Raw genomic sequence first — 57,671 nt, forward strand, 5'->3', positions numbered from 1 at the left:
ATGTATTTTTAGGTTACTTTGATGAACATGTATTTAGAAAAAAAGAACAATCAGTGAGGTTAGAAACTAATTTAGTGTAAACTCTAATCTATAACTTTTGTAAACCATGTATATTAACGAACATTTATGAAAACCTTATTACTGACAATTTTATTTACAACGTGTTTTAACCTGACCTACTGCCAAGAGGAGCTTTCGAGACATTCATTACAAATTTTCAAAAATGATTCCGAAAAGAAAGTTAGAAGTTCGGAATTTGGAATAATTGTGGACGGAAATAAAATAAGTGCGAAAAAAATTGAGGACACTTATGGCTTTCCAAAATTGGACAAAGACAAAACCTTCCAGTTCGTAATTAAAACAAACGGAATTGAATTTAGGAGCGGAACTTTTAAATCTTGGTATTTAAACAATGGTTCTTCAATCATAGTTGGAAAATTGACACGAATCAAAAAACTTCTTTCCGTTGCGGAGTATAACGGAATGGACAAAAATGATGAAGATTTTGATATTTTTTCAAAGCGGTTTTTTATCGTAAATGATGTTTATACAATCGACATTGAAAATTTTGAAAAAATAAAACGTTTGGATTATCTAATTGTAAATCCAAATCAGGACGGCGACGGGAGTTATTCCCTAACGCAGGAAGTAGTTAAGCTGAGAAAATAAAAACGGCATACAACAAAGCCTAAACGTAATGCGGACTTTAGGGCGAAACCGAAAGGTCTGTGTATATTTATAAAGTCGCTAAATCTTATGGATTTAGCTTTGGAACAAAAAAAGAAAAAGCAAAACAATAAGCTTTAGCTACGTCGGCAGACGGAAACGAAAAGTTTCCTTGCCTCCGCACTACGCTTAGCCCAACCGTTACCACACATTTTGAAATGAAAATAGTTCCGATTATAATTACATCAGCAATTACAATTCTATTGTTATTTCTGACAATATTTCTTGCTGGCGGAGGGCACGGAACTTTTTTACCTGCTAAATTATTCTATCCATTTTCTATGATATTGGCTGGGTTAAAAGATGAAATCGGAACATTAGAAATTATCATTGCGGTTATTCAAATTCCAGTTTATGGATTAATTATAAATATGAAAAAATCTAACTGGACATATTCTGTTATTGGACTTCATATTTTGGCGGTTATTATCTGTTTGATGATATCGTCGCAAGCATTCTCATAAGCCACAAAAAACATTAAACTAATTGGTTTTTTGAACAGGTTACGTAGATGGATTTCACTCAAACACAATAGTCACGCAGATGGATTTGCCAAAATTGCGCAATAGAAAAGTGTCAACAGTACGCAAAAAAACGTGTGGTAACAAAGCCTATAATTAATACGGACTTGAGGTTTATCTGCCAAAGTCTGTGTATTTTTAGTAAGTCGCAAAATCTTTGGGATTTTGCTTTAGAATAAAAAAAGAAAAAACAAAACCAAAAGCTTTTGCTTAGCGCGTAGCTGGAAATCCGTCGGATTTCTGCGCCGCACTAATCATAGCCCAGCCGTTGTCACAAATATTGAGCAAGTATATTTAAAGTAAAAAATACTGACTCATAAGCTCTTAAAATCAGTACGCAATCTGATTCTGAGCATTGGCGTGTAGACGGAGCCTAAGCACAACGCAACTGTTATGAGAAAACTTTCCAATCTGTTCGCAGTAGTAACGCAAGCAGTTCGTTAACTACCCCCTACCGGGGTGGCAATTCGAAAGCAACACTTTAGGCACGCAAGCAACAACGCAGAAAAAAATACTTGTGACAACAGAACCTAAAAGTAATGCGGGCTAAGGTGATAAATCTAATGGTTTGCGTATTTTTATGATGTCGCAAAATCTTTGGGATTTTGCTTTGGACAAGAAAAAATAAATCAAAACAAAAAGCTTTTGCTAAGCGTTGTGGCGCAATGGGAATTGTCTCCCTAAAACCGCACTACTCTTAGCTCGAGCGTTAGCTGCAAGTTTGAAAAACATTCCAAAAGTGAGAATATTAAAAACCACTATTTTACTTCTTTTAACTTCTGTTTGTTTCGCACAAAAGATTACGAAATCTGAGTTTAAAAAAATCATAAAGGAATCGAAAACAGAAGTAAGGAAAAGTGGTTTTTCTTATTATTCCCAATTGATTTCAAACAATAAAGACAGTATTTTTTTTACGTCCAAAAAAATAAAAATTTATTCTAGTGAGGCTGCAACTAGAGAAAAAGAAATATGCAGGACAATAGAACTGAAATTTTTGAGAAACAAAAGAGTAAATTTTAATGATTGCCAAACTTGTAACGAACCTTCATTCTGTTATGTTTCGACGGACAAAAACATATATCGCTACAGGCTAAGGGAAATGGACGATGGACTTTTTCTTCTTTTTAAAAACAGATTTAACGAAATGAATTTTGAGATTACTTCTTTAATAAAAAAGGAGATGGATTCAAGAGAGTATTTCGAAATTACAATGGAGCGAGTAACGCAAAAACCAGCAGCTAACAAAGAACTGAGCTGAAAAACAAATTAAATTAGCTCAATCTACCCACATAATTTCTATCATAATCTAAACCTGAATTAGCTATTCCATAAGCTTGTTTAATCAATTTATTACAGACTGCTATCAAAGCCAATTTTTTACTCTTCCCTTTTAAAACTATTCTGTCATATAACGCCTTGCATTGAGGGTTATGGACACAAGCTGTAAAACTGCAAAGAAAAAGATGGTTCCTCACTAAGGGATCTCCCATTTTACTTATTCGTGACTTTCCCCTTACACTACTGCCCGAACTTCGCTCGTTCGGTGCCAGACCGAAATAGGAAGACAACTGCCTTGAACTTTCAAAATCCCGAAAACCGTTCGCACAGACAATTAAAAGCATAGCGGTTTTTCTACCAATACCCGGTATAGTGTTCAGCCTGGTATAAAGCTCTTGTTCATTTGCACGTATCAACTTTTCAATCTCCGATTCAAGTAACTTTATTTCTTTGTCCAAACTCTTCAACTGACGTACGATCGAACGCATCAGCTTACCCTTTCCACGTTTACTTGTGGACATTGCGTGAAGTGTGTTCTTTAAGGCCGTACGTTGCTTAAAATAAAGGCGGACAACTCCTTGAAGGGTTTTACTCTCTACAATGTAACCAGGTTCCGGTGACCATAGATCCAAAGCTTGTTCTTCGCCATAGCGACATATCATCTTGGCATCGCTCTTATCCGTTTTTACCTGATTTAGTTTCATCTGTATAAAACGCTTGATGATCAAGGGATTTATCACAGAAACACGTAAACCGTTATCGAACAAATAAATGGCAAGTTGTTGATGATAACATCCTGTAGCTTCCATTACACACCAATGATCGATTGTTATGCTTTTCTTAAATAACCTGAAACCTTTCTCGTCATTGCTGTATTGGAAATGACCGCTCTTGGAATCATAAACATCGAAAACATCTTTAGAGATATCTATCCCTACAAAAATTGTACTTTTATTCATATTATTAAATTTTTAAAGAACAAACACTAATGCTATACATCATCCTAGAAACAGGTTCTAATGACCTAATGAACTGATCGTATTTGAATAGTAAAAGAGCAGGGATTTTCTTTGTTGACGGAATCTGAAGTTCCTAAACCTATAATAACCTTACTCTGCTCTTTTGTTCTTTTGTTAAACCATAAAAGATAACAGAATACTAACTTAGGAAGCCTAAACGGAATGCGGACTTTTGGGCTAAAACAAAAGGTCTGTGTATATTTATAATGTCGCTAAATCTTATGGATTTAGCTTTGGACAAGAAAAAATAAATCAAAACAATAAGCTTTAGCTTCGTGCGCAGACGGAAACGAAAAGTTTCCTTACTACCGCACTACGCTTAGCCGAGCCGTTGTAACCAATTTAAAATAACCAAAAAACAAACAAATGTGAGTTGGGATGTAATTCTAATAAAAGAACAATTTGACACTAACGACAAGGATTATGAACCAATTTCTTTAGGAATAAGGGATAATATAATTAACGAATTATGCATATTATTACCTGAATTAGATTATTCAGTAAAAGACTGGGGGATTTTAAATGGAGATGGGTTTTCCATAGAATTCAATACAGGAAAGGAAGAAAAAGTTGACTCTATTATGCTTCATATTCGTGGTGGTGGAAACCCTCATTATATTATAGGGATGATTATGAAAAAAATGGAATGGGAGGCGCTAGATTGTTCTACTGGAGAATTTGTGGATTTGAAAAATATTAACGCTGAGAGCTGGACTAAATTCCAAACTTGGAGAGATAAAATATTTAAACGCAATAAATTAAATTAATTAGAATTAAACAAGACTGAAGAATAAAACTGGTTACAACAAAACCTATAAACAATACTGGTTTCGGGCTGTAACGAATGGTTTGCGTATTTTTATAAGGTCGCGAAATCTTTGGGATTTCGCTTTGACACAAAAAAGAAAAAACAAAACCAAAAGATTTCGCTACGTGCGTGGCGGAAAGCAAACGCTAGTTTGCTCCCGTACTGTTCATAGCTCAGTCGTTGTAATCAATAGTTCAAGACTAAATACTTTCTCAAAACCTTAATCCTATTTTGCGACTGTCACTTATAATAAAGAAATTATAAGGTTTTTAAATCCATAAGGAAAATTCAAAAAGGGTCGGTATTTGGTTGATTATCGAAACGAAAGGTGCTTGGTAGTGCAGTTTTATAAAGACTTAGGGTAATATCTATCTCGCCTCCAATATTCCAAGTTTTTATACTTTCCTGATTAAATGATTGGGCATTTAATAAAATATATCTTAAACTAGTAACGTTAGAAACGTCCCAATTACCTATATCTTGATTGAACGCATAAGCAAATTCAAACATACGAGATAAATAACTAACGTTAGTGGTGTTCCAAGAGCCAATATCTTGATTAAATTTTTTGGCATTTGAGAACATACCACTCATCCTTGTAACGTTAGTCACATTCCAATTACCAATATCTTGATTAAACTCTTCGGCAAACTGAAACATGTTGAACATATTCGTTACACTGGAGACATCCCAATCACCTATATCTTGGTTAAAAGCTTTAGCTTGATTAAACATGTTACCCATATCCACTACACTTGAAACATCCCAAGAACCAATATCTTGATTAAATATTTCTGCACCAAAAAACATTTGCAACATATCGGTTACACCTGAAACATTCCAACTACCAATATCTTGATTAAAACTAGTGGCATTATCGAACATCAAGCTCATATCCGTTACACTTGAAACATCCCAAGAACCAATATTCTGATTAAATAAGATTGCGCGATTAAACATTGAATGCATATCCGTTACGTTTGAAACATCCCAAGCATCTATATCTTGATTAAAAGTTTCAGCTTGAAAAAACATCAAACTCATATCCGTTACTTTTGAAACTTCCCAAACACTGATATCTTGATTAAAAGAAAATGCGCCCGAAAACATTCTCCGCATATTTTGTGTATTGGAGACATTCCAACCACCAATATCTTGGTTGAAAGCAAAGGCTGCGGCGAACATCCCGCTCATATCAGTTACGTTTGAAACTTCCCAACCACTGATATCTTGATTAAAAGTAGTCGCATTTGAAAACATTTCGCTCATATTTGTAACATTCGAAACATCCCAATTAACAATACTACCATTAAATGAGGTGGCTTCCTCGAACAAGCCGTTCATATCTGTTACCAAAGATGTGTCAATCAAGTTTAACTCCGTGCCACATTCAATAAGGTCAATCAACTCAGTTTTATTAGCTGGGCTTAGATTAACTACATATCCTGCATACAATGTAATATCACTTGTAATCGGAGTTGAAAAATTAAATTTGTTAATCAATGTTTCATCTAAATACCAATTGTCAAAAACCAAACACTGTTTTGTTGGGCTAGTTGGTTCTGAAACAGCGTTGCCTTCGACAACACTAATGGTACTAACGGGACCACCTCCGTTACTTATGAAAAATACATTATAGGTTATTGGTTGTTCATTGGTATTTGTTGTTTCATCTTTACTACAAGAAGCAAAAAGAAACAAACAAATTAAGGGATAAACTGCTTTTAACATTTTGTTTGTTTTTGATGCCTATTAAGATTATAATACAAATAGGCTTTCTGAAGTTCTAACGTATTTAGTTTAATAATATTTCAAATTGAATAGATGGACTTTCACATCAATAAATACGGCTCCAAATACCTAGTCAAAACAACCAAATGGAATGCACGTGAATATTCTATTAGATTTTCTTGTGTGTTTTCTAGTTAAGACTTTAACACAGTACAAGTTTGGCCTTTTCAACAAGTTCATACCAATCGAATAGACTCCACTCAAACGCAACTCTTGCGCAGATGGACATGATTCAGACTGGCAAAATACTGTAATGAAATCGTACGTGCTTACTCATAGGTATCACTACTGATTACAACAATACCTAAACGTAATGCGGACTTTAGGGTAAAACCGAAAGGTCTGTGTATATTTATAATGCCGCAAAATCTTATGGATTTAGCTTTGGACAAAAAAATAAAACTTAACAATAAGCTTTAGCTTCGTGCGCAGACGGAAACGAAAAGTTTCCTTACTACCGCACTACGCTTAGCCGAGACGTTGTACGCAAGCATGAAAATCGGAACAAACAAGAAATATTTAAATATCAAGAAAATGAAAAAATCAATTTTCCTCCTATTAGTTTTAACCTCTGTATCCGTATTTTCCCAAAATTCAGATTACAAGATATCCTCATATTTAACAGATGGAACAAAAGCGCCAAATACTCATTATATCGGAGAAGCTTGGTTGAATGCAATTATTCACGGTGATGAGGAATTGGGTTATAACATTACAAAAGCAACTTTTAAAGCAAACTCAACCTTGGACTGGCATAAACATGGAACGGCGCAAGTCTTAATAATTGTAGATGGAGAAGCCTATTATCAGGAGAGAGGAAATGAGCCTGTTATTTTGAAAGAAGGAGATGTAATTAAATGTGAAAAAGACATCGAACATTGGCATTCATCTACCAAGTTTAGTGATGTAACGTATTTGGCTTTATATGGTGGTGGACAACCAACTTCTTGGACTGAAGTAGTAACGCAGGAATATTATGACGAGATAGCGGAAAAATTAAAAAGTAAGTAAATGATACACTCGGACGGAAATGCCAGCGTACAACAACACCTATAAACAATACGGGTTTCGGGCTTAAACGAAAGGTTTGTGTATATTTATAAAGTCCGCCAAAACATTAGGATTTTGGGATTTTAAAAGAAAAAAATAAAACCAAAACAAAAGGTTTTGGCTAATTGTAAAACGGAAAGTAAACGTCTGTTTGCCCCCGTACTGTTCTTAGCCTCACCGTTAGCAAAAATGGCTCATTTTTTTTTCTGGCTAACAAATTCAAACGTAATTCTACACATTTTTCAACAGTGATTTAAAATAAATGAATGCTTAGTATAGTAAAAGAATATATAAAAAGAAAAAGAATTCGTAGAATTGAAAATACCTTTGTAGAATTTGAAATTCTCTACAAAAGAGAAAACTTTGCTGAAATTCAAGTTTTAAGACAGAGTATGTTGAAAGAGTATATTTCAATTGAAGAGCCTCAACACTTTGCAATTCTGTTATTCTTCGAAAAAGCAAATAAAGAGAATAAAAATTACCTTAAAAATTTCTTAGATTCAGATTTAAGTAAAAATGCAAAATTAGAAAAAATTCAAAATAAAGATGTCTATGTAATTTTTGAAAATAACAATTTTAGTCAATTACACTACAAAGTTAAAAACATTCAAAACCTAATCTTTAACCATGAGAAAGATAACGAAACGGAAGGATTTTTAGTTATTTCTAATTAATGTTATTTTTTAACAAATTGGCACAGATGGACTTTACTCGGTCGGACTTCAGAGCGTTCCAACTTGTGCAAGCAAAACGTGATTACTCAAACGTGTCGCCACATTTTGCTAACAAAACCTAAACATAATGCGGAGTTTAGTGTTTAACCGAAAGGTCTGTGTATATTTATGAAGTCGCTAAATCTTATGGATTTAGCTTTGGACAAGAAAAAATAAAACTAAACAATAAGCTTTAGCTTCGTGCGCAGACGGAAACGAAAAGTTTCCTTGCCTCCGTACTACGCTTAGCCCAACCGTTAGGCACAAGTTTAAAAAAACACCTTCATAGACTTTAAATGGATAGTTTAAAAATAAATCTTCTAGGAAAATCTACCGTTGCTAGAAGAAAAGCAGCGACTGAAATTAGGAAGAAAAAAATAGACGGATTTGCAACAGAATTATTAGAAGCGTTAAAATTGGAGTTTGAAAAAAAACATAACGATACTCAAACTGAAATTATTAAAACTTTGGGGTATTTAGGTGATAAGAATGCTAAATCGTATATAAAAGAAAACTATATCGACAATGGTTTCTTTTTAGCGGATTCCTGTGCTGCTTTTCTAAGAATAGATAGTACAATTGCGGATTTTATAAAAATTCTAAACGAAGAAAACTATTCAAAATCACATGGAGCTCTTGATGTATTGGGCTACGACAAATTAATACCAACTTTAGAAGAACAAAATATAATTCTTACTAAATGTTGGGATTTTGGATTAAACAGACAAAAAGGACTAACAGACCCAAGATATGGACTAGCAGCAGCTTGTGCTGGATGGGAATCAGGAAAAACTAAGTCATTTCTTCTGCATTGTCTGGATTCGAATGATGTCCCTTTAATTTATGTTTCGGAAAATTCACTTAAAGGTAAATATGTAAGATTAAGATAAGTCCTGAAAAGAAAAACCTGTGCCTAACAAAACCTAAACGTAATGCGGAGTTTAGGGCAAAACCGAAAGGTCTGCGTATATTTAGAATGTCGCTAAATCTTATGGATTTAGCTTTGGACAAGAAAAATAAAACTAAACAATAAGCTTTAGCTTCGTGCGCAGACGGAAACGAAAAGTTTCCTTACTACCGCACTACGCTTAGCCAAATCGTTAGCCACAAGTTGAACAAACAGCAATGAAAGAAACATTCATCGGACATAAATGTAAATTATTGAATTCCGAAAAGACAGGAATTACTCTTGAACTGAATAGTTGGAGTTCTGAAAATATGGTGGAAAAGTATTCAGTCAGTTTCGATAAAGAAAATAATATTGAGCGAATAACTGAAAACCAACTTTCTTTTGGAGAAAAAATCTCTAAAACTGACTTTTTTAAACGTTTAATAAGAGATATTCAAGCATCAGAAGAAAAAACAAGAGAATTTGCTTCTGCAATTCTTTGTGACTTTCTTGAATTTGACATTGCGGATTTTGACGTAAACATATTGAAACTCGGAATTGAAAAAATAATAGAACAATTAAAAACCGAAAAAAATGCTAATGCTGAACAAAAGTTAGCAGAAGGACTTTTTGAATTTATTTGGTCAGAAAAATTAAATGAAAAAGAGGAATTAAAACTGTTGGAAAGATTAACTGAAATTGATTCTTATCAAATTTGTCAGTATTTAGACGACGAAGATTATTTGAAAATTCCCAAAGTAAAAAAATACGTTGAACTGAATAAAACCAGTGGCTAACACCGTATAAAATTAATTGCGGTTTTTGGCTTAAACAAAGGTCGTTTCGGGTTTGTAACGTCTGATTTTCCTGCGGAAAATCCTCGCATACAAACCCGCAACTAATCTTATACAAACACGTTGTGCTTAATGTTGAAAAAACCAAATCGAATTGATATTTAGACCTTTGAAATACGAAAAGTATACGCAAAAAGCAGTTAATAAATTACAAGAACGTCAGCCGGAATTTCGAGTAAAATTTGATACGGAAAATTATGCTAGTTGGTTTTATAATCAATCAAGTGAAACATTAAGATTGTATAGTGACGATAAAGAAATATACTTCCGATATATCCCTGTTGGAACATTTTCGCTGAATACAAACACTTGGATGTGGGCTTGGGCTAACGAAGATTCTGTTGAGACTAAAAAATTTCGGACACTAAAAGTTAAAGAGTTCGGAGAGAAAAAGAATTACGACAATCTGACCAATGCGCACTTTGACGGAGATAAATACACAGGTTGGGAATCCACTGCAATTGCTTTCGACATAATTGGAGGAATTGGCACTTATCGAGTTATTACTGAGCATTTAGAAAAATACTTCCTATTAACCGAACAGATAACGAAAGAAGAAGTTGAAAAAATTGAGAGCGCACTAATTGAATGTAGTTCTCACGGGAAAATACGGAAAGCATTTATTTGCCAGCACTTGAACACGGAAACCAAAACAGGATTTGAAGAAGCTTTTGAGACCTATCGTGGCATGGAATTGGACGAAGATGAAGACTTACAAGCTTGGTGTTCTGAATGCGAAAAAAAGCGCCTTAAAACAGACGGTTGGAATGATGAATCAATGGAATTTGCCAAAATTAAGTTGGTCTGTGAAAGATGTTACTTTGAGATAAAGGAATCCAATCTGGACGCAAAAAACACTAAGCATAACAATACCTAAACGTAATGCGGACTTTAGGTCAAAATCGAAAGGTCTGTATATATTTATAATGTCGCTAAATCTTATGGATTTAGCTTTGGAACAAGAAAAAATAAAACTAAACAATAAGCTTTAGCTAAGTGCTCAGACGGAAACGAAAGGTTTCCTTATCTCCGCACTACGCTTAGCTAAACCGTTACCTGTAATTTTGAAAATATTTAGTGGAAATAACCAAATCAGACATAATTAAATTAATCGAAGTAGAGCAAGTGGACACCTTTGGAACTCATTTGTTGAATATCATGAAGTGGAATTTAGGACCGGCAGGTATGGTTAGTTCCCGAGAAATTAAGGTCTGGAGACAAAATAGTTGGAATCAAATGTTTTACCCAATATTTAAGTTTGAACTAGATAAAAATGGTCATTTAATAAACATTTCGGACAAAATAAATCCAGCAGGAAAAATTATATACTTTCTTTTTTGCGTTATTTTTTCCATACCGTGGCTTAGCTGGGTTTTTAATGATTTCGACCCAATAATTCACTGGGTTGAGATTCTTGGATGGGTCATTTTTCTTGGAATTTTCCTTTTAGTCGGTTTTAAAATATATCAAATGGAAAAGAAAATCCAGTTGGAGCAGATTTACGAAATTTTGGATATGGAAAGTGAAAATAACAATCCTGAAGAAGAATGGAGTTGGAAAAAAATATTGACAAGGTTAATTATGTATCCATTGTGTGTTTTCTTAATAGCAATTACATTTTTCTTTCTAATGCCTACAGGAAAAATAATCTACATGCTACTTACTTTAGGAATAGTTGGTGTCTATTTATACACTGACTTAAAAATACTCTTGCGAAAAAAAACTACAGGTAACAATACCTAAACGTAATGCGGGCTTTAGGGCAAAACCGAAAGGTCTGTGTATATTTATAAAGTCGCTAAATCTTATGGATTTAGCTTTGGATAAGAAAAAATAAAACTAAACAATAAGCTTTAGCTTCGTGCGCGGACGGAAACGAAAAGTTTCCTTACTACCGCACTACGCTTAGCCAAAACGTTAGCTGTAATTATAAAGAATACTTAATTGAAAATAACCAAAGCTATATTATTAACGATACTTCTAATTATAATGTTCTACATCCCGCAAGGGATTTTAATTCTACTTTATAAGAAAACAGAACTAATTGGAGATAGATTTCAAGAGCATATTTATAGTGTTATTACTTTATCATATTTAATTGCCTACCTGATTATTCTATACTTTTTGTGGAAGCCTAAACCAAATTTAAAATCAGTATTTAACTTTAGTCAGTTGGATTTAAAATTAATTCCATATCTGTTGTTAATAGTAATTGGATTAGGATTTGTAGAGCAACCCTTTACGGAATTTGATAAAATTATAGAATACTACAAAACTTCTGAACTAGAACCGCGTTCATACCGATTTGCAGGATTTAGTTGGTTCTTTGTTTATCTAAACATTTCTAGTTTGTTAATTGCACCTATTTTTGAAGAATTATTCTTTAGAAAATTTCTATTTGTCAAGCTTTTAGAAAAAAACAACTTATGGATTTCTATCATAGTATCTAGTTTATGCTTTGCCGCAATTCATTTTGAAACACCTAGCAATCTAATCCCCACTTTGATTTTTGGAATAATTGCTTGTATGATTTATTTTAAAACCCAAAATATTATTTACACTATACTAATTCATTTTTTTAATAATTTATGTTCATCATTATACTCTATTTACGGTGAATCGTTTTTTCAATGGGTTTATGGGCTGGAATTTGGTGTTATGTATTGGGCATTATTTGTGTTTGGGATTTTAACGACAATACTAGCGGTGAAAAAAATAACTGCAGCTAACAATACCTAAAATTAATGCGGTGGTTTGGTGTTTATTCAAAACGTTAGTGTAATTTTATAAGGTCGTCAAATCTGTTTGATTTGACATTTTAACAATAAAAAAATAAACGCAAACAAAAAGCTTTGTCTTAGCGCGAAGACGGAAACTTTACAGTTTCCTTGGTTCCGCACTAATCTTAGCTCAGGCGTTAGCAAACATATTGCCATAAAAATTAAATCGTTGCGCAATTAGCCTGAATATTTAAAAAAGAAGAGTTTGGTTCGGGTAAACCAGCATTTTTAAAATGGTTTCTTTAGGCTTGTTACTTTCTCAAACTTCAGATGTTTAATTAATAAATTACCTTGCCAAAGTTCTCGCTCGGACGGACTTCACTCGGACGCAACTGTTGCGCGTACGGACTTGTCAATTTCTTGGGTAAGTCTGCATAAAAACGATATACATAAATCCTTTTCCATTTGGTTTCGACGGACTTAAAAAAGAAACCATTTTAAAAGAGTTCGGGAAATCTATCAGTGATCTGCGACCAGACAAAGGTTTGCGCTGCAACACGTTTGCTAACAATATGTATAATCTATACTGTCCGATTTTCCGTCGGAAAATCTACGTATATTTAGAACCTTATCGTACGGCGGGAAATCCTACGGATTTCTAAACCGTACAGATCATACATTAGACGTTGTGCGCAAGCTGAAAAATTAATATGTTAGAAAGTTTATTATTCATATTTCTAATTTTCGTTGGAGGAATATTTCTAGTTATCTCGCTGATTGTTCTATTAATAGGACTTGGCAAGAAATCTTCTAAACTTAAAAAAATAGGTATCGGAATTGGAATTATTCCAATATTATGTTTCGGACTAATAGCTTTATACTACTTAGTCATTTTACCCTCATTACATAAAAATCAAATGGAAGATTTTTCTGGTACTTATGTATTGGATAATTCTGCTGAACAAATTATGTCTAAAAAAGAGCTAGATAGTCAATACCCAAAATTAGTTTTACTCTCGGACGGAACGTACAAATTTGATGGAATCGAAGGTGTCGGACTTGAAAAAAGTGGGACTTGGAAAACAGGTGGAATAGATGGAATGTTTGAGTTTGATGTTAAACATGGAAGCGAATGGGCCATTCCTTCAGGAAGTGAAAATGATGCAGCTTTATCCTTTGATTATGAAATTGACGAAGGCGATTGGGAAAACACCGAACGTATAGTGTTTGTGAAAAAATAGGTCGAAAAAAGCCTACGCACAACAAAACCTAAACGTAATGCAGACTTTAGGGCAAAACCGAAAGGTCTGTGTATATTTATAAAGTCGCTAAATCTTTAGGATTTAGCTTTGGACAAGAAAAAATAAAACTAAACAAAAAGCTTTAGCTTCGTACGCAGACGGAAACGAAAAGTTTCCCTACCTCCGCACTACGCTTAGCTCAACCTTTGTGCGTCATATAAACATACTTTAAGAATTGAAAAAATCACTAATATAGATGATAAAAAAAATGAAGCTCACAAATATCTTTTTTACTAAATAAAATTAATGAAAATACGTAAAGTAAAACAAGAAATACAAGAACTAGATTTATCAAAATCTGAAATTATTTCTTTGAAAAAACATTTTAAAAAAGCTAAGTATAACATAATATTTATCTCTGCAGCTTTCTTTTCAGTTTATGCAGTTATAGTTATTTCACTTTACAAAGAAGGAAATTGTATATATAACACTTGTGAATTACTTAATATGCTCTTATTGTTACTTTTAGTTACAGGTATTATTACTTTGATGGCATTTAATATTTTTAAAATTTTTGAGTTAAGAAAAGATGTAAAAGAGAAAAAAAAAATAAAGCAAAATGGTGTTGTTAGCCGAGTAGGGGCTTATCGAAGTGACTATTATATAAAACTTGAGTCAGGAAAACCTTCTACGTTAAGTTCAAGAACTCAAGGATTTTATAACTTAAATAAAGGAGAAGAAATTCAATTTGAGGTATTTAAAAATTCAAAAATATTTATTCGAATTTGCGAATAGCATTTTGCTGAATGTTTCGTATTGTTAATCCTTATTATTTAGAGAATGTGCAAACAAAATGACCGGATGTTACACCGAATATAAAAAGTATTATTCGAAACATACAGTAATTGAATAAAAAAGTCGAGTAGGTAAAGGGGAATCTCACCCCTAAACCTCTCACAGAACCGTACGTGATAGTCTCCCATCATACGGCTCTTCAAGACCGAAGCATATATATATCCATCAATGCTTCGCTGATTTAACCAAATCATCCTCCGAAAAGTTGTAAGAATCAAATCATTATTGGTCTTGCTAACCCCTTCGCTACGTCTAATTTTCAAAAGACATCTCTTAGATACTATTCGCTACTACGAGTTAGTCCGCCACTCCTTTTGTGTATTGGTACTCTTTGGCTTGCCCTTCGGGGTTATACCGTTCTCCCTTAACACCACATAAGAAGTTTCTCCTGTTCCTTAAATGAGCAGTAAGTAAAGCTCCTGCCCTCTATATGCCGATTGCCGAATAGCCAACCATACTGATTACCGTTCGCTAAACTTTATCTCTCAGAGCCGTCAACCCCTCGATTTTGACAATGCTAAAGTTGTTTACGACACTTCTACAAGGGTTCAATCTCTTCTCTTTCAGCTTCTTTACTCCCACCATAGCAAAATACTCACAATACAACTGCGGTACTGCCTTTGACCTTATCGCTCAAGACCAACACGTGAAAGATAAGCCCCATAAGGCGGTTTGATAGGTCTGCCAGTCAGTCCCTATCGAAAGACCATATAAATATTAGTGGGCGAACTAATAATTATATCCTTTCATCTCATTTAAAGTTATGTTACTTGATTTGTCAATGAACTTTATCATATCTTGTATCCCCAAGTAAAGCAGGACACACAACGAACGCACAATCGAGTAGACGGCTCCGCCCCTAATTAGGAACGGAGTGCGCCTCTCACACCACCGTACGTACGGGTCTCGTATACGGCGGTTCGTTATATCAAAACTTTACATTTAGGTAGTACGCCAACATACTTTCATAACCTCTTTTTCTTAGACGTTTTTCAGTAATAGTAGTTCTAAGTATAGGGCTTTGGGCTACTGCCCATCCTCCCATTCTGGTTCTACTCCAAGCATATGCCTGACCCTGTTTTACACCTAAGCCAATGAGGTTCTTGCGTTTGCGCTCTGGTTTCTTCCAATCATGCCATATACAGTAGCGTAACCGATTACGTAGCCATTCATCCAGCTTTTTAAGTTTGGTCTCTATATTTCCTAATCGGAAATTGTTTAACCAACCTTTATAGACGAGTTTTAGGCGTTGTAGCCTTTCCGCTAATGACAATGGTAGCGTTTTCTTGGTAAGGTACCTGAGCTTACGTTTGAGCGTTTGCCAAGACTCTTTGCTTACTGTTAACTGATAGTTGCCCTTTACGCTTTTCTTATAGATCGGCGTAAACCTATAACCCAACACCTTGAATGTATAGGGTCTGCGGATACCGCTCTTTGCCCGGTTGACAGGTAAATCCAGTTTCTCCTTTAAAAATAGATAGACCTCGTTCCCTATCGCTCGTGCCGCTGCTTTTGATTTCGTGTAAATACTGAAATCATCAGCATAGCGGATAAACTTGAACCCTCGTACTTTTAGATGTTTGTCCAATTGGTCCAGCATAATGTTGGACAATAACGGACTTAATGGGCTTCCTTGTGGTAATCCCTTTCTACGTTTACATAGTCGCCCATTCTTTAAAATAGGTGCCCGTAACCATTTTCGAATTAACCATAAGGTGGTTTGGCACTTTACCTTGTTATAAATAAATTGAAGTAGTTTATAGTGCTGTACTTCATCGAAGAAACTTTTGAGGTCTATATCTACTAGGTCTTGGTATCCATCATTGATGTACCCTTGACTTTTTAAAACTGCCTGTTGAAGGTTCTTCCTTGGGCGGAAACCGTAACTCTCCGATTCAAAATCGAGTTCGAAATGAATCGCCAGTTGTTGGCTTACAGCTTGTTGAAGCCATCTATCCACTACCGTAGGCACTCCCAATAATCTGGTCTTGCCGTTCGCCTTGGGTATCGCTACCCCTTTGATAGCTTCTGGCATGTAACTTTTTGAAATAAGCTGACGTACCACTTTTGAGCGATGGGCATCTATAAACGCCTTTAGCTCTTGTACGGTCATCCCATCTATTCCTGCCGACCCTTTATTGCCGACCACCTTTTTACAGGCGTCGCTCAAGTTTCTAGCGGCTACTACTTTTGCTATCATTTGTTCTGTTCTTGTCTTTCTAGGTATAAGCTATCGGGTAAACTGATTCCTATTCGAATCCGGACGCGATTTAACGTTCTGTCCTTCCTTATTCGTGAGACCTCTAGGGTTCTGCCCTAGCTCGTTTCCCGTAAGTATTATGACATCGGCTGACTTCTCTACTATACCAACTCGTGGTTATAGAGACCTCCCCAGGTAAGAACATCTTCTTTTACCCAATAACTGCCGTATCTACATACTTACCTTTTTGGTATTCTTGGGGCGTTACAATGATGTGCTTGCTTACCCAAGTAAATATGCCTCTGTATACGGTTCCTGTTCGTCAGTACCGAGTTTTGTAGTCTCGCTTTCTTCAGATGTAACTTCGCAGTTACCACCCTTGCGACTTACTAATGCTTCCAGAAGTTACTCCAGCGCATAAGGGACTTACACCCTCTAAATAAATCCTTATATTGCTATAAGGTAAAGATGCCCATACTGGGCACACACACAACCTATAAACAATACGGGCTTCGGGCTTCAACGAAAGGTTTGTGTATTTTTATAATGTCGCGAAATCTTTGGGATTTCGCTTTTGACGAAAAAAAAGAAAAAACAAAACACAAAGATTTCGCTAAGTGCGTGGCGGAAAGCATACGCTAGTTTGCTCCCGTACTGTTCATAGCTCAACCGTTGTATGCCATATGGTACGATATACAAACATCCTTTACAGAGTTATAGAAACATCGTTTACACTTTTTAAGTTGCATTTGAAACCAAAATTCAGATGCTATGCCTTGGAAAGAATCAACGATTATGGAACAAAAAATTGGAAATGTATTTTTAGGTTACTTTGATGAACATGTATTTAGAAAAAAAGAACAATCAGTGAGGTTAGAAACTAATTTAGTGTAAACTCTAATCTATAACTTTTGTAAACCATGTATATTAACGAACATATTTACCCGTCCTAAAATATGTATACAAAACATAATGGAAATGAAAATAAATCAAGGCGATATTATAAAAGAAATTGCAGAAGAATTGGATTGCGGAAACAATTGTTATTACAATTCTAAAACAAACGAAATTGTCACCATTCCTAATTTCTCAGATACTTCAGACGAGCAAGAATTAAAAGAATTTTTTCGAGATGACTTGAATAAAATAAATAACCAAAAAGCGAATTATATAAAAGTGGAAGTATTAAAAAGCTTCGAGTCCTTTAAAATAATGGAACATTTCTCTAATCAAATTATAGACAAAAAGTTCAAATTAATTCTAAAAGACATCTTAGAAAATAAAAAGCCTTTTCAGAATTTTAAAAACGCAGTCGATAATTCTGAATTTAGGCAAGAATGGTTTGATTTTAAACACAATGAAATAGAAAAAATAGTAGAAGTTCAATTAAAAGGTAAATTAACTAACGACTACTAAAGACTCCTATGGTAAGTTTTAGTCCACTCTCGAAATTTCAGTCAATATTTTCATATTCTAATATGCCCTTTTAATTATTTTAATGTTAAGTATTAGTACTCCTTTTGGTGATTGCTCTAAGCCTTGAAATATCAATAATCTTCGAATTGTTTTAAAGAACTAATGATTCGATAAATAAGTAATTCTAAACAATACAAATCATACCCCATTATTAATAAAAAATAGCTAATTTGTAATCAAATTCATTTAATAATTTGTGAACACAAAACTGAATATGTTTTTGAACACGATTTATTAATATAGCATCTCTAGAACGCCCTTATATAGGCATTTTAAATTTTGAGAGGGAAATTCATAACCCGGAGGTCGGGGGATCGTGCCCCCCTCTCGCTACATATTAAAAGGCACATTATAAACGGTTTAACGAAAGTTAAACCGTTTTTTTTATGCGCAAATTTTACATACAATTACAATTGAACACGAAAGTGAACACGGTTTGGTAGCTAAAAACTTATCGAAACAAGATATTTTACAATAACTTGAATGTTTCAGACTCACTATGATTTCTATATAATATGCAGTTTGTGATTTATTAAGTACTTAAAAATTCATTTACGAACACTTTGTTTAGAATAAGAAACTAAACCATTTTCCGTTTTATCTTCATTTTATAGTTAATTCTAATCTTAAAATCAAAAGATTAGGTTAAACAAATTTTACTAAATACAGCCTACTCCCCTCCTGTAGTTTATTCTAGACTTATAATTCTAATTCTAGAATTGGTTTTTATCACCCAATTTGGCACTAAACCAATTACAAATCCGTTAAAATAATTATGAAGAAAATCACCATACTACTCACTATCCTCTTTAGTACTCAAATTATGATAGCTCAAGAAGGGTTTACACCTAAGGTTGAAAAATATATAGATAACTACATAAGCACTTTTAACGAGTCAAATCCTGAAATCAAGAAAATTAACAAATGGTATGCTAATTTTAAAAAAGCTGATAAACCAAGTAAAAAAGATTACGAGCATAAATTAATTGGTTTAGGCATTGAAATTTCAAAAGAAAAAGAAATTGCTTCAAGCTATATACCTGCAAGTTATACACTTGACAAAAGTAAAATAGCCGTCAAAAATATTACATCAAAAAAATACGAGCAAGAATTAATTGACAGCTATGCAGCCGCTTATTTTAAAAATAACACTTTATTAAAAAAAGAAAATCTTTATGAAGAATTAGTAAATGATAACTTCATTTTCAACTCCGGTAAATTCAAAGAAAATGAGCGAGAATTGTATGTGAAACCTAGTTTTGTTTTATTATTTATTCGGGTTTATGAAAATAATTTATACATCATATCCATCAATAGTAACTATAGTATCTGGAAGAATAAAGAAATTGTCTTTTATAAATTTGATTTAAGTCTAAGCACCAAACTACCTGATGCTGTTGATAATTCTCCTAAAGTTAAATCTGATGTTACAAACACAAACTATATCATACCTAATCGTTGGGAAGACACCAATAGGTTATACCATGACCAAGCTACTGATGAGTTTAGAGAAACGGTCCGTTTACTTGCTCAAATACCTCCATATTCAAATAATTCAGACTTTGTCACCAATGCTAAAGGTTTAGATACTAAATTAAATAGAGACAATGTAAAGAATTACATAACTCAGTTGCAATTTTTCGAAAACTACAAAATAGAATTAGATGATAAAATGGCAGAAAATATTGGTTATTATGCTAAAGAATCAGTAAGAAATGTAAACCATTATGCTGCACATGCATTAGCCGATATTTATATGAATAAAAAGGAATATGTAAAAGCAGTTTCTTCATTTGGCAAGGCTTTAAGCAATAAATACCACACTGCAGGTGGCACCAGATATGTTAGGTGTTTAAATCGTATTTATTCAGATTTAGCAGAAGCATCATTTGCCGTAAATGAACCAGATATAGGTGTTTTGTATTTACTAGCTATAATTGCACAACAAGATACAAGTAGTGATTATGCCGATGAGCAATTAACGGCCTATGCAAAAACAATTAATACGAAAACATTTAAAGAAAATTTAATTTTAGCTATTGACTCCGCTAAAGAAAAAGGAGAGTTAGAGTACACGATTACCTTTAAAAATCATACAGGTACATTTGAAATTCCGTATTTCAGTTCTCTGAATAATGTTAAGGTTTACCTTGTAAAATCTGATACCTATAATAACTTTAAACATTAATATCTGAATTAACTTTTGCTCATATAAACTAGTACTATAGCTGATTATACAATGAAAAAATTTCTATTCGTATTACTCTTCATCATCAGTTCTTATGCTAGTTATTCGCAAGAATTTAAAACGGGACTTATTATGCCAAATAATGAGTTTAAGTTATGTTGTATCTACATACCTAGTTCTGGCTTAAAAATTTATGATAAACCAAATGGAGCTATTCAAGGCAATATTCATTTAGGTAAAGCAGACAGCAATAATGAATTTTACACCGCCTTTATTGAAAAAAACGGAGATGAAACTCCACTAGAATCCTCTAATCTAGAAATGGTCGGTTATGAAACAATGGCTTTAGTATTTGTCGACTCAGTTAATGGCTTTGTAAAGCTTAACAATGGATACTGGATAAGTATTGAAGAAGTAACATCAAAAAATTTAAATTTAATTTCTTGGATGAATTATGCCATTGAGAAAAACAGTGAATGGTATGCTGATGCTACAGGGCTAAATTTAAGAGAAGGTCCATCGACCGACTTTAATAAAATAGTGACTCTAAAAGGAGACCTATTCGGCATAACACTGACAAATGAAAAGAAAGGGAAATGGAGTAAAGTAAATGTCAAGGAATATCGAAAACACCCTTGTTCTGGTGAAGACAATCTAGTTATAGAAACTTATACCGGTTGGATCAAACTGATTTCAGAACAAGAAACGCTTAATGTTTGGACCTATGAAAAGGGATGCTAAAAAACTATACACAACTATTTTGTAAAAAATAATCACTCTTAATTTTTAAGAGTACTTAAGATTTTGACAGAAAGCCTAGAGAAGTGGTTCAAGCCTTTACCCTATCAATTATTTACACTAATTATAAAATGAATTTTATAGCATATATAGTATTTGCATTGTTTGTAATAAGCATTCTTATTTTCTTAAAATATCGAATAGCTACATCTAGAAAAACAACTGGAGAATCTGAAGTGAAATATAAAGTAATTGAAATAGGAAAGAATGACTTTTTTAGATATTCATTCGAAAATTTATTCGGAAATAAAAGAGTCTACTTAAAAGAAAAATTAGAAAATATAGAGTGGCTTTATGTTTCTAAAAAAGATTATAACCTCCTTTGCCCAGATAGTCCATTGAAAATGAAAGAAGCGAATCATACCATAAAAATTAAATACGAAACTCAACAATTAATTTTTGGAGGTTATGGTCTAGCTAAAATTATTTCACATGAAATGATCAACAAAAAACCTGAAGTATCAAAATCTTAGTCATAGTGTAAACGTATACAACGATTTATGAAAAAATTACAAATCCTCGTCTTAGTAGTTTCTTTTTGCATTTCTTGCAAAAACAACTCAAATAAAAATATAGAAAGTGATGTTAATAATACCTCTTCTGAATCTGTTGGAATGGAACATACAATAAATCCAGAAGCTGAAGTAATCTCTCCACTAACCAAAGCAACTAAAAAAGAGAAAGTTACTGTTGTATCAGTAGAAGAAGCTCTTATTATGCCCAGTGATTATTTGACAACTGCCATGACGGTAAATACAAAAGAAGATAAACAATTGGTTTTTTTAGATTCTTATGGCTTTGAATCTTTAATTGGAAAAGAAATTACAATCGAGTATGAAGTTATAGCCAGCTCAAAATTATTAGTCTGTTTCAATTGTTCATCATATTCAAAAGAGATAGCATTATATGACATTACAGCTTGGCATACAGAAATTGAATATGTGGACTTACAATTAAAAAAATACGTTGAAGATGAGTATATAATACCTAGCTCTACTTTTTTAATGCTTGATAAAACTGGTGAAACTGAAATTTATCATTCTAATGATAATGAGATGATTCTTGATAGCGTTAAAATGAAAAGCTCTTTTTATACCTATGGGATAGTGACAAAATTACATCCTGTTTTAAAAAATAAAGCTGAACTAGAGTTACTTATAAAATAACTCCCTTTTCAAAATTTAAGGATTTTAAAAAAAACTAACAGATGCCAATAGCAAAAACCAATAAAATTCTAATAATTAATTATTCATTATTAATCATATTAAACATTACCAACAAATACATAGGTGAAGTGGTTTACATACCGAGTGTTTACCTTAATACTTTCAAATATATAATTGGTTTGTATATTTTAATAAGGAGCATTATTGGCGTTAGGGTTGGAATAAATGAATTAAAAACTAAAGGGAAAATTGTTCTTATAGGAATAATTGGTAATTCGATTTTAATTCTACTACTTTTAATTACAATAGTTTATGGTATACGGTATGTTATAAACCAATAGCTGCATACATGTTTCCCCTATTAATTTCATTAAAGATTAAGAACAAGAAATTACTCTTGGTAATTCGATAAATAAAACAGGAATAAGATGCATTCAGAACTTCATCAAAAGCTAAAGAATGGCGGATTTAAAATTGTAAAAAGTCGAAACCAATTCGAAATCTCTAAAAAATTAGTAGAGCGATATACAAACATACCTGCTGAATATCTTTTATTCTTAAAAAGCTTTGAAACCATCGCTAATTCTTCAGACACAGCTTGGTTCAACTCCGTACAAGATTTTAACGAGCAGTCTGATAATGAATACAAATGGAAAGAATTTGAAATTTTAAGTCTAGAATGGAGCGAAGATGATGATGATGAACTTGTGAATGTAGCTGAATTTTGGAACCATCATATTCCCATACTATTATCAGTAAAAGATGGATTTCAATTTTTAGCCATTAGCCTTGCAAATGAAAATTACGGAGAAATTGTTCATGGTCAAGAGCCCGTTTTTGAAGAGGTTACAAAGATTTGCAATAACTTCAATGAGCTAATCAATTTGTTAGCGAATAATAAACTGCAAAATCTCATTTAAAAATGGAATATGAAATTTAAATGGAATACACTTACAGAAACTATCGATAAAAAATTAAAATCTTAATCATTTTGAGAAAAATTTTATACATCATTTTAATTCTTATATCGTCTTGTAAAGAGAGTCAAAAAATAAGTGAAACCATAGAAGAAAAATTTCATCTCCCTAAATCAGAGTATGTTATTCTAACACATAAACAAGATTGGTTTTGGGTATTTAGTAATAAAAATCAAGCTGAAATCACTCCTTCTAAATTATCAGAATCAGAATTAATTACTATTGAAAAAATAGTAACTATTGCAATTAATAACAGTAATAAAGCTCAAAAAAAGAAATTACTTGAGCATAATCATAATTATCCAAAAGATGTAAAAACTAAAACAGGTTATGAGATTAATTTAGATAAATATCAAAGGCAGTACGTTCCTATTTTAAATGCGTTGGGTGAAAAAGAGGTATGGGTAAATTTCTTTTGCAAAACCAGTCCCTCAGATAAATGGCATACTAATCTAGTATCTGTCGAAGATGGTGGAAATTGCTACTTCAACATTAAAATTAATCTAAACGCAAAAAAATATTATGACTTTGACATTAATCGTAGTATCTAATAAATGTAACATACCTTAAGTTTTCCTTTTTAAAGTCCACAATACTATAAATTCAACGTAAGTCCAAAACTTACATTCGACGAACGGTTGTCTTCTAAAGTCGAATTAAAATTGATTACGGAGTAATTATAAAGCGCCGAAAAACTTATTCTTTTTGTTAGAGGCATTTCTGCTTTAAACTGACTAAGAATTCTATGATTGCTAATATTTCGATATAATGGTTGAAAGTAAAATGTACCGGTTATATCTAAATTATACTTTTTAAAATTCTGATTTAAAGAGATATAGCTACTATTTCTATGATTGTAGAATTTCTGATCAGAATCATCTACAGATTCAATTTCATAAATGTAAGAGTTACCAAAATAGGCAAGTGAACCATTTTTGGAGAACAACTTTAAACGTAAACCAGCACCTAATAAATTTCGTTCAGATATGGTTAATTTTTGATTATTCTGATTTTGAATAAAGGCTTCAAAACGAATTACCTCAGTCAATTTTTGATTAAACCTCGCATGTAAAAAATATGAATTCTGAAAATCTTCATCTTTAGATCGTATAAGGTTTACATTACCGATAAAGAAGTAAATGCTATTGAGGTTCTTAGACTTAAACTGTGTGGTAACATTTGAACTTATCTGAAGAATATAATCCCCATTATTATCAGTATAATTGAAAAGCAAGTCGCTATTTAAAACAAACCGTAAAGAGTCGGTATGCATACGTTTAGACTCAATATTCACCAACTGAGCCTCGACAGAAAAGCTTAAAAAGAATATAAAAACACAGCAAATAGATGTAATAAAACTTAAGGTCAATTTCATGAAGGGTGATATATATCGCTTTAGATAGTCGCTTGTAATTTATTTTGCAAAACTATTACTAAATACGTTCTAAGAAAAGCTTAAAAAATATCAGACATACAAACTGAAGCTAAATATCACATTTAAAATTAATAATTCAACCCATATATACTCACAAGGATAAAAGCGATATCTAATACTAGAAGTTAAAACCTAAACTAAATACCAGCCTATTGCCATCACCACCATGATAGAAACCTAAATTACCTGTTAAGGTGCTAAATCCAGATATCCAAACCGATCCTCCGTAATCATTATGCCATTTTGTAGCGTTATCATTATCTGACCATACACGACCATAATCAAACCCAGCACTTACACCCATTTGTAACGGTATAAAATTCGTTTTAAAGCGCGTTACACCAACCCTAAGGTCTGTACTTTGGTAAAAAGCAGACTTACCATTAAATCGTTCATTTCTATAAGCCCTTAAACTTGTGTTACCACCTATTACGGCACCATGATAAAATTCGTAGGTATCACCAATAATAGCTTCCCCGGCTAATTTAGTAGCTATTACCGCAATGCCACTTGGATGCAATGGATAGGTTAAGGCTATTGATGGTTTTATATAAGCAAAACTGTTATCAAATCCGTTAATACTAGATTTATAACCTGCTGCTATATCAGCAGACATGGCACGACTAGGGAAGGCTGGGTTATTCTGGTTTTTATACCCATACCCTACTTCACCCGACAAATACAATTGCTGCTCATACACGTCATTATCCGCAGCAAATGCTTGACCAACCAAACGTTCGTCGTCATTAGATACCTCAAAAGATTCTAATGCAGATCTAAAATAATAACTACTACTTTCACTCTTGTGAACTAGGTAAGGAGAAATCTTCCATTGTCTTATACGTACTCTATTAAAATCTCTGTCCAAATCAGAATCATAAGTTGACTCATTGCCTTCACCGAAATAATTCATGGTAAAATTCGGACTCCCATATCTTGCATCGAAACCTAAATTCCAGTTATAAAAAACTTGTGCAAATTCCGCATTATAATCGATTGCAAATCCGTTTGTAGCAAAGAAATATTCAGCACCAATGGTATGTTGCGATTTAAACGGATTATTAGCCAAACCATAGGTTGTAAAACGGTCTTTTAATCCGATTCTAAATCCGGTATCACCATCAAAACCTATACTCGGAAAAACAATGTTCTCATTATATTTTCTTTTCTGATAGTCATACGTATTAATGTCATAAGAATCTGTAAGCCATTTTTTAGACTTAGCATTTACAATGGTGTTGTTCTTGCTCTTAAAGTCATAAAGCTTCACTCTTTTTGTATTCTTAAAATCATAGGTATCGTTTTTCTTTCCTCCTATCGTTTTAATATTTATCAAATCTTTTCCATCTCCATCAACAGTAAACGTGTCTTTACCATCTAAACCGTAAACCCAAATTTCTTTGGTTTGCTTTGCATTGTAGGTATTCTTAAAAACTACGGTGTCCTTAGAAATAGAAATATCAGTTTCACCATTTGGTTTTCTAGTTATTAAAAAATTATCATCGTCTTCTGTACCAATAATAATTTCGAAATTATTAAGGTATTCGTAGTAAGATTTAGCAATACTTTGTAAACCATCTCTGCGCGATTTTAAGTTCTTTTTAATCTCATCAATACTATTGTCTTGGGCTGCTTTTGGTAAGGTATTAAAAGCGGCATCTATTTCTGCATCAGTTAAATTTTCTTGAATAAAATCTACCTGCTTCTTCCAATCGTTCCACTTCGCATTTTTTATAAAGGTTTTATCCATCGGATAACCAGAAAGATTAAACCATTTTACATTTTTAACGTCTGCATCATAGCTTTCCATTTTACGAAGCAACGGAAAAGTAAATTTTAACATGCCAATAATGGTTCCGTCATATTTTGGAAAAGCCTGATCCCAATCACGAGGTATAGCTTCGTATCTCTTTTTACCGTCTTCAGTTTTAAATTGTGCCCAACGCCATTGATCTTGGTGGCGATCCCAGTTACCAACCAGCATATCAAATAAACGAGCACGAATAAAACTTGGCTCATCTACATATGAATCTTTAGATTCCATCAACTCAAAACGTAAATCTGTAGTACTAATAATATCATCTGGGCTACCAAAGGTTTCAAAGTCTTTGTTCTCACCACCTGCGTGTTCCTCGAACATAAATAGCGCATCGCCATAATCTTCATTATAAATACCTAATCCTTTTTGTTTAGGTACGTAGTATATTTTTGGGTTTGAATGAAGCACGTCTAATGTCTCAGACAAGTCATTCATAGCAAACTGTGCATATGGATGTGCTGTGGTATAAAAATCCATCAAATAGCGTTCTGCAACCGTATTATCAAGATAATCTTCAACGTAATGATTATTGATCGCATTGGTCTGTAGAAAACGTAATGCGCTTTTACGCAATGCACGTAAGGTATACTCATTTTCATTGTCATCTATAAACCTCAATGATCTTGATTGCGTACCACCACCTTCAGAAATTGGTCTTACATTATTGGGCAGCGCATCTATTTGTAATACCGGCGCTTCAATCTCTTTACTATAAAGATTTCTATAGTGGTCGCCCCACATCCATTTATAGAATTCTTTTTTCTCAGTCTCTTCTTTCGTATAAATAGAAGCCTTTGCTGTAGTTGCATTTATTTTATTAGGATAAGAAACATCGTCTAAAGAAAGGCGCTCTCTTTTAATCTTTTTGGTAAAAGCAACTTCTGATGCTCCATTTTCTATTTCAACTAAATCAACTTCGGTACTACCATCTTTATAAACGGTTAACTTGGCATACCCATTGGCACTAGACTCCAAATGTTCTTCTTTAGATGCTCTTGCTTTGTCTATTTTGCCTACTGCACCACTTATAATTTGAGGAATACCATCATCTTCTAAATATTGTAAATTTCGGTCTTTACCTGATACAAATATGACATCGTTAAACTGACTTGCTATGGTTTCTAATCGCCCCCTTAAATTTCTATTTTCTTTATTTTGGTAAGACTCCGGAGTAAAGCCACCCATTTTATTCGCCATAGAAATTTTGGTATTGCTCATTACAGGCTGGTAAACTGCTACAATCACCGTTTTGCCTTGGCTATCTTTTAGGTCATCTTTAAACTCCGCAAAAAACTGATCTCTAGTCTTGATTTCACATTTTTGATTGATATATGGGTGATTATCCCAATCTTCTAAAAACCATTGAGAATCGACCATTTCTAAAACGACATCATCATTAATAGTTTCTCGTTCTAACGGGCAACCATCGTTGGGCCAAAATTTAGCTTTACTATTATCTTGCAAGAAAGATTCTAAATCATCAATACTTTGTGGTGCTCCTTTTAGCCATTCATTTTCTCCGGGCGTTAAAATAACGCTACCATTAAAATCATCCCATAATTGCATCAAAGGTTTCAAATACGCTTTAGTTGCATCTTGATGCTTCTCTTTTGCAGAAAAACCATCCTTATTGACAACGTTGCCAATAAGCAGCAAAGTTGCATTGCTATCGTTCTTAGAAGCCGTGTTAATTTCGTTCAATACTTTCTTTGCCTCTTCAAATGAAACATTACCTATGTTAGAAGTAATATAGAAAGAATGAGACACCTCGTTTTTAGAATTCGGCTTTAGCTCATCTGCATTTTGCGAAAAAATGGTACAGTGACCTATAAGGAATACTAAGAAAATGATTTTTGAACGCATGAAATTATATTTGTTTTTCTGATGGATGAAAATATTGTCAGCCTTTATAAGCATATCAACTTGGTTGTAATTATTAAGTATGATAAACAGTATACTTTTAAATAGAATCGATACTAATTACCACTATACCACGTAATATAAAATTACGCAAAAGGCAGCGCTAAGCCAGTATGATTACTACGCAAAAATAGGAAGCTCATAAATAGCAAATTAACTCAATTGGGAATTTAAGTAACCATAAAAACAACCTACACTCCTACCCTATTATTTTGAGAAAAGGTTTGTGTATTTTTGATGCTGTAAATGGACTGAAAATAAACTAGAAATTACCTTTTAAGATTACACTTCACTAATGCAGAATTTAAAAACTCACTACCACCCAGACGTTGTGTCATTAGATAATAAATCTATTTTCACCAGACTTGCCACAAGAAGTATTGCCGTACAGGGCGATTCTATTTTATTGCTCTATACAGCCCGTTATGAAGATTACAGTCTACCAGGTGGTGGTTTAGACGATGGTGAAGATAAAATTAAAGGTATGATTCGCGAACTTAGTGAAGAAACCGGAGCGTTAGAGGTAAGAAACATACAACCCTTTGGCATTTATGAAGAATATAGACCATGGCACAAGCCAGATTTTGACATTCAACATATGATTTCTTATTGCTACACCTGTGAAATTAACACAACGCTTGGCGCATCTAAAATGGAGCATTACGAAATTAAAAATGGCATGACCGCCAAATGGGTCAACATTTACGAAGCCATAGCCCATAACAAGAAAACCATGCTTGAAAGTGCTAAAAAAGGGATGTCTATTGAAAGAGAAACTTTTCTTTTAGAGCTATTGGCCAAGCAAATGAAATAAATGACCAATGTTTGGCATTTTAAAAACTCATACACCTCTCTAATCTATTAAATAATACCAATTAAATGAAACTTCACTTATTAGGGTTTATAGTATTAAGCATAGCCACCCAATCCTTATATGGGCAAACTACCCGCCAGCAAGAAGCGGCAGAAGATTTCTATAAAAACAAAAAACTAACCAACACCAATTCTTGGTACTGGTTATTTGGACCTTCTAATAGCCAAGAAGATAATGATAAATACAGTATTGTAAATTGGGATTTAGAAGATGGTGGCTGGTATTCTGGTCAGGGAAGCAACGAAGATTATAACGGTTATGGCATTCAACATAAACCTAAAGAGAATAGCTATGTCTTCAGTAACTGGAAAAATACGAGCCCGAATGGAATGACCTTGGCACAAAGTTTAGATTATAGCTTTATGGGCACTTATGAAAAAGAAGAGAAAAACGGATTTGGTATTACCAAATGGTCCAACTACAAGCCTTTTAGCAATGAAAACTACAAAAATGTAATAAAATACGTAGGAGAATATAAAGATGGAATTTGGAGCGGCTACGGAATCATTTATTTTAGAAATGGCACCTATAAATCAGGTATTTTTATAGAAAGTATACTAAGCAAAGAGTTACCAAAAATTGAAGTATTAGAAGCCTTAGGGTTTTAAACTATTTTGTCATTTGTAAAAACAAAAAAAGGCAGCAATATTAAATTGCTGCCTTTTTCTTCATAAACAAAGAACCTACTCAATACCCTGAGCATCGCTAATAACACGATCAATGAAATCTGTATTGATATATAGAAGCCTAGCTAGGTTATATAATACATTGACTTCGCTATCGTCTATATGACCATCTGCATAAGATATAATAGATAGATCTCTAAGAATATTCAGTTTTTGCATTACAGAAAGAACAATATGTAAGTCATGTGTAAGCTCTTGTACCTCGCTGATCATTTCATCTTCTGTAAGCCCTTTAATAGTCATCATACAATTAGCAAATACTTTAGGCGCAACAATACTACTTAAAGCTTGTATTTCAGAATCATCAACCACACCATCTGCATTTGATATTAAATAACCACCTAAGAACATTAATCGTTGAATTTTCTCTGAATGCTCACCTTCTTCTTCTAAGTTCTCTGGCTCCATTAACGACATTATTCGTTTAATTTCAACCTCCATTGCCTCTTCTGTAATTTCACCCGTAATACTATCGTTAAATGCGGCATAGGTTTCACTTTTATTGAACAACTCTAAAGCTTTTATACGCAATGGACTAAAAGGATGACTACTATACCAATCTGATGGATCGTGATTAGCATCATTCAAAACTTCTTCTAAATCAACAAACTGCTCTATATATGAATTTAATTGAAAGTCTAAAGAATCGGTAGTTACGCCAGAAGATAATTTAAAGAATGTACGCCCCACAGCCTCAAAATCTTGGCAACATAAGAGTCCGGCTCTATCGGCACTAATTTCTGCATTTCTGTTCCATGCGTATAATTTCATTGCATGTATGGGTGCCAAATCATTTTCTCCCGCATCTAATATTTGCCTTACCGGGTAATCAAAATGCTCAAAAAGAACGTGTCCGATTTCATGACCTACTACAAAAATTAATTCCTCTTTAGAAAAACGCTCTAAAATACCTGAGGATAAAATAATGTATAGTTTATTCTCATCTGGTGGATAACAAGATGCGTTGAACATATCGCTTTGGTATACAAAAAACTCAATGTCGGCTTTTAGTTTTAAAACATTCTTGCAATGCTCCCCTATTTCATGAAGCATAGGTGCTAAGGTTTTTGTCAACCTTAAACTAGATTTTAATAAGTGTTTTCTAGACTTAAACTTGCCACTGTTCTGGTTGACTTTTTCTAGTGTTTTTTGTATTAATTCATCTTGCTGAAAGGCGATAACATAATCTCTATCACCATCATAAACCAATAAGTTTAAATTGATATCAGCTCTTTTATTGGTATAAATTTCTGGTTCTCCAGCTACAGTTGCCTTATGATTTAGCGCATTTATCTCTTCTATCTTAGTTGTATATTCAGTTGCCAACTCTGTAGTTACATTTTGAAAAACCACACTAGCTTCTTGTATTTTCTCTAAGTTACCAGATGCCTGTGCATCATTCAATTCGGTCAACATTCTTTCTTGTGCGGCGTTAATAGCAGCTTGATGTTCCTTTTCTAAATCTGTTAATGTTTGTGATGTATATGACATAATTTGCTTAGGCTTGAGTTAATAAATTAGTATTAGAAATTTTCATTAATTTTCCTTTTAAATCAAATATTCCTAAAATTTGATCTTCTCCTTTTTTCGCTACAAGATTATTACCTGGCAACTCTACATCATAGCCTTTAGCTGTTAGATAAAAGTATAGGCTAAACTTATGAGGAAAAGTATATTCTGATGTTACTTTTGAAATATAAGAGCAAATGGAGTCAGCTGTATTTTTAGCTTTACTGTCTGCCTCTGAAGATTTAATGGTTACATAAACTATTACACCTTTAAAAGCTAAGGGTACGTAACAGCTTTCTCCTATAGATGCAGTTGCAATTGTTGCAAAAAAGGCGCCGGGATCACTTTCTACAGCAAACTTAGGTGTAGTAAAATCACTTATATTCAAGGCTTTACCAAATGCTTTTACTGCTAATGAAGTCTGTAAATATGTTTCAGATATTCCGCTTTGAGTATTTGCCCATGCCCACATCCAACTTTTTTCATTCTCTGAATACGTACCAAATATTTGAATATCAAAGACTTTATCTTCTCCGAAGGTCAGTTTACCTTCAGCCATATCACAGCTCCAGTCCAACCCTTTGACCATTTCATTAAAAACCTCTTGTTTCTCTATAGATGTCACAAAAGATCGGTTGTACATTTCATTAATGTCGATTGTTTTCTCTTGAGTATTTTCAGTGGTTTCATTTTCTGTACTCTCGGTAGATGCAGCACTAGTATTTGAATTTCCGCTTTCAGCGAAATCTTCTAATTTATCTTCTAATAAAGCAACAATTCTAGCTGTGCGATTATCTACCCTATCCGCATTGATTACCGGACTATGATCAATTTTTAAAACACCATCTTCAAAAGTTATGGCGCGCTCCTCGTTATGATGATCATTTTCATTAGTAATGACTACTTTTTTTAATCCAGCTTTTAAAAGTTCAACACCCATTTCATCTACACAAATTGCTTTAAAAGCTTCAATTATTGGTAGAAAATATATTTTAGGAAACGTATCGTTATACAAATGAGAAAAACGATCTTCCTGTAAAGTATCCCATTGAATCTCTATGGCTACATTATAACCTGCAGCTGCATAAATATCAGCTTCTAATGCTGGGTATAAATCGTTCTCAAATGCTTTAATAATTCTTTTTTCTTTTAATCCCATGATGGTTTAATTTTAATTATTGATAAGTGATTTTTTGTTTGTTTATAATACTTGAAGAAGCTTTTCTTCAAAAACCTCAGATAGCTTTACTGGCAAAGCCTTGTGTATCGCTAAAGTGATGATGAGTTGTTTATTAGTGATTTGAAGTTGTACTGTTTCACCTTGTTTTAAGGCTATACTATACACACCTTGCCAAGCTTCTTTACCTAAAATATCTTTGGTAATTTGATGTACTGCAATAGAAAGTGCAGTAAAGACATCCTTTACATTTAATCTATTGTTCAGCTCATCTACAGAAATACTTTCTATGTTGAATTCTTGTATTTGATTGCCTAATTCACTTTGCGCACTCTGCAACCAACGTTTAAGCTGTAAAACCGTTAGGTTTTCATCTGTAGAAGACATAGGTCTACTAATGGCACCTTTTGATAATTCTACCACCATTTTCTTGGGTTGTTTTATAATAACAACCGACATACGGTGAATGTTAAAATATGACACCTGTTCATCTTGCGTAAGTATGCATACAGATTTTAGGTGACCATCTTCCTTAGAAATATCTAGAATTACACCTTCTAAATAGGTGCCATTATCCAATGAAATACCTACAAGAATATCTTCTTCTTTTTTAAAAACTGACAACAGTATTTCTTCTGGCGTTTGGGCTACAAACGCTTTATAATATGATTTTTCCATGATAAAAAGGGGTTATGATTCTACTATTAGATATTGATAATCTTCTGGCAGTTGTTTTGATAAATAAAGCTGGGTATTCTCTTCAGCAATAGTCTTGTAATCGAAATATCGATACGTTTCAAGCACTAAATCTGGATAGGTCATTTTAACCAACCCCATACCAACACCTTCAGTTAAAGGGTTGTTTTCAGTGGCGTCTTTTCGTGGCTCATGCTTTTCAAAGGCTATGTAAAATGTGTTCAAACATTTTTGATGTACCCAAATGTTATTTAGGTAAATAGGTGTACCTGGTTTAGAGAATTCTTTTTGTAAAACCTGATCAATATAGTCTGCTTTTGCAGAACCATAATTGTTAGTAATAATAGCATTGTGTTTGTACCTAAATGAATCACCAATATCATCAATAGTATGAGGTTTTACTATCAGCTCATAAAAACCTTTACGCTCGCCTTTCAGCTTAAAATTTATATGCCCATCTAAGCTCCAAGCCTCAGGGTACTTAGTTACAAGTCCGCATATTTTAGTTGAAAAATATTCAAAATCGGCGAGCGTAGGTTCAGCTTCTAGACTTAAATCTAATGTATGGTTAAAGACATCAACTTCTATGTTCAGCACATCGTCTTGCAACAATTCATGCAGTTGTTTTTCTAAAACAATTACTTCTTCTTGATAGCGTGTTAAAGACTCAATACTTCTATCATTACTAGCATGATAAGGAAAATGCAAATTTTTATTTTTCGCATCCCATTCGAAAGCGATAATAATCTCTGTATTTTCTTTAAGTTCTAATTCTACCCGGTATAAATGAGGGTTCATGTTAGCAGCATTAAAGTTTCTTTTAAAAGTCAGAATTTCATACTTGTCGTCATGAAACTCATGTAGATGCGCTACAAAGTCTCTTTTCGCTTTTACATCAGACAGTTTAAAGCTCAAGACAAACAATAAAATTACAACTACAACAACGCAAACAATAAATTTGAACATAGCCCTATTTTTAACCGATTTTACTTTAGATGATACTAGTCGCTATAAATTATTCTCTAATAATTCTGATAGTACCGTAGTACGTTCTTCTACCTTTTCGGCATTAATAATCGGACTATGATCGATAATTAAGATACCATCAGAAAAAGTGAATCCGTTTTTAGGGTTGTGGTGGTCTTTGGTATTTGTAATTCGTATTTCTTTTAAGCTTTCTACTAAAGCCTCTTTACCCAAATCATCTGCAGTAATTGATTTTAAAGCAGCTATAAGCGGTAAGAAATAAATTTTTGGATAAGAGTCATTGTAAAGATGCATGAAGCGATCTTCAAATAAAGTTTCCCATTCAATGTTTAAAGGAACATCAAATCCTGCGGCTTCAATAATTTGAGCTTTTAACTGTGGAAATTGTTCTTCTTGAAAAGTCTTTGTAAAACGGTTTTCTTTTAATCCCATGATGTATATTTTTAAGGGTTATTTGTTTATTTACCTCAAAATTATAGCTTGTATAGGGTGATATTGAATCCGTTTTATAAGTGCATACCTCTGTTTTATATTTGCGCCTAAAGCGTATCTAAAATCTGTTTTAAGTACGATTTCTTGCGCGTTGCAACTGGTATGGTCTCGTCATTTGTTAAGCGAACAGTATTATTCATATTTACTGTCTTTATATACTTTACGTTCACCAAATGAGATTGGTGTACACGTACAAAAGTGTGCTCACTTAATATATTCTCGTAGTATTTTAGATTACGGGCACTCATGATTTTTTTATCCGTAGTATGAAAAACCGTGTAAGCACCATCAGACTGACAACGAACAATATCTGTTATTTGAAGAAAGTATTGCGCATCGGCAGTTTTAATCAATAAGGTCTTCTGAATTTCTTTTTCATTAATTTCAGAGACTTTTTCAACTGCATTTTTATATACCTGTTCTTTCTTAAAACCTACTCTAAATCTATCGATACATTCAGATAACTCATCAGAATCTATAGGTTTTAATAAATAATCTATAGTATCAAATTTTATGGCCTTAATAGCAAATTCGTCATAAGCTGTTGTAAAAATTATTTTGAATGCAATACTATTCAAAGACTCTAATATTTGAAAAGCATTACCACCGATAAGCTCAATATCCAAAAAAACAAGATCCGGAGTATTATCTTTTAAAAATGAAATAGCTTCTTCAACATTATCTATTTTGGCGATAACCTCAATATCTTTTTGAGTGTAAGTAATGAGTTTATCTAAGGTATTAAGTGCATTAAACTCATCTTCTATTATAACTGCCTTTATCATGAAAGTTTCAATTTAAAAAATACTTTTGTACCAGTAGGGTTATTGTTTTTGTCGAACAAATCTTCAATCACAAAAGATTTCTCTTCACCCTTATTCCTCATTTTTAGACGCTCTAAAAATATAGTTGTAGCGTGTAATTCTTCAGTTAACTTTTCTTTCTTTGCTTTTGTCGACCTACCTAATCCATTATCTAGTATTACAAATAACAACCCTTCAGAATTTTTTTCTATTTTAAGTAGAAGCTCCCCTCCTTCTTTCTTCTCTTTTAATCCGTATTCTATAGCATTCTCAACAAAAGGCTGCAATAACATTGGTGGCACATGTATAGCTTTCGCATCTAATGATTCTTCTATTTCAACGGTATATGTAAATACATTATTAAAACGTAATTGCTGTGTTTCTATGTAGTTTTTAATCATAGAAACCTCTTTATCTAAAGTGATAGATTCTTTTCTAACATAGTCAAAATTTTGTCTGATCAACTTTGAAAATCTAGCAATATGATTAGATGATTTTATTGGGTTACCCTCTAATGTAATGTTCTGAATGGCCGCTAACGTATTAAATATAAAATGCGGATTCATTTGAACCCGCAGAAGACGCTGCTCTAAATTCGATGCTTTATTTGCTGCCTTTAACTTGGTATTATAGATATAAAATCCGGTAGCTATTAAAATAAGAACAAACACCATAATTGCACTAGCTAAAAGCAACTGGTTTCTATTATTAATTTCTTTCTGGTGGCTTATTTCGGTCTCTTTCTGTTTAACCTCATAATTTACATTCGCAAAATTCAAGAGCCTGTCTTTTTCTAAATTGCTGACATTCAATTGTAGACTATCTCTAATAATTTGATGGTTTAATGCCATGGTATAGTCACCTGACATTATTGCAATCGCAACCAATTTATCTCTCACCTCAATTTCTTCTTTTTGGTTATGGTTAGCGATATAAATGTCTAATGCTTTTTTGTAATTTACTTCTGCCGAGTCATTTTCGGCTTTCAGTAAAAATAAATTCCCCAAACCCTTATAAGGTGCTGCATTAATAGCTTTGATATTTCTATTTAAAGTAGCAGAGCCTCTTAAAAATTTTTCAGCATTTGCATATGCACCAGCTTCAATATACGTATAGCCAATATTATTTAAAATACTGACCATTGTCTTAGGGTCTCGCTGAGATTGATTTAAAGCCATGGCTTCAGAAAAACTAGCCAAAGCTTTGTTGTATTCTTTTAGTTTTAAATAAACACTTGCTTTGTTACCCTTTATTGCAATGATAGAAGTAGTATCGACACCCGTAGAAAACAGGCTGTCAGTAGCTTGAACATAAGATAATGCCTTATCATAATCTTTAAGTTGAAAGTGAAGCTTAAAAAGCTGGTTATAAGCTTTGCCTTCAATGCGTTTATCGCCAATAAATTGTGCCAAACTCAATGCTTTTAAGGCATAAACTTGAGACGTTTCAACATCGCCCATATGTAAAGAAGCACCACTTAACGTAATTAAACTTCTACTCTCATTGTACGTATCATTTAATTCAGCAAATAATTCATTACTCTTTAAATGTGTGGTTAACGATTCTTGAAATTTGTCGTTTAGGTATAATGCCTCGCCCTTATTAAACAGCAACATTGCCTTTTCTAAGGTTGTCAATTGCTTCGTATTTTGCAATAAACTATCTAACTTTAATAGTGCTTTTTCGGGTTGTTTTTGAGTTAAACTATCGATAACCATTAAACTTTTTTCGATGCTCGGGCGCATGGTATCTGCTTTGGTACATGCAAAAAGTAATAGTATAAAAAGAGCATAGAACCCTAATCGTCTTAGGCTCATATATATTGAGGTCATAAAGGTAAATCTGGAGGTGGATTAAGCACGCTAAAATAAGCAATCATCTATGTTTAGCATACGATATTAGTATTGTCTTTTTGTTAAAAAGCACTACTTCTATCGCTAGTATTCCATCCTGATATCGAAAAGAATCAATCTGTAATTACAATTCAAACTAACAGACCTCATAACAACATGATTACCCTATAAATAGTACGAAACAAAAAATTAAATCATCCAAAGAAAAAACCTGTAATTTCACTCTCAAAATACGACTAGGTAATTAGCCAATGAAAAACACCAAATTCTATACTGAGCTTAAAAAGTTAAATAAACCGCTAGTAGCCATACTAGAAAAGGAATCTGACTTTACAGCTGTGCCACTTACTTGGCATGTTGTTGTAGTAGATATTCAAAATTCTACACAAGCAGTACAAGACGGTAATCATCACCAGGTGAATTTAACGGCTACCGGTAGTATTATTTCTGTATTGAATACCGTTCGTAAAATCAAACGAAATATAGAGATTCCGTATTTCTTTGGTGGTGACGGCGCAACCTTCTTATTACCTAATGATTTACTTGATAAGGTAATTGCCGTTTTAGACAATTATAGTGTACACATTAAAAGAAAAACAAATTTAGTACTAAGAGTCGGCCACGTTTCGGTTAAAGAACTTATATCAGAAAAATGTCATCTAAAAATTGCCAAACATCAACTTACCGAACGGCTGACCATACCCATAATACTGGGCAACGGACTACATAAAGCTGAAGAGATTATAAAATCTAATTTTAAAGAACTACCAAAATCTAAATTCAATGAAAATTTATTGAATTTAAAAGGAATGGAATGTAGATGGGAAGAAGTAAACCCAGAACAAAATCAAGCCAAAGTAGTTTGCCTGTTGTTAGATTGCGTTGCCGAAGAAGATCAAAGAGCTATTTATAAAGAAGTGCTTATAAAGATGGATGCCATTTTCGGAACCTTTACCGAAAGGCAACCTATTAAAAGTGAACGTCTAAAACTAGATGCAAGTCTTTATAAAATATGGAAAGAAATGCGTGTAAGCCTAGCAGATAAAAATTGGTTCTACTTTATTAAAAACTGGATTAAAACTAACATCGGTCGCCTATACTTTAGTCTTTCTAAAAGCGGAAAACAATACCTAAAACAAATTGGTCAGTTATCGCATTCATTTATGTTAGACGGTATGATCAATACCATTTTTACGGCAGAACAAGATAAAATCGATCTTTTTATAGACTACCTGAACCAATTAGAAACCAAAGGTAAAATAGTATACGGTATTCACGTTACCCACGCCTCTGTAATGTCTTGTTACGTATTGGATAGAAAAACCAGTCACTCTCATTTTGTAGATGGTACCGAAGGCGGATACACATCTGCAGCAAAAATGCTCAAAGTCAAAAAAAAGGCATTGGCTAACTAGTTCTCTATCCTTCAAATTTATCAAATTTTTAGTCCTTCAATTTTATACGGTCAATTAATGTAATATTAGAGCAAATCTATATCTGTTCGTGTTGCTACCTTGCTATCAGTAGTAATAATTAAAAATATACAGATGATTACAGAAGATAAAAGCATTCACAAAACAAAAAGTACTGGCGGACTAGAAAATGATACTCCGCAAAATAAAGGAATATCTAAGAACGAAGATTTAAATGAAATCTTAGATGAACCCGTAAATAATGGCGGAGTAGCAACATCTACTTACGACTTACATTTAGAAAAGCAGTGGCTGGCAGTGAAAGATGAATATTTAGCAAATTTTCCAGAAACACAAGATGTAGATAATAACGGAGAGCTCGACGGCGTTGAATCCTTAATAAGAGCTATCGCAAAAAGAAGAAAGAAATCTGAACAAGAGATTCACGATGAAATAATGAACTGGACCGTAAATAAGTAAGCATGAAAAATATAATATACATTTTAGTAGCCGCATTGGTCGTAAGCTGGGTATTAGGCTTCGTGGTATTTAAAGTTATGGGAGCACTAGTTCACTTACTTCTATTATTGGCAGTAGTACTCTTAATTTACAATTGGTTAAGCAATAAGACAAGTACCTAAATAACACTTACCGATTAAAACGCTATAACTTTTTAATGCAGTTAGTACCAAGCACCATATCTTATTACTAGTTTTGCATTTTTAAATATATAGCATGATTTCAGTAGATAACCTAGCCGTAGAATTCAGTGGCACTACCCTATTTAGTGACGTATCTTTTGTCATAAACCCAACCGATAAAATTGCCCTAATGGGTAAAAACGGAGCCGGTAAATCTACCATGATGAAAATTATCGCTGGTGAGCAAAAAGGCACGCGAGGTAATGTTCGTGTACCTAAAGATGCGGTTATCGCGTATTTACCACAACACTTATTAACCGAAGATAATTGCACTGTTATTGAAGAAGCAGCCAAGGCATTTAAGCATGTGTTTAGCATGCGCGATGAAATGGACAAGCTCAATAAAGAACTAGAGACCAGAACAGATTACGAGAGTGATGCCTATATGAACATCATTGAAAAAGTATCTGATCTTGGCGAAAAATACTATGCCCTAGATGAAGTCAATTATGATGCTGAAGTTGAAAAGGCATTAAAGGGATTAGGTTTTAGACAAGAAGATTTCACCAGACAAACCAATGAGTTTAGTGGTGGTTGGCGTATGCGTATAGAATTGGCTAAAATTCTATTACAAAAACCAGATCTTATTCTATTAGATGAGCCTACAAACCACATAGATATAGAATCGGTAATTTGGTTAGAAGACTTTTTGTTGAATAAAGCCAATGCCGTAATGGTGATATCTCACGATAGAGCTTTTATTGACAATATTACCAACCGCACCATAGAAGTAACTATGGGGCGTATTTATGATTATAAAGCGAACTACAGCCATTATCTACAATTACGAGAAGATCGCAGGTCTCATCAAATAAAAGCATACCAAGAGCAGCAAAAGTTCATTGCAGACAACATGGCTTTTATAGAGCGATTTAAAGGCACCTACTCTAAAACCAATCAAGTAACATCGCGAGAGCGAATGCTTGAAAAATTAGAGAAAATAGAAATCGATGAAATCGATACTTCTTCATTAAAGTTACGTTTTCCACCAGCACCACGTTCAGGCGATTACCCTGTAACGGTCAAAGATGTTTCTAAATCTTATGATGAACATGTGGTTTTCAAAGATGCCAACATGTCTATTGCAAGAGGAGAAAAAGTTTCTTTTGTAGGTAGAAACGGAGAAGGGAAATCCACCATGATTAAAGCTATTCTTGAGGAAATTCCCGTGGAAGGTACTTGCCAACTAGGGCATAATGTTAAAGTAGGATACTTTGCCCAGAATCAAGCCTCACTTTTAGATCCAGAGCTTACCATCTTCCAAACAGTAGATGAAGTAGCCTTTGGCGATATTCGAAACCAGATTAAAAATATATTAGGTCGCTTTATGTTTAGCGGCGATGATATCGATAAAAAAGTAAGCATGCTTTCTGGTGGGGAAAAAACCCGCTTGGCAATGGTAAAGTTATTACTAGAACCAGTAAACCTTTTAATACTAGATGAGCCAACCAACCACTTAGATCTTAAATCTAAAGATGTACTTAAAGAAGCCTTATCAACGTATGATGGTACACTTATATTAGTTTCTCACGATCGAGATTTCTTACAAGGCTTATCGCAAAAGGTATTTGAATTCAAAGAACAACGCGTTATTGAACACTTTGAAACTATTGATGCTTTCTTAGAGCGTAATAGAATTAAGAGTATTTCCGAAATCAATTTGATGAAGTAAATATTACCTTCTTATTTAAATAGCTTGATTATTAATACAATAGAAATTGGTCAAACATACTTAAGTATGTTTGACCAATTATAGTATTGTTAAAGTTTATTATAAACCAAAATTAGAAATAATCATTTTTAGACTATTCAAGAACAACAGTCAATTCATCTGAAATATAGACTACATTGTCTTTCTCTACAGCATAAGTTATCTTATAATCTCCTGGCGTTATAAAATCTTTATTAAAACGCAAACGCAAATAATTATCTGAATGAAAACCTTCGTATTGACCACCTATTATTTCTCTTAATAAGTTAAATTTTTCTACATCACATTCAAAATAAACGTTAGAACTTTCTGTAAAATCTGCAGTAGTGTATACTTTTTCAATACTGGCATCATTCAAATTTGTTAATCGTATCGTTAAGTTATCAGGTATATTAGCAACACCTGGATTACTAGCATCAGCAGAACGGAATCCCCAGAACTTACCTCTAATATCTAGAAGACCTTTACGGTTATCTGTTCCAAGACAACTTGAATATTCTGTATTATTATAAGATTTTAAAAAAGGTTTTTTATTAAAGAAGTTCCACCTACTCGTTATATCCCCATCATAATTAATATCCTCTTGGTAAGGCACAAAATGCTGATAGTAATCTCCACTAAATAGACCTAAAGTAAATGATTTATTAGGTATATATTCAGTATCATTTTCAAAAAAGATTTGTGTTTCTTCATTAATATCAAATGATATTTTATTATTCTCATAGATAATATTTTCTGCAGGCACACTATCATTACCTACTTTTACGTAACCTACAAAAGGTTGTGTAAAACCTGATTCAACACCGTATGCAAATATCATATCAAATTTCTTGTTCAGTATATCAACCTCTGCAAATACCTGTGAACTTGCTAAATAACCCTTTGTTATAAAGGTTTGCAACCCTGATTCATAACTATTTCCATTAATAGTTACCCGTGTTTTAACTTCATGTTTTTTTCCACTAGTTAAATTTACAATCACTTCATTATTAGTTTCTATAAAAGCCTCTTGTCCATTTTCTCTATATAAAATAGTTTCCGTTGCATTAATTGGTAGTGTTTGATTTGTAGACAACTTTATAGTAGCTTCATCTAAACCAATCTTACTTATCGTAGTGGTAACTACTAACTTGTCATAACTAACTGGCGTCATATCATTATCACTGTCATTCGCTGTATCATCGGTTGAACTATCCGTGGTATTATCAGTTATTTCATTGGTTGTGTCATTAATTACATCATCTGATGAACAAGATGTCAAAATAAATAGTGTAATAGTTAAGTAAAGTAGGTTTCTCATAAAATCGTTTCTATTATTCTTAAATTATAGGAAAAAAGTATAACGTCTTATTAAAAAAATATTGTCCGAAAAAACAAATAATTAGAACCCTTTGTAAGTTGAATAGAACTTTTTCAGAATTAAAAATAGATTTTTTTAATCTGTCGATATTACCATATTAGTCTTTTCTCAATCAAGTATTTTTTAACTTTTTTTAGAATAAAAAAAACACTATTTGAATATTAATTTTGAGAAAAATTCCTAATTAATAAAGAATAAATTTATTGCTTACATCTTTTTTGAACAAACATTAAGCACCACGAGATATCTTCAATTACAATAGTATTTTTCTTATACTTTACATTATCTAAATTTTCATCATCTGTTATTTCGAAGAAAATACACTAAGGCTATCTATCTAAGTAATATGATACTCTAATACTATTTTTTCACAATTGCGATTTCTTAAAAGGCTTATCGCAAAAAGTATTTGAATTTAAAGAACAACGCGTTATTGAACATTTTGAGACTATTGATGCTTTCTTAGAGCACAACAGAATTAAAAGTATTTCCGAAATCAATTTGATGAAGTAAAAATCTTTTTATTTTTTTAAATTACAGATATAAAAGAAATATGTGTAATTGTACACATATACAATTGTTGTAGCCAATTTAAATAAGCATATAAATGGAAGAAAAATACTGCCCTGATTGTAAAGAAAAAATAGACGGCAAGTATTGTTCTGAATGCGGGTCCAAAGGCATTGAGAAAAATAATGTTGATGGACTTGTTACCGCAAACTGGCGTGAAGAAAAAGATTTAGCCAGAATTGTCAAAAACAAAGAAGTACAAGTTTTTATCAAACAATATTTGGATAAAACTAAAAATACTCTTTCAGCGGAAGAGTTCTTTGAAAGAGTTGACCTAGTGTTCTCTCCTTTGACAGGTTTCTCGTTAAAAAAACTTGCAGAGGTTACAGTTCCTCTTTACAAAAAAATGGGTATTAAAACCGGGAAATTTAAAATTGAACATTTTGAATACTCCCCACAAGAAGTATTAATTAAGATTTTATGCTCTTTAGCTCAGCATAAATACCCAATAAAGGAGGTAAATGAAGCATCAAATGGATTAATATTAGTTGCCGAAATTCCTTCAAGTATGAAAACATTCGGAGGGGAAATAATCATAACGTTAGAGAATAAAATAGGAAAAACGAGTGTGAGCGTAAACTCAATAATAAGAGGTCAACTCTATGATTGGGGGAAAAGTAAATCTATTGTAAAAGCACTTTTCGCAGACATTGAAAATATTCAAATTGAACTAGATTCGCAATAAAACTGGCTACAACACAACCTATAAACAATACGGGCTAAGGTTTGAGCATTTTTATGAAGTCCGCAAAATCTTTTGGATTTTGCTTTTTAGCGGGACAAAGAACAAAACAAAACCAAAAGATTTAGCTATGTGCGTGGCGGAAAGCAAACGTTAGTTTGCTCCCGTACTGTTCATAGCTAAACCGTTGTAAAACATGTATATTAACGAACATATTACAAAAAATTGGAATTGGTTCGATTTTGGTGTAAATTAGCATCAAAATTTATTTCTCATGGGAAGACAGAGCATATCGTTTACGAGACCAAATGATGAATGGTTAAAGAAACAGGTTGATAATCAGGAGTACTCAAGTAAAAGCGAACTTGTTAATGACTTAATTCGTCAAGCAAGAAACCAACAAATCGAAATTGACTGGATTAGAGCTAAATTGGAAAAGTCTGAAAATAGTGGATTTACCAATTATAGTAAAAAGCAAATTTTAGCGCAATCCAAGTCTGAGCTTAATGACTAAATATAGATTAAGCAACGAAGCGAAGAACGACTTAATACGAATTCATCGTTACGGAGTTAAAAAATTCGGAATGCAACAAGCGGACAAATATTTCAAAACCTTTTTCGAATATTTTGACATTATCGCTAAAAGACCGTATTCATTTGAATCTATTGAATACATAAAAACAGGGTATCGAAGATGCGTTTGTGGTTCGGACAATATTTACTACAAAATAAATAATGATATTGTTGACATAATGGCGATTGTTGGAAAACAGGATTTGAAAAATATGCTCTAAACTGCGTGCAAAAATACTGTTGTCAACACAACCTATAAGCAATACGAGCTTAGGTTTTAAACGTTAAGGTCTGTGTATATTTATAATGCCACTAAATCTTTCGGATTTCGCTTTGACACAAAAAATAAGCTATATAATTGCAATTACGACGAATTTGAATCTGTAAGAATACGAGCTTAATTGAGAAAGTCCGCTAAATATAAAATAAGATTATTTCATCCCCTACTGACATTATAATATTAATGTCACTTCATTAAAAAATCGAATTCTGAAATTAATAGTTAGAAAAAATTGAAAAGAAAATATCCACTAATTATTACCGGAATCTTAGTCTTCGGGTTTTTATTTTATTACATAGCTTGGTCTATTTCACCTGGTAGTTATGGAAAGGCTGAAACATATGAATTAAATATTTCTGAAGAAACCCTTATCGAAATTATAAAACAGGTAAAAGTCGAAGAAAATTTAAAAACCAATAGTTTCACTGACCATAAAAATGGACACTGGTTCTCTATCTATTTTGAGTATAAAGATAAAAACCAGATCATTCATGCTTTGACCAGACCGAAGAATAAAGAAACGACAACATTTTATTTTTCAGGTTATAAAAACAAAACTGACCGCGGAAATTGGATTGATGCGAATGAATATTTTTGGTGGTGGAAAAACTCAAAAGTAAAAAAGGAATTTGAATCAAGAATATTGAATAAAATTGAGCAAAAAATAAAAACACAGGCACTCAACACCGATTAAAATATATTGCGGACTTTAAATCTAAACTAAAAAGTTCGTGTAAGTTTTTAATGCCGCGAATAAACTTAGCTTTCAAAATAAACAACTAAACCAATCTTAACCAAGTACCAGTTTAATTAAATAATAAAGTTGAGCTCAAGTGTTGACCGAATTAGCACAAAATGAAGAAAAAAATAGTACTTGCCTTATTACTGATTACAACAGTTATTTCTGGTTGGCTAATAATAAATAAATTAGACCTACTTGATATTCCATCAAATAAGAACGACCATAATGCCGCATTTGAAAAGCGAAAAATAGAATCAAGAACAGATATCAATGACTGTGAAAAAGAACTATTAAAATCTGAAATTGATATTAATCGTAAAAACACAAAACAGAATTCAATCATAGCATATAATACTCAAATTATAGCGTTTATCATCATTGGTATTCAAGTAGTTGCATTTATACTTGTATTACTTATACCGAAAAGCACACACAGCAGTATTAGAAGAGACTAAACTACTTTTTTGAAATAGTTTTATTACAATCTACGCTAACAAATTAGCTATCAGCACAAACCCCGTAAAGGGGTATTTATACGTAATTTAGCAATTGAGATTAAATTTTCGATGCAGTATTAAAATACGCATCAGATATTGTACTTTTCTAGCAACTTTGCACTAGAGCCTTTTCTGTAGATTAAAAATTTCAGAGAAATATCTCTCGAATTCCCCTTCTTTATTTCATAAGAAAAGTTGAACAAATTCGCTGTTTCTTATTAGACCTTTTACAATAGATACAAATCTAAAATGTACTTCTGACTTTAGGTATAAAGGCAATTATTAATGTATTTGTAAGGGACTGTAAGCGGTTACTTGTATTAAGAAAACGCTGTCATTTATTTTCTACATTATTTATTAAATAATCTTAACTTCAAACCAACAACCAAAAATAAGAACCAAACCAATTTAAATTTTAGAGCCAACAATATGATTCAATCTTACAAGAAGAAACCAGAATTACAAGAAAAGTATGATAGTATTGTTATAGGCTCAGGTATGGGTGGTCTGGCTACTGCTGCAATTTTGGCAAAAGAAGGTCAGAAAGTACTCGTATTAGAAAAGCACTACACTCCGGGTGGCTTTACACATGTTTTTAAGCGTAAAGGTTATGAATGGGATGTTGGCATACATTATATAGGAGAAATGCAGCGTGAAAGCAGTCTTTTAAAGAAATTGTTTGACTACATCACAGACGGCGAATTAAAGTGGGCAGATATGGGTGATGTTTACGATCGGGTAATTATCAGAGATAAACATTATGATTTTGTAAAAGGGGCCAAAAATTTCAAAAAACAAATGACTGCTTATTTCCCAGAGGAAGAAAAAGCAATCAACAGCTATGTAGATTTAGTTTTTAAGGCAGTAAAAACAAGTAAAAACTATTACATAAGCAAAGGCATAGCACCTGTTTGGAACACCTTATTTGGCAAGTATCTTAAAAAGCCATTTTATAAATTTTCAGACAAAACAACCTACGAGGTTCTAAGTTCATTAACAAAAAACGAAACACTAATAAAAGTGATGACCGCGCAGTATGGTGATTATGGTTTACCGCCAAAACAAAGTAGCTTTTCTATGCATGCTTCTGTAGTGCGTCATTATTTTGATGGTGGTAGTTTTCCGGTTGGTGGATCTTCTCAAATTGCAAAAAAAGTTAGTCCCGTAATTGCAGCTTCTGGTGGTACCATTTTGGTAAGTGCAGATGTAGAAGAAGTTATTATTGAAAATAATAAGGCTATTGGTGTTCGCATGAAAGATGGAAAAGTTTTTCATGCAGATAACGTGGTTAGCAACGCAGGCGTAATGACAACTTACAATAAGTTATTGCCATCAGCTACAGTAGAGAAACATCAACTAACCCAGCAATTACAAAAGGTAAACAGATCTGCAGCCCACGCCAGTTTATATATTGGCTTAGAAGGAACGCCCGAAGAACTTGGTTTACCAAAAACAAATTATTGGGTCTACCCAAAAGAAGGTGATCATGATACCTGCATTAGCAACTATTTAGAAGATATGTCTCAACCTTTTCCGTTGGTATATCTTTCTTTTCCTTCTGCGAAAGATCCAGATTGGGCGAATCGCTACCCTACCAAAAGTACCATTGATGTAATTACATTAGTACCCTACGAAACATTCGAAGAATGGGAAGGCACACCATGGAAAAAAAGAGGCGCAGAATATGAGGCTAAAAAAGAAGTATTTGCACAGCGATTATTAAAAGAAGTATACAAACAATTACCGCAAGTTGAAGGTAAGGTAAATTGCTACGAATTATCTACTCCCCTAACTACACAGCATTTTATAAATTATGAAAAAGGGGAAATTTATGGTTTAGATCACACGCCCGCTCGATATAGACAGCCATTTTTAAAACCTAAAACTCCCATCAAGAATTTTTATTTAACAGGACAAGATATTGTTACCGCAGGGGTTGGTGGCGCGCTTTTTTCTGGCGTTTTATCTACTATGGCAATTACTGGAAAGAACATTTTAAAAAAGGTTTAAAACAATAAGTGTCAATTTAACATCTAAAACTATTTCAATATAATCAGTTGACCTTTTATGTTTAAACGACCAATTTTCGATACTATTTTTTTTGGTAAGTAAACACTTTTAAATTATTGGTAAAGCTTGAATATACAGTCATAAAAAAAGAAAGATTCTCCATTAGATTTTTAGCTGAGATAACTGGCTTAATTATTGCGGGTTAGGTGAATAAGTATTTATTACATCTAACTAATCAACTAAACCTCATAAAAATGAAAAAGTTCTATTTTAAATTCTTTGCAATTTTTTCTTTAACGTTCTCCGCCCATTCTCAAACGATAGATACGCTAGTAAATGTTGGCGGGTTTAACATGCATTTCAATATAATGAAAGGTGTCGGAACTCCTATTCTTTTTGAAGCTGGTGGTGGCGATGATAGTTCTGTTTGGACTCCTATTTTAGAAAGAATACATAAAGTTACTGGTACTACATTAATCACCTATGACCGATCAGGTTTCGGACAGAGTGAATTGAATCCGGCATTAAAAAATGATTCAGATTTCGGAATTGAAAACGGAATTAAAGAGCTTGAAACGGGACTTGCAAAATTAGGGTACGGTGATGATATTATTTTGGCATCCCATTCCTACGGCGGACTATACAATCTACTATATGCAAATAAACATCCAAAGAAAGTGAAATCGATTGTTTTAATAGATGCTACGCTCAGTGATTTCTGGAACGATGATTTCTTAGCGATGAGAGACATGTTTGTAGACATCAACACCATACCAAAAGGTACTGGCGATTATTACTTAAATTTCAATTACAATGAGATTATGCGTTCATTAAGAGACACACAATTTACTGATATCGTACCTGTTACAAATATTTTTCCTGATAAATCTGCTTCAGTATATCCAAAAGAATATTCCGACAGATGGAAAAAAGTCCATGTTGATTTAGGCGAGAAAAACAATAACGTAACTAATATTATAGCAGAAAGCAGCAGCCATGCTGTATTTAATGATAACCCTGCTTTAGTTATCAACGCCATTATTAAAGCCTATTCAGAAACATTAGATAAAAACCAACAAAATTTAGTTTTACAAAAGGCGCTGAACAATGCCATAGACCTATCAATTGAAACTAAGGTTCATAATCGTTCAGAACATGATTTAAATACATTAGGATATTCATTTTTACAAACCCAAGAATTAGACAAGGCTCTAGACATATTTAAAACAACTACCCTATTATTTCCTAATAGTGCAAATGCTTATGATAGTTATGGTGAAGCGTTATTGATGGCAGATAAAAAAACGGAAGCCATAGAAATGTATGAAAAATCTATAGCGTTAAATCCTGATAACGAACATGGGAAAGAGGTGTTGTTGAAATTGAAAGAAGAGTAATACAATCTAACACTATACATATCATACATATAACACCATGGGTCTATTTAATTTTTTAAAAAAGAGCGACAAAAAACAAGAAACTGTTCAATTACAATCTAAAAAAGAAGCGAACATTTCAAAAATCAAGCAATACATTAACATACCAGAGTCAATAGCAGATAAAGTAGCGGACATCGACCAGATTACCACCAGTAAAGATTTAGATGTAGAGTCCCGAGTTAATGAGCTCATGAAAATTTATGAATCGCTAACTGATGACCAAAAAAGAACTAAAGAAGGCAGGTATGTAATAGTACATATCGCAGAAGTATGTTTTTCTGAAAGATGGATCGAAGATGCTTTTGATAATTTCAATTTTGCTATGCAATTTAAAGACACTGTAGGTAATCCGTTTTTACACCTTAGACTAGGACAATTAAACTATTTAGTGCAGAACAAAGACAAAATGCATGATGAATTAAGCAGAGCACTCATTATGGCCGGAGAAGCAATTTTTAAAGATGAGGATCCCAAACTTATTGAAATGGTAAAAAGTGTTTTAAAAGAACCTGAAAATTGTTCTTGGGCAGCATACGAAGGTCAAGATTGGGCGGTAACAAAATAATAAAGGAGCACTACCCTATAAATTAAAGACTACTTTTAAAATAATAAGTTCACAAGATGATTTTTGATGCAATAGTTAGTTTCTTCGTTGACGTAATTTTTGAAGGAATTCTACATAAATTTTGGAATTTTCTGGGTAGCATATTAAACCGTATAGATAAATTTTTATTTAAGAAAAAGAAGTAATCTATTTTAAGAGGAAATAGTCGTATTAAAAATCAGTCATTAGAATAAATAAATTAATCTGCACTAATCAGTATGAAAACAATAAATGAATTAATAAATATTGATGAACCTGGCTGGGCATTAGTTACTGAATGGATAAATGATGCAACCAACAAAATTGAAGTTCTACCCAAGACCGAGAAAGAAGCTGATAATGCACTGTATCAAACTCAAGTATCAACCCGCTCACCAATGGGTGCTATAATATACGAAACTGGTGGTCTCTTAATTGACCATGGCTGGATCAGAATTTTGGGTTCTGGTAACCAAAAGCTAGATAGAACTTTACCTGAGTGGAATAAAGGCAAAACATTTAAAGAATATGGAGATAAACCATCTATATTCTTAGTTGCCGATGATGTAGTCGGCGGATTTTTCGCAATAAATGGTGGTGCATTAGGCGATGATTTAGGCAATGTATATTATTTCGCGCCAGATGCCTTAGAATGGGAGTCAATGGATATTGGGTATTCTGATTTTCTATGGTGGACATTTACTGGTGATCTAGATCAATTCTATGCCAATGCACGTTGGACAGGTTGGGAAAAGGAAATAACTGAAATTAATGGAAATCAAGGTATCGCATTCTATCCTTTCTTATGGACAGCACATAATCACATTGATGATTTGACAAGAAAAATAGTACCAATTTCAGAGATATGGGCATTTCAACAAGATGCGCTAAAGCAATTAAACAATGGTGATTAAACTAGTTTAGATATTAAAATAAGAGGTTTACTACACTTCAAGAATTACAATTATAAAAATGACCAGAAATATAGTATTGACCCTTTTTTTCTTCATCAACACCTTCATTTCATTTTCTCAATATACATGGACCAATGGAGAGGTCATTTTAAAAAACGGTAAGACGGCAAAGGGTGAAGTTAAGATTCCTGTTGTATCAAAAGACCTGATTCATTTTAACGGAAAATCTAAAGTTAGAGTTAAAGACAAAGTTAGCGGAGGCAAATCTGTATTTAATGAAGATCAAGTTGAGCTTATAAAATTTGTATTCTCTGAAAAAGAAATTGCCTATTTCAAATACATACCGGTTTCTCAAAAGAAAAAAGAAATATTCTGTATTGTCACTACAGGTGCCGTTACACTTTATGGTAGATCTGTGGGCATGACCTCAACAAGACCTGGCACGATTACTTTTCACAATTTAAATGAATTCTATGCCCAAAGAGCAAATGAAGATATTGCCACGTCTTTACTAACTGCAAGACCTTCAAAGTCTTTTAAAAATCGTGCTATAGAATATTTAAGCGATTGCCCTACCCTAGTTTCTAAACTAAAAAACAAAATTCTTAAAAAAGATGACATCATTGCAGTTGTTGAGGAATATAATAGTTGCGCTAAATAACCTCCACTGTATTTCAAACAACAAAATAGCCTCATAAACGTTTATTGAATTCAACTTAAACCATAAATCATCATGTATAAAAAAGTACTTTTAGCTATTGTCTTGATAGTCGCATTTGTAAAAACAAGTAACGCTCAAGAATTACAAACTCAAGTAGAAGCAATCAATACTTTTATAGAAGAACATAGTGAAAGTAATAGAAATTATTACGCAAAAATTAATGCTACACAAGAAAATGTTTATTTCTATAACGAAATTCAACATGCAATGCAGCTAACATTTCCTGTTATAAAAATGGACGCTGATAATATAAAAATCACAAAAAAGGGACTCACATTTTATCCCAAAGAAAAGGGTTTGGTGGTCATCAAAAACTTTTCGACTTTTGCACCTAAAGACATTGGCACCGCTTGGCTTAATATTATTAAAATGAGCAAAAAAGATAAAATAGAGCTACAAGGCATGATGAAGAAGTTCATTATAGATTATCAAACTGCAATGAAATAGTAGCTTCTAATCAAACGATTATAAAGTAAACAAAAAGCCCTAAGAATATATCTTAGGGCTTTTTGTTATGTATAGTTTTAGCAATTACTTACCGCCGTCTAATTTATCTTGTAAGACTTTCAATTTATCCCAATCACCAGAAGCAGCTAATTTCGCTTGCTTTGGCCAGCTACCTGGTTTATGCATAGTATAACGCGGACCAGCTTCTTTTAAAATCTCTTCAAGAGTCTTTACAGACGCTCCCGCTAATTTCGCAAAAGTACCTATTCCTTTATCTGTTAAGATAGATGCAATTTTAGGTCCGATGCCCTCAATTTTCTTTAAATCATCTTTCTTAGCTTTGGCTACTGGTTTCTTTGCTACCGTTTTTTTAGCAACAGGTTTTTTGACCGCTGCCTTTTTAACCGGTTTCTTTTTCGCAGGCAATGCACTTAAATCTACAACGCTATTATCAATACCTGAATATGGCGATGGTACGTAGGCATCTGCCGCATGATCATTGAACCAACCTTTGTCTTCGCTCAAATACCTAAACTCATAACTTTTACCAGTTTCAAGTTTTATGCTCTTTACATAGGACCCGTTCTTTTTTTCCATTCGGTAAGAACTATCGTTCGTTTGCCAATCATTGAAGTCTCCCAATAAGATAACATTGGCTTCACTTGGCGCTTCATTTTTGCCAACTGTAAACGTAACTGTAGTATGCGTACCCTTTCCTTTTGTTTCTTTTGTTAATGCCATTTTTCCGTAGTGTTTTAATTCTAGATAAAAGTTACATAGAAATTACTCATTTTCAAAAGTTTGCATAAAGTAATTCTAAATTTAAAATTAACCATCCCCTTTATGAATAGAGAAAATTCCATATTATCTTTAAAACATTTTTGTGTAAAATGAATAATTGAGTTCAAAAATAAATTTTAAAACCAGATATGTATTATACTAATAAATACTACAATAGGCGATAAACCTTTTCGCTTGTTCGCCTTCCGGTAAGCATGTAATCGCCCACATAGTCTAGTAGATGTCCGTTTATTTTTAACAGTGCCTGAAACTCAGAAGAGAAAAGTATATCTTCATGTATCTCTTTACACAATTGACATAAACGAGCTCCGGTATTTAGAACCGTACCGTGGTAGGCAATGTCCCTTTTATAGTCTCCAACCTCAGCAACGGCAACAGTACCAAAGCTAATACCTGTTTTAAATTTAGGCACCAAACCAAATTCCTTTTCAAATTCTGTAGCTGAATTAATTAAAGTATCTCTAAAATTAAGATAAAGATCCAAACATTTTTTTGCCGCTTTGTCATCAGAAACTTGCCAAGTAAGAACTGCTTCATCACCTACATATTGATAAACCTCCGCATCATAATTTTCAATGTGATGGGTAAGCTTGATAAAACATTCTTGAAGAAGCCTACTATATTTTAAATGACCAATCTCTTCCGCTATTGTGGTAGATTGGTTTAGATCTAGAAACATAAAAATACGCTGGGCTTCTTTTGGTCTAAAATACGTACCCATTATAATATCATAAAGGTTAGTAGACCCAAATTTTCTAGAAATTTGGGCATATAGGCTAAAGTGAAAACTAACTACAAAGAAATAAGCAATATAGAAACCATTAAGTGACGCTCCTAAATAGGCATAATGTGCATTAACGGCAGCATTGCTACTCAATGGCAATATCTCGGTAATTACATAAGTCCCAATTAAATGAATGGCATATATAACCGTAAATTGCAAAACAGCCTTAAACAATACCACCACCGCAAATGGGTAATCGCGAAGCATTGAACTTAAGAAATACACCTCGCTAATGCTTATTAACAAACAATAAAAAATGATAATTGGTAAAACAGTTTTAAACGTATACTTAAAATAAGGAAGCCAATCTCCACTTTGAAAAACCTTTATATTTAATACTACGTCAAATGCGATAATAGCAATAAACCACATTAAAGCCAGCGTCAATATTCTAAAAATCTTTTTTTCTTCATATGACGCTGTAAGACTTAACCAATGCGGTCATCTTATTACAGTAATAAATTTATAAAGTTCCTATTATAGAATATTACTCTTTTAAACTCTCTAATGAAGGTGCTACCAACTGATCTGTTCTGTATAAAAATGTAATCTCTTTGTTTTCAAAATTGGTATAGGCATTTATAAGGTTAGACTGTGCATTCTGTGCCATTGCCTGAGCATCTAACAAATCTGTAAGTCCGCTTAGACCACTATCGTAATTATCACGGTTTACCTTTAAGTTCTCTTCAGCCAACTGTTTGTTCTCCAAAGCATAGGTTACTTGCTCATGAGCATTAACCAGATCGTACCAACTTTGTGTTATTGCCAGTTTTAGTTGATCAATACCATCTTTTCTATTGTTTTGGGTAATCTCTTCTTGAATTCGCTCTTGCTTCACTTTTTGTTTACCGCTACCCCACCAATCTGAAATAGGAATACTTAATGTACCAAAAGCCAAACCTGTAAATTGACTGCTTATAGAACTATCTACAGAACCAAATTCTTGTGCACTTACACCAACTGCAAATGAAGGTAGTAAATCTGCTTTTGCCATTTTTGTTTGTAAGCTACTGGCAGTTATAGATTTTTCAAGAAGCATGTAATTGCTATTCCCGTTCAGGTCTAGATCTGGTTCTGGATATTTTAATTCTGGCGGAGCTATATTTTCAAAATTTGCATCTGCCACCATATCTCGAGCATAGGCAACACCAACGTAAAGAGAGAAATCTAACAATGCCAATTTGCGCATGTTCTCTAATTTACTCTTGTTCAAAAGCAATTCGCTACGGTTTACTTTTACCTGTAACAATTGATTTTTTGCAATTAAGCCAGCTTCCAACAAATCTTGTTGTTGCTTTAAAAGCTCATCTAAATAGGCTTCGTTCGTTTCTATAACCTTCTGTTGTTCTTGCAATTGTACCAACTGCCAAAACTTATTTTCAGTTACTACCAAAACAGAATCAACGGCTTGTTCTGCCCTAATCTGGGAAGTTTCTAGCTGTATGTCTGCCAAAGCATTAGAACTCCTGATTTTTCCACCGGCATAAATGACCTCTGTAGCTGTAGCACTAGCGTTATACAAGTTGTCTATACCGTAAGGTAAAATTCCTTCAATAGGACTAATTAAGTCATTAGGCGCATAAAGACCGATAGCACTTGCCTCAACATTCGGAAAATAGTTGGCAACCATTTCCTTTTTGAACGCTTCGGACTTCTCAATGGTCAATAGACCGTTCTTTATGGCATTACTATGTTTAAGTGCTGCCTTTTGGCTTTCCTCCAAAGTTATCTGCTGAGCAAAAGAGCTATGGAAACCTAAAAGTATCATCCCGATTACGGAAAACAACTGCACGCTTTTAATACCTGTATTATGTGATTTTATATGTATCATTATTACTTTTCTACTATTAAACTTCAGCTTTAACGATTTCCCCATCAACCGTCTCATCATCTTCTTTTCTAAAGAACAACCAGTATAGTACCGGCAGTACAAAAAGAGTAAGTACCATAGAGAACATCAACCCAAATGCGATTACGGTTCCCAAAGGTCCCCAAAGACTAGAGCGACTTACAATCATAGGTATTACACCAACTGCAGCTGCAGAAGATGTCAAGAAAATAGGTCGCATACGTCTCTCAGCAGCAAGAATAGCCGCTTTCTTAACGCTATAATTGTGTAGGTGTCGAAGTTCATCGGCATAGTCGATCAAGATAATTCCGTTTCTTACTACAATACCACACAGTGCCAATAATCCTAAGAAAGAAGTAAACCCGAAAGGATACTGCATTAGCAGGAGACCTACAGCGGCACCGAAAATACTTAGCGGCATGGTAATGAAACTTAATACGGCGTGCATAAAGCTTTTAAAGTGCCATAAAAGAATTAAGAAAATCAATACTACACTTAGCATTAGAGAAAGCCCCATAGGCTTGTTGTTTTCAATCTGAAGTTCATACTCGCCCCCATATTCTAAACGAAGGTTTTCAGGAAAATCAATAGCATCTATACTAGGTATCATTTCTGCCAATACCTCATTGGCAACGGCATCTTTATCAATATCTACACGAACCGTTAAACAACGGGTACCATTCCTGTTCACAATAGTCTCTTGTGTCCATTCTGAAGACACATCTGCTACCTGACGTAAAGGAATTGCTGCACCTTTCTTTGGTGAAATAATAGATAATTGTTCCAAATCAGATACATTTTGATTGTGCTGATTCTCACTTTTTATCTTTACATCAATAGGATAATCTTTATCCCATACTTCCGTAGCTTTTAAACCTGTAGTATTGACCGCTACGGCGTTTGCAATATCTCTATTGTTTAAACCTAATCTTGCGGCTTCGTTAAATTTAACGTCCATTTTAACCGCCTCTTTCATATCACCATAATCGGTTCTGCTCCAGATGGTGTTTGGCGTTGCACGTGCTATGTTGATAATGGTATCGCCATACTTTTTCAACTGATCAATATCATCACCGTAAATACGCACTTCTATAGGTGCATTGGCTCCTGACATTTCTAATTGTTTCATTCTAAGGTATGCCTGCGGATACATATCTGCATACTTATCATCATACTCACCTAAAACCTCGGCAGTAGCATCGTCTGATATGGTCGTCACTAAAATCTGGGCATAATTTTTTGCCGGTAGATTTGGTGCGTAAAGTGTGTGAAAACGAGGTGAACTCTGCCCAATAAAACTGGTATATTCTTCTACACGTTCATCTGCACTTAAAATCTCTTCAAAGCCTGTAACCACTTTTGCAGTCTCCTCTAGGCTATTGCCAGGAGCTAAACTAATTTCTATGGAAAACTGGTTACGTTCCACCTTTGGAAACAACTGCTGACTTACACCTCCAAAAAGAATAACACCAACAACTATGGCGGCAACACCTAAAAAGATAGTCAGTTTGTAGTGAACCATTGCCTTGTTCACTGTATCGTTAAAGAACGACTGCAAGCGATCTAACATAGATTTTTTACCATCCTTATTTTTATTCGCCGGATCATCATGAAGTCCCTTTTTTATGAATATGGAATTGATCATGGGCACAATAAGAATCGATATCAATAATGATAAAGTCAATGCTATGATAATTACATATGGGAATGCACTAATAAAATCTGATGCTACACCCTCCATAAAGAACAACAACGGATAAAAAGTAGCAGAAATAGCCAACGTAGCCGTAAATACAGATGGGAACAATTCTTTTGCGCTGCTTACCGCTGCCTCTGGAATAGATAAGCCTTCATCTAGTTTCTCTACATAGTTGTCAATAATTACAATAGGATCATCTACCACAATACCCAACACCACAATTAATGCCGCCAAGGTTACCGTATTCAGTTCAATACCTAAAAAGAACATGATACATAAGGTAGCCGCTATGGTAATAGGAATAGTTGCCGCTGCTACGGATGCCACCCTAACCGGAAGCAATAATAAAGTCACCAAGATTACACCGATCAAAGC

Annotated in this window: 55 protein-coding genes (1 of these 55 running past the window's edge); 38 read left to right on the forward strand and 17 right to left on the reverse strand. The window is 33.3% G+C overall.

All coding sequences use genetic code 11. The features are described from left to right. Positions 1 to 126: 126 nt before the first annotated feature. The 3 genes from ACJJVT_RS07165 to ACJJVT_RS07175 all read left to right on the forward strand — a co-directional run bounded on the left by ACJJVT_RS07165 (position 127) and on the right by ACJJVT_RS07175 (position 2,505). Positions 127 to 669: a hypothetical protein gene (locus tag ACJJVT_RS07165; protein WP_405397547.1), complete on the forward strand. Its 543-nt coding sequence runs from the start codon at positions 127 to 129 to the stop codon at positions 667 to 669. Between the two features lie 215 nt (positions 670 to 884). Beyond that, the gene (locus ACJJVT_RS07170) at positions 885 to 1,190 is read left to right on the forward strand and encodes a hypothetical protein (RefSeq protein WP_405397549.1); all 306 of its coding nucleotides are present in this window, start codon (positions 885 to 887) and stop codon (positions 1,188 to 1,190) included. Positions 1,191 to 1,986: 796 nt separating this feature from the next. Continuing rightward, positions 1,987 to 2,505, forward strand: coding sequence for a hypothetical protein (locus tag ACJJVT_RS07175; RefSeq protein ID WP_405397551.1), 519 nt, complete (start codon positions 1,987 to 1,989; stop codon positions 2,503 to 2,505). Positions 2,506 to 2,518: 13 nt separating this feature from the next. On the opposite strand, the gene ACJJVT_RS07180 is transcribed toward ACJJVT_RS07175, so the two are convergent. After that, positions 2,519 to 3,484, reverse strand: coding sequence for an IS110 family transposase (locus ACJJVT_RS07180; RefSeq protein ID WP_405397552.1), 966 nt, complete (start codon positions 3,482 to 3,484; stop codon positions 2,519 to 2,521). Positions 3,485 to 3,912: 428 nt separating this feature from the next. On the opposite strand from ACJJVT_RS07180, the gene ACJJVT_RS07185 reads away from it, so the two are divergent. Further along, entirely contained in the window at positions 3,913 to 4,311 is a 399-nt protein-coding gene (locus tag ACJJVT_RS07185; RefSeq protein WP_152594493.1) for a hypothetical protein, read from the forward strand. A gap of 329 nt (positions 4,312 to 4,640) precedes the next feature. Here ACJJVT_RS07185 and ACJJVT_RS07190 read toward each other — a convergent pair whose 3' ends face one another. Next, positions 4,641 to 6,083 (reverse strand): BspA family leucine-rich repeat surface protein, encoded by a 1,443-nt coding sequence (locus tag ACJJVT_RS07190; protein ID WP_405397554.1) that lies wholly within the window; start codon positions 6,081 to 6,083, stop codon positions 4,641 to 4,643. 594 nt (positions 6,084 to 6,677) lie between these two features. Between ACJJVT_RS07190 and ACJJVT_RS07195 the strand changes: the two genes are divergently transcribed. The 9 genes from ACJJVT_RS07195 (at position 6,678) to ACJJVT_RS07235 (ending at position 14,405) form a co-directional block, all read left to right on the forward strand. After that, positions 6,678 to 7,154 (forward strand): cupin domain-containing protein, encoded by a 477-nt coding sequence (locus ACJJVT_RS07195; RefSeq protein ID WP_405397555.1) that lies wholly within the window; start codon positions 6,678 to 6,680, stop codon positions 7,152 to 7,154. A 305-nt stretch (positions 7,155 to 7,459) separates the two neighbouring features. Continuing rightward, complete coding sequence (locus tag ACJJVT_RS07200; protein WP_405397556.1) at positions 7,460 to 7,867, forward strand: hypothetical protein; 408 nt, start codon at positions 7,460 to 7,462, stop codon at positions 7,865 to 7,867. Positions 7,868 to 8,202: 335 nt separating this feature from the next. Continuing rightward, positions 8,203 to 8,796 (forward strand): hypothetical protein, encoded by a 594-nt coding sequence (locus ACJJVT_RS07205; protein WP_405397557.1) that lies wholly within the window; start codon positions 8,203 to 8,205, stop codon positions 8,794 to 8,796. Between the two features lie 235 nt (positions 8,797 to 9,031). Beyond that, positions 9,032 to 9,592: a hypothetical protein gene (locus ACJJVT_RS07210; RefSeq protein WP_405397558.1), complete on the forward strand. Its 561-nt coding sequence runs from the start codon at positions 9,032 to 9,034 to the stop codon at positions 9,590 to 9,592. Positions 9,593 to 9,758: 166 nt separating this feature from the next. Then, positions 9,759 to 10,526 (forward strand): DUF6882 domain-containing protein, encoded by a 768-nt coding sequence (locus tag ACJJVT_RS07215; protein ID WP_405397560.1) that lies wholly within the window; start codon positions 9,759 to 9,761, stop codon positions 10,524 to 10,526. 200 nt (positions 10,527 to 10,726) lie between these two features. Further along, positions 10,727 to 11,392 (forward strand): hypothetical protein, encoded by a 666-nt coding sequence (locus ACJJVT_RS07220; RefSeq protein WP_405397562.1) that lies wholly within the window; start codon positions 10,727 to 10,729, stop codon positions 11,390 to 11,392. Between the two features lie 201 nt (positions 11,393 to 11,593). Further along, complete coding sequence (locus ACJJVT_RS07225; RefSeq protein ID WP_405397563.1) at positions 11,594 to 12,388, forward strand: CPBP family intramembrane glutamic endopeptidase; 795 nt, start codon at positions 11,594 to 11,596, stop codon at positions 12,386 to 12,388. A gap of 691 nt (positions 12,389 to 13,079) precedes the next feature. Next, the gene (locus ACJJVT_RS07230) at positions 13,080 to 13,610 is read left to right on the forward strand and encodes a hypothetical protein (protein ID WP_405397564.1); all 531 of its coding nucleotides are present in this window, start codon (positions 13,080 to 13,082) and stop codon (positions 13,608 to 13,610) included. Between the two features lie 306 nt (positions 13,611 to 13,916). Next, the gene (locus ACJJVT_RS07235; protein ID WP_405397565.1) at positions 13,917 to 14,405 is read left to right on the forward strand and encodes a hypothetical protein; all 489 of its coding nucleotides are present in this window, start codon (positions 13,917 to 13,919) and stop codon (positions 14,403 to 14,405) included. A gap of 988 nt (positions 14,406 to 15,393) precedes the next feature. On the opposite strand, the gene ltrA is transcribed toward ACJJVT_RS07235, so the two are convergent. Next, positions 15,394 to 16,665 carry a group II intron reverse transcriptase/maturase gene (ltrA, locus tag ACJJVT_RS07240; protein WP_405397566.1) on the reverse strand — a complete coding sequence of 424 codons (1,272 nt, stop codon included), beginning with the start codon at positions 16,663 to 16,665 and terminating at the stop codon, positions 15,394 to 15,396. 771 nt (positions 16,666 to 17,436) lie between these two features. Between ltrA and ACJJVT_RS07245 the strand changes: the two genes are divergently transcribed. The 8 genes from ACJJVT_RS07245 to ACJJVT_RS07280 all read left to right on the forward strand — a co-directional run bounded on the left by ACJJVT_RS07245 (position 17,437) and on the right by ACJJVT_RS07280 (position 23,821). Next, the gene (locus tag ACJJVT_RS07245) at positions 17,437 to 17,559 is read left to right on the forward strand and encodes a hypothetical protein (protein WP_405397568.1); all 123 of its coding nucleotides are present in this window, start codon (positions 17,437 to 17,439) and stop codon (positions 17,557 to 17,559) included. A gap of 84 nt (positions 17,560 to 17,643) precedes the next feature. Beyond that, on the forward strand, positions 17,644 to 18,081 hold the full coding sequence (locus ACJJVT_RS07250) for a UPF0158 family protein (RefSeq protein ID WP_405397569.1): 438 nt from the start codon (positions 17,644 to 17,646) through the stop codon (positions 18,079 to 18,081). 835 nt (positions 18,082 to 18,916) lie between these two features. After that, the gene (locus ACJJVT_RS07255; protein ID WP_405397571.1) at positions 18,917 to 20,329 is read left to right on the forward strand and encodes a hypothetical protein; all 1,413 of its coding nucleotides are present in this window, start codon (positions 18,917 to 18,919) and stop codon (positions 20,327 to 20,329) included. Positions 20,330 to 20,380: 51 nt separating this feature from the next. Continuing rightward, a complete protein-coding gene (locus ACJJVT_RS07260) occupies positions 20,381 to 21,070 on the forward strand; it encodes a hypothetical protein (protein WP_405397573.1) in 690 nt (229 codons plus the stop codon). Positions 21,071 to 21,198: 128 nt separating this feature from the next. Then, on the forward strand, positions 21,199 to 21,600 hold the full coding sequence (locus ACJJVT_RS07265) for a hypothetical protein (RefSeq protein WP_405397575.1): 402 nt from the start codon (positions 21,199 to 21,201) through the stop codon (positions 21,598 to 21,600). 27 nt (positions 21,601 to 21,627) lie between these two features. Then, positions 21,628 to 22,293, forward strand: a complete 666-nt coding sequence (locus tag ACJJVT_RS07270) for a hypothetical protein (RefSeq protein ID WP_405397577.1) — start codon at positions 21,628 to 21,630, stop codon at positions 22,291 to 22,293. Positions 22,294 to 22,721: 428 nt separating this feature from the next. Continuing rightward, complete coding sequence (locus ACJJVT_RS07275; RefSeq protein ID WP_405397578.1) at positions 22,722 to 23,213, forward strand: hypothetical protein; 492 nt, start codon at positions 22,722 to 22,724, stop codon at positions 23,211 to 23,213. A gap of 71 nt (positions 23,214 to 23,284) precedes the next feature. Continuing rightward, on the forward strand, positions 23,285 to 23,821 hold the full coding sequence (locus ACJJVT_RS07280; RefSeq protein WP_405397579.1) for a hypothetical protein: 537 nt from the start codon (positions 23,285 to 23,287) through the stop codon (positions 23,819 to 23,821). Positions 23,822 to 23,865: 44 nt separating this feature from the next. On the opposite strand, the gene ACJJVT_RS07285 is transcribed toward ACJJVT_RS07280, so the two are convergent. Both ACJJVT_RS07285 and ACJJVT_RS07290 read right to left on the reverse strand, forming a co-directional pair. Beyond that, positions 23,866 to 24,645, reverse strand: a complete 780-nt coding sequence (locus ACJJVT_RS07285) for a DUF481 domain-containing protein (RefSeq protein WP_405397580.1) — start codon at positions 24,643 to 24,645, stop codon at positions 23,866 to 23,868. A 178-nt stretch (positions 24,646 to 24,823) separates the two neighbouring features. Further along, positions 24,824 to 28,387: a metallophosphatase gene (locus tag ACJJVT_RS07290; protein ID WP_405397581.1), complete on the reverse strand. Its 3,564-nt coding sequence runs from the start codon at positions 28,385 to 28,387 to the stop codon at positions 24,824 to 24,826. Positions 28,388 to 28,739: 352 nt separating this feature from the next. Between ACJJVT_RS07290 and ACJJVT_RS07295 the strand changes: the two genes are divergently transcribed. Both ACJJVT_RS07295 and ACJJVT_RS07300 read left to right on the forward strand, forming a co-directional pair. Next, positions 28,740 to 29,258, forward strand: a complete 519-nt coding sequence (locus ACJJVT_RS07295; protein ID WP_405397583.1) for an NUDIX hydrolase — start codon at positions 28,740 to 28,742, stop codon at positions 29,256 to 29,258. A gap of 65 nt (positions 29,259 to 29,323) precedes the next feature. Next, a complete protein-coding gene (locus tag ACJJVT_RS07300) occupies positions 29,324 to 29,926 on the forward strand; it encodes a hypothetical protein (RefSeq protein ID WP_405397585.1) in 603 nt (200 codons plus the stop codon). A gap of 75 nt (positions 29,927 to 30,001) precedes the next feature. Here ACJJVT_RS07300 and ACJJVT_RS07305 read toward each other — a convergent pair whose 3' ends face one another. From ACJJVT_RS07305 to ACJJVT_RS07335, 7 genes are all read right to left on the reverse strand, one after another. Then, positions 30,002 to 31,495 carry a M48 family metalloprotease gene (locus ACJJVT_RS07305; RefSeq protein WP_405397587.1) on the reverse strand — a complete coding sequence of 498 codons (1,494 nt, stop codon included), beginning with the start codon at positions 31,493 to 31,495 and terminating at the stop codon, positions 30,002 to 30,004. A 7-nt stretch (positions 31,496 to 31,502) separates the two neighbouring features. Further along, complete coding sequence (locus tag ACJJVT_RS07310) at positions 31,503 to 32,672, reverse strand: DUF6882 domain-containing protein (protein WP_405397588.1); 1,170 nt, start codon at positions 32,670 to 32,672, stop codon at positions 31,503 to 31,505. A 42-nt stretch (positions 32,673 to 32,714) separates the two neighbouring features. Further along, positions 32,715 to 33,368, reverse strand: coding sequence for a hypothetical protein (locus tag ACJJVT_RS07315; protein WP_405397590.1), 654 nt, complete (start codon positions 33,366 to 33,368; stop codon positions 32,715 to 32,717). Positions 33,369 to 33,380: 12 nt separating this feature from the next. Then, positions 33,381 to 34,352 (reverse strand): hypothetical protein, encoded by a 972-nt coding sequence (locus ACJJVT_RS07320; RefSeq protein WP_405397591.1) that lies wholly within the window; start codon positions 34,350 to 34,352, stop codon positions 33,381 to 33,383. 42 nt (positions 34,353 to 34,394) lie between these two features. Next, positions 34,395 to 34,805, reverse strand: coding sequence for a hypothetical protein (locus tag ACJJVT_RS07325; protein WP_405397593.1), 411 nt, complete (start codon positions 34,803 to 34,805; stop codon positions 34,395 to 34,397). A gap of 107 nt (positions 34,806 to 34,912) precedes the next feature. Beyond that, positions 34,913 to 35,650 (reverse strand): LytR/AlgR family response regulator transcription factor, encoded by a 738-nt coding sequence (locus ACJJVT_RS07330; RefSeq protein WP_405397594.1) that lies wholly within the window; start codon positions 35,648 to 35,650, stop codon positions 34,913 to 34,915. Further along, complete coding sequence (locus ACJJVT_RS07335) at positions 35,647 to 37,500, reverse strand: histidine kinase (protein WP_405397595.1); 1,854 nt, start codon at positions 37,498 to 37,500, stop codon at positions 35,647 to 35,649. The genes ACJJVT_RS07330 and ACJJVT_RS07335 overlap by 4 nt, the downstream gene beginning before the upstream one ends. Before the next feature lie 272 nt (positions 37,501 to 37,772). Here ACJJVT_RS07335 and ACJJVT_RS07340 point away from each other — a divergent pair, with 272 nt between their 5' ends. From ACJJVT_RS07340 to ACJJVT_RS07355, 4 genes are all read left to right on the forward strand, one after another. After that, the gene (locus tag ACJJVT_RS07340; RefSeq protein WP_405397596.1) at positions 37,773 to 38,936 is read left to right on the forward strand and encodes a DUF3095 family protein; all 1,164 of its coding nucleotides are present in this window, start codon (positions 37,773 to 37,775) and stop codon (positions 38,934 to 38,936) included. A 132-nt stretch (positions 38,937 to 39,068) separates the two neighbouring features. Next, the gene (locus ACJJVT_RS07345) at positions 39,069 to 39,413 is read left to right on the forward strand and encodes a hypothetical protein (RefSeq protein ID WP_405397597.1); all 345 of its coding nucleotides are present in this window, start codon (positions 39,069 to 39,071) and stop codon (positions 39,411 to 39,413) included. Positions 39,414 to 39,415: 2 nt separating this feature from the next. Further along, positions 39,416 to 39,574: a lmo0937 family membrane protein gene (locus ACJJVT_RS07350; RefSeq protein WP_324027663.1), complete on the forward strand. Its 159-nt coding sequence runs from the start codon at positions 39,416 to 39,418 to the stop codon at positions 39,572 to 39,574. 94 nt (positions 39,575 to 39,668) lie between these two features. Beyond that, positions 39,669 to 41,306: an ABC-F family ATP-binding cassette domain-containing protein gene (locus ACJJVT_RS07355; protein WP_405397598.1), complete on the forward strand. Its 1,638-nt coding sequence runs from the start codon at positions 39,669 to 39,671 to the stop codon at positions 41,304 to 41,306. Positions 41,307 to 41,439: 133 nt separating this feature from the next. On the opposite strand, the gene ACJJVT_RS07360 is transcribed toward ACJJVT_RS07355, so the two are convergent. Continuing rightward, positions 41,440 to 42,645, reverse strand: coding sequence for a hypothetical protein (locus ACJJVT_RS07360; protein WP_405397599.1), 1,206 nt, complete (start codon positions 42,643 to 42,645; stop codon positions 41,440 to 41,442). Positions 42,646 to 43,312: 667 nt separating this feature from the next. Between ACJJVT_RS07360 and ACJJVT_RS07365 the strand changes: the two genes are divergently transcribed. From ACJJVT_RS07365 to ACJJVT_RS07415, 11 genes are all read left to right on the forward strand, one after another. After that, complete coding sequence (locus ACJJVT_RS07365) at positions 43,313 to 43,960, forward strand: hypothetical protein (protein WP_405397600.1); 648 nt, start codon at positions 43,313 to 43,315, stop codon at positions 43,958 to 43,960. Between the two features lie 271 nt (positions 43,961 to 44,231). Then, positions 44,232 to 44,471, forward strand: coding sequence for a type II toxin-antitoxin system ParD family antitoxin (locus ACJJVT_RS07370; protein ID WP_405397601.1), 240 nt, complete (start codon positions 44,232 to 44,234; stop codon positions 44,469 to 44,471). Continuing rightward, positions 44,464 to 44,751, forward strand: coding sequence for a type II toxin-antitoxin system RelE/ParE family toxin (locus tag ACJJVT_RS07375; RefSeq protein ID WP_405397602.1), 288 nt, complete (start codon positions 44,464 to 44,466; stop codon positions 44,749 to 44,751). Before ACJJVT_RS07370 ends, ACJJVT_RS07375 begins: the two co-directional genes overlap by 8 nt. 291 nt (positions 44,752 to 45,042) lie before the next feature. Beyond that, positions 45,043 to 45,504, forward strand: a complete 462-nt coding sequence (locus ACJJVT_RS07380; RefSeq protein ID WP_405397603.1) for a hypothetical protein — start codon at positions 45,043 to 45,045, stop codon at positions 45,502 to 45,504. A gap of 161 nt (positions 45,505 to 45,665) precedes the next feature. Next, positions 45,666 to 46,007: a hypothetical protein gene (locus ACJJVT_RS07385; RefSeq protein WP_405397604.1), complete on the forward strand. Its 342-nt coding sequence runs from the start codon at positions 45,666 to 45,668 to the stop codon at positions 46,005 to 46,007. Between the two features lie 471 nt (positions 46,008 to 46,478). Further along, complete coding sequence (locus ACJJVT_RS07390) at positions 46,479 to 48,059, forward strand: phytoene desaturase family protein (protein WP_405397605.1); 1,581 nt, start codon at positions 46,479 to 46,481, stop codon at positions 48,057 to 48,059. A gap of 254 nt (positions 48,060 to 48,313) precedes the next feature. After that, positions 48,314 to 49,456 (forward strand): alpha/beta fold hydrolase, encoded by a 1,143-nt coding sequence (locus tag ACJJVT_RS07395; protein WP_405397606.1) that lies wholly within the window; start codon positions 48,314 to 48,316, stop codon positions 49,454 to 49,456. Between the two features lie 37 nt (positions 49,457 to 49,493). Next, entirely contained in the window at positions 49,494 to 50,063 is a 570-nt protein-coding gene (locus ACJJVT_RS07400; RefSeq protein ID WP_405397607.1) for a hypothetical protein, read from the forward strand. A gap of 257 nt (positions 50,064 to 50,320) precedes the next feature. After that, positions 50,321 to 50,995 carry a DUF2625 domain-containing protein gene (locus ACJJVT_RS07405; RefSeq protein WP_405397609.1) on the forward strand — a complete coding sequence of 225 codons (675 nt, stop codon included), beginning with the start codon at positions 50,321 to 50,323 and terminating at the stop codon, positions 50,993 to 50,995. Positions 50,996 to 51,053: 58 nt separating this feature from the next. Beyond that, positions 51,054 to 51,656, forward strand: coding sequence for a hypothetical protein (locus tag ACJJVT_RS07410; protein WP_405397610.1), 603 nt, complete (start codon positions 51,054 to 51,056; stop codon positions 51,654 to 51,656). Between the two features lie 72 nt (positions 51,657 to 51,728). Continuing rightward, entirely contained in the window at positions 51,729 to 52,163 is a 435-nt protein-coding gene (locus tag ACJJVT_RS07415; protein WP_405397611.1) for a hypothetical protein, read from the forward strand. Positions 52,164 to 52,247: 84 nt separating this feature from the next. On the opposite strand, the gene ACJJVT_RS07420 is transcribed toward ACJJVT_RS07415, so the two are convergent. The 4 genes from ACJJVT_RS07420 to ACJJVT_RS07435 form a co-directional block, all read right to left on the reverse strand. Continuing rightward, positions 52,248 to 52,904, reverse strand: a complete 657-nt coding sequence (locus ACJJVT_RS07420; protein ID WP_405397612.1) for a helix-hairpin-helix domain-containing protein — start codon at positions 52,902 to 52,904, stop codon at positions 52,248 to 52,250. Between the two features lie 208 nt (positions 52,905 to 53,112). After that, on the reverse strand, positions 53,113 to 54,120 hold the full coding sequence (locus ACJJVT_RS07425; protein ID WP_405397614.1) for an adenylate/guanylate cyclase domain-containing protein: 1,008 nt from the start codon (positions 54,118 to 54,120) through the stop codon (positions 53,113 to 53,115). Positions 54,121 to 54,235: 115 nt separating this feature from the next. Next, a complete protein-coding gene (locus ACJJVT_RS07430; RefSeq protein ID WP_405397616.1) occupies positions 54,236 to 55,579 on the reverse strand; it encodes a TolC family protein in 1,344 nt (447 codons plus the stop codon). Positions 55,580 to 55,595: 16 nt separating this feature from the next. After that, positions 55,596 to 57,671, reverse strand: partial view of an efflux RND transporter permease subunit gene (locus tag ACJJVT_RS07435; protein ID WP_405397617.1) — the 3' portion only. 1,047 nt of this gene lie beyond the right edge of the window; only the last 2,076 of its 3,123 coding nucleotides appear in the window; the start codon falls outside the window, past its right edge — the gene reads right to left on this strand; it ends in the stop codon at positions 55,596 to 55,598.

It is taken from the genome of Maribacter sp. Asnod2-G09, from assembly GCF_045063795.1.
Taxonomy (GTDB): Bacteria; Bacteroidota; Bacteroidia; order Flavobacteriales; family Flavobacteriaceae; genus Maribacter.

Coding starts and splice junctions, on each gene's coding strand:
- ACJJVT_RS07170 (WP_405397549.1), top strand. CDS start 885: ATGAAAATAGTTCCGATTATAATTACATCAGCAATTACAATTCTATTG.
- ACJJVT_RS07165 (WP_405397547.1), top strand. CDS start 127: ATGAAAACCTTATTACTGACAATTTTATTTACAACGTGTTTTAACCTG.
- ACJJVT_RS07345 (WP_405397597.1), top strand. CDS start 39,069: ATGATTACAGAAGATAAAAGCATTCACAAAACAAAAAGTACTGGCGGA.
- ACJJVT_RS07200 (WP_405397556.1), top strand. CDS start 7,460: ATGCTTAGTATAGTAAAAGAATATATAAAAAGAAAAAGAATTCGTAGA.
- ACJJVT_RS07190 (WP_405397554.1), bottom strand. CDS start 6,083: ATGTTAAAAGCAGTTTATCCCTTAATTTGTTTGTTTCTTTTTGCTTCT.
- ACJJVT_RS07325 (WP_405397593.1), bottom strand. CDS start 34,805: ATGGGATTAAAAGAAAACCGTTTTACAAAGACTTTTCAAGAAGAACAA.
- ACJJVT_RS07305 (WP_405397587.1), bottom strand. CDS start 31,495: ATGTCATATACATCACAAACATTAACAGATTTAGAAAAGGAACATCAA.
- ACJJVT_RS07385 (WP_405397604.1), top strand. CDS start 45,666: ATGAAGAAAAAAATAGTACTTGCCTTATTACTGATTACAACAGTTATT.
- ACJJVT_RS07270 (WP_405397577.1), top strand. CDS start 21,628: ATGAAAAAATTACAAATCCTCGTCTTAGTAGTTTCTTTTTGCATTTCT.
- ACJJVT_RS07275 (WP_405397578.1), top strand. CDS start 22,722: ATGCATTCAGAACTTCATCAAAAGCTAAAGAATGGCGGATTTAAAATT.
- ACJJVT_RS07360 (WP_405397599.1), bottom strand. CDS start 42,645: ATGAGAAACCTACTTTACTTAACTATTACACTATTTATTTTGACATCT.
- ACJJVT_RS07260 (WP_405397573.1), top strand. CDS start 20,381: ATGAAAAAATTTCTATTCGTATTACTCTTCATCATCAGTTCTTATGCT.
- ACJJVT_RS07330 (WP_405397594.1), bottom strand. CDS start 35,650: ATGATAAAGGCAGTTATAATAGAAGATGAGTTTAATGCACTTAATACC.
- ltrA (WP_405397566.1), bottom strand. CDS start 16,665: ATGATAGCAAAAGTAGTAGCCGCTAGAAACTTGAGCGACGCCTGTAAA.
- ACJJVT_RS07195 (WP_405397555.1), top strand. CDS start 6,678: ATGAAAAAATCAATTTTCCTCCTATTAGTTTTAACCTCTGTATCCGTA.
- ACJJVT_RS07375 (WP_405397602.1), top strand. CDS start 44,464: ATGACTAAATATAGATTAAGCAACGAAGCGAAGAACGACTTAATACGA.
- ACJJVT_RS07415 (WP_405397611.1), top strand. CDS start 51,729: ATGTATAAAAAAGTACTTTTAGCTATTGTCTTGATAGTCGCATTTGTA.
- ACJJVT_RS07230 (WP_405397564.1), top strand. CDS start 13,080: ATGTTAGAAAGTTTATTATTCATATTTCTAATTTTCGTTGGAGGAATA.
- ACJJVT_RS07335 (WP_405397595.1), bottom strand. CDS start 37,500: ATGACCTCAATATATATGAGCCTAAGACGATTAGGGTTCTATGCTCTT.
- ACJJVT_RS07245 (WP_405397568.1), top strand. CDS start 17,437: ATGCCTTGGAAAGAATCAACGATTATGGAACAAAAAATTGGAAATGTA.
- ACJJVT_RS07365 (WP_405397600.1), top strand. CDS start 43,313: ATGGAAGAAAAATACTGCCCTGATTGTAAAGAAAAAATAGACGGCAAG.
- ACJJVT_RS07370 (WP_405397601.1), top strand. CDS start 44,232: ATGGGAAGACAGAGCATATCGTTTACGAGACCAAATGATGAATGGTTA.
- ACJJVT_RS07395 (WP_405397606.1), top strand. CDS start 48,314: ATGAAAAAGTTCTATTTTAAATTCTTTGCAATTTTTTCTTTAACGTTC.
- ACJJVT_RS07205 (WP_405397557.1), top strand. CDS start 8,203: ATGGATAGTTTAAAAATAAATCTTCTAGGAAAATCTACCGTTGCTAGA.
- ACJJVT_RS07400 (WP_405397607.1), top strand. CDS start 49,494: ATGGGTCTATTTAATTTTTTAAAAAAGAGCGACAAAAAACAAGAAACT.
- ACJJVT_RS07210 (WP_405397558.1), top strand. CDS start 9,032: ATGAAAGAAACATTCATCGGACATAAATGTAAATTATTGAATTCCGAA.
- ACJJVT_RS07340 (WP_405397596.1), top strand. CDS start 37,773: ATGAAAAACACCAAATTCTATACTGAGCTTAAAAAGTTAAATAAACCG.
- ACJJVT_RS07425 (WP_405397614.1), bottom strand. CDS start 54,120: ATGTGGTTTATTGCTATTATCGCATTTGACGTAGTATTAAATATAAAG.
- ACJJVT_RS07355 (WP_405397598.1), top strand. CDS start 39,669: ATGATTTCAGTAGATAACCTAGCCGTAGAATTCAGTGGCACTACCCTA.
- ACJJVT_RS07390 (WP_405397605.1), top strand. CDS start 46,479: ATGATTCAATCTTACAAGAAGAAACCAGAATTACAAGAAAAGTATGAT.
- ACJJVT_RS07180 (WP_405397552.1), bottom strand. CDS start 3,484: ATGAATAAAAGTACAATTTTTGTAGGGATAGATATCTCTAAAGATGTT.
- ACJJVT_RS07250 (WP_405397569.1), top strand. CDS start 17,644: ATGAAAATAAATCAAGGCGATATTATAAAAGAAATTGCAGAAGAATTG.
- ACJJVT_RS07300 (WP_405397585.1), top strand. CDS start 29,324: ATGAAACTTCACTTATTAGGGTTTATAGTATTAAGCATAGCCACCCAA.
- ACJJVT_RS07420 (WP_405397612.1), bottom strand. CDS start 52,904: ATGGCATTAACAAAAGAAACAAAAGGAAAGGGTACGCATACTACAGTT.
- ACJJVT_RS07265 (WP_405397575.1), top strand. CDS start 21,199: ATGAATTTTATAGCATATATAGTATTTGCATTGTTTGTAATAAGCATT.
- ACJJVT_RS07310 (WP_405397588.1), bottom strand. CDS start 32,672: ATGGGATTAAAAGAAAAAAGAATTATTAAAGCATTTGAGAACGATTTA.
- ACJJVT_RS07410 (WP_405397610.1), top strand. CDS start 51,054: ATGACCAGAAATATAGTATTGACCCTTTTTTTCTTCATCAACACCTTC.
- ACJJVT_RS07405 (WP_405397609.1), top strand. CDS start 50,321: ATGAAAACAATAAATGAATTAATAAATATTGATGAACCTGGCTGGGCA.
- ACJJVT_RS07285 (WP_405397580.1), bottom strand. CDS start 24,645: ATGAAATTGACCTTAAGTTTTATTACATCTATTTGCTGTGTTTTTATA.
- ACJJVT_RS07255 (WP_405397571.1), top strand. CDS start 18,917: ATGAAGAAAATCACCATACTACTCACTATCCTCTTTAGTACTCAAATT.
- ACJJVT_RS07295 (WP_405397583.1), top strand. CDS start 28,740: ATGCAGAATTTAAAAACTCACTACCACCCAGACGTTGTGTCATTAGAT.
- ACJJVT_RS07235 (WP_405397565.1), top strand. CDS start 13,917: ATGAAAATACGTAAAGTAAAACAAGAAATACAAGAACTAGATTTATCA.
- ACJJVT_RS07430 (WP_405397616.1), bottom strand. CDS start 55,579: ATGATACATATAAAATCACATAATACAGGTATTAAAAGCGTGCAGTTG.
- ACJJVT_RS07290 (WP_405397581.1), bottom strand. CDS start 28,387: ATGCGTTCAAAAATCATTTTCTTAGTATTCCTTATAGGTCACTGTACC.
- ACJJVT_RS07350 (WP_324027663.1), top strand. CDS start 39,416: ATGAAAAATATAATATACATTTTAGTAGCCGCATTGGTCGTAAGCTGG.
- ACJJVT_RS07320 (WP_405397591.1), bottom strand. CDS start 34,352: ATGTTCAAATTTATTGTTTGCGTTGTTGTAGTTGTAATTTTATTGTTT.
- ACJJVT_RS07315 (WP_405397590.1), bottom strand. CDS start 33,368: ATGGAAAAATCATATTATAAAGCGTTTGTAGCCCAAACGCCAGAAGAA.